Source organism: Streptomyces sp. NBC_00038, assembly GCF_026343635.1.
Taxonomy (GTDB): Bacteria; Actinomycetota; Actinomycetes; order Streptomycetales; family Streptomycetaceae; genus Streptomyces.
Genome location: NZ_JAPELQ010000001.1, coordinates 1,489,169 through 1,546,322, shown reverse-complemented (window position 1 = coordinate 1,546,322; position 57,154 = coordinate 1,489,169). Strand labels below are relative to the sequence as shown.

At 70.2% G+C, this 57,154-nt stretch carries 52 protein-coding genes (2 of these 52 cut by a window edge); 27 read left to right on the top strand and 25 right to left on the bottom strand.

Annotated features, from left to right (window positions below; all coding sequences use genetic code 11):
- The 16 genes from OG219_RS07195 to OG219_RS07120 all read right to left on the bottom strand — a co-directional run.
- Positions 1-2,108, bottom strand: the 5' portion of a protein-coding gene (locus tag OG219_RS07195) for a putative baseplate assembly protein (protein ID WP_266824028.1). 1,039 nt of this gene lie to the left of the window's left edge; 2,108 of the gene's 3,147 nt are visible here — the first part of the coding sequence; its start codon is at positions 2,106-2,108; its stop codon lies beyond the left edge, outside the window.
- Entirely contained in the window at positions 2,105-2,491 is a 387-nt protein-coding gene (locus tag OG219_RS07190; protein WP_266824026.1) for a GPW/gp25 family protein, read from the bottom strand. Before OG219_RS07190 ends, OG219_RS07195 begins: the two co-directional genes overlap by 4 nt.
- Positions 2,488-2,847, bottom strand: a complete 360-nt coding sequence (locus OG219_RS07185) for a hypothetical protein (protein ID WP_266824024.1) — start codon at positions 2,845-2,847, stop codon at positions 2,488-2,490. Before OG219_RS07185 ends, OG219_RS07190 begins: the two co-directional genes overlap by 4 nt.
- A 20-nt stretch (positions 2,848-2,867) precedes the next feature.
- Positions 2,868-3,398: a phage baseplate assembly protein V gene (locus OG219_RS07180; protein WP_266469200.1), complete on the bottom strand. Its 531-nt coding sequence runs from the start codon at positions 3,396-3,398 to the stop codon at positions 2,868-2,870.
- Positions 3,399-3,450: 52 nt separating this feature from the next.
- Positions 3,451-4,590, bottom strand: coding sequence for a hypothetical protein (locus tag OG219_RS07175; RefSeq protein ID WP_266824022.1), 1,140 nt, complete (start codon positions 4,588-4,590; stop codon positions 3,451-3,453).
- A complete protein-coding gene (locus OG219_RS07170; RefSeq protein ID WP_266824020.1) occupies positions 4,583-4,954 on the bottom strand; it encodes a hypothetical protein in 372 nt (123 codons plus the stop codon). The genes OG219_RS07175 and OG219_RS07170 overlap by 8 nt, the downstream gene beginning before the upstream one ends.
- Positions 4,955-4,963: 9 nt before the next feature.
- Positions 4,964-5,650, bottom strand: a complete 687-nt coding sequence (locus OG219_RS07165; RefSeq protein WP_266824018.1) for a hypothetical protein — start codon at positions 5,648-5,650, stop codon at positions 4,964-4,966.
- Positions 5,647-6,363: a hypothetical protein gene (locus OG219_RS07160; RefSeq protein WP_266824016.1), complete on the bottom strand. Its 717-nt coding sequence runs from the start codon at positions 6,361-6,363 to the stop codon at positions 5,647-5,649. Before OG219_RS07160 ends, OG219_RS07165 begins: the two co-directional genes overlap by 4 nt.
- Positions 6,364-6,393: 30 nt before the next feature.
- Positions 6,394-12,981, bottom strand: a complete 6,588-nt coding sequence (locus OG219_RS07155) for a DUF4157 domain-containing protein (RefSeq protein WP_266824014.1) — start codon at positions 12,979-12,981, stop codon at positions 6,394-6,396.
- Positions 12,978-13,289 carry a hypothetical protein gene (locus OG219_RS07150; protein ID WP_266824012.1) on the bottom strand — a complete coding sequence of 104 codons (312 nt, stop codon included), beginning with the start codon at positions 13,287-13,289 and terminating at the stop codon, positions 12,978-12,980. Before OG219_RS07150 ends, OG219_RS07155 begins: the two co-directional genes overlap by 4 nt.
- Positions 13,280-15,781 carry an ATP-binding protein gene (locus OG219_RS07145; protein ID WP_266824010.1) on the bottom strand — a complete coding sequence of 834 codons (2,502 nt, stop codon included), beginning with the start codon at positions 15,779-15,781 and terminating at the stop codon, positions 13,280-13,282. Before OG219_RS07145 ends, OG219_RS07150 begins: the two co-directional genes overlap by 10 nt.
- Positions 15,782-15,814: 33 nt before the next feature.
- Positions 15,815-16,747: a DUF4255 domain-containing protein gene (locus tag OG219_RS07140; RefSeq protein ID WP_266824008.1), complete on the bottom strand. Its 933-nt coding sequence runs from the start codon at positions 16,745-16,747 to the stop codon at positions 15,815-15,817.
- 142 nt (positions 16,748-16,889) lie between these two features.
- Positions 16,890-17,642 (bottom strand): hypothetical protein, encoded by a 753-nt coding sequence (locus tag OG219_RS07135; RefSeq protein WP_266824006.1) that lies wholly within the window; start codon positions 17,640-17,642, stop codon positions 16,890-16,892.
- The gene (locus OG219_RS07130) at positions 17,635-18,504 is read right to left on the bottom strand and encodes a hypothetical protein (RefSeq protein ID WP_266824004.1); all 870 of its coding nucleotides are present in this window, start codon (positions 18,502-18,504) and stop codon (positions 17,635-17,637) included. Before OG219_RS07130 ends, OG219_RS07135 begins: the two co-directional genes overlap by 8 nt.
- A gap of 99 nt (positions 18,505-18,603) precedes the next feature.
- Positions 18,604-19,128, bottom strand: coding sequence for a phage tail protein (locus OG219_RS07125; protein ID WP_067023001.1), 525 nt, complete (start codon positions 19,126-19,128; stop codon positions 18,604-18,606).
- 56 nt (positions 19,129-19,184) lie between these two features.
- A complete protein-coding gene (locus tag OG219_RS07120) occupies positions 19,185-21,050 on the bottom strand; it encodes a phage tail sheath subtilisin-like domain-containing protein (RefSeq protein WP_266824000.1) in 1,866 nt (621 codons plus the stop codon).
- A gap of 489 nt (positions 21,051-21,539) precedes the next feature.
- On the opposite strand from OG219_RS07120, the gene OG219_RS07115 reads away from it, so the two are divergent.
- On the top strand, positions 21,540-22,304 hold the full coding sequence (locus OG219_RS07115) for a hypothetical protein (protein ID WP_266823998.1): 765 nt from the start codon (positions 21,540-21,542) through the stop codon (positions 22,302-22,304).
- Between the two features lie 25 nt (positions 22,305-22,329).
- On the opposite strand, the gene OG219_RS07110 is transcribed toward OG219_RS07115, so the two are convergent.
- Positions 22,330-22,968: a DUF2218 domain-containing protein gene (locus tag OG219_RS07110; protein ID WP_266823996.1), complete on the bottom strand. Its 639-nt coding sequence runs from the start codon at positions 22,966-22,968 to the stop codon at positions 22,330-22,332.
- 162 nt (positions 22,969-23,130) lie between these two features.
- Here OG219_RS07110 and OG219_RS07105 point away from each other — a divergent pair, with 162 nt between their 5' ends.
- The 4 genes from OG219_RS07105 to OG219_RS07090 all read left to right on the top strand — a co-directional run bounded on the left by OG219_RS07105 (position 23,131) and on the right by OG219_RS07090 (position 28,545).
- On the top strand, positions 23,131-23,706 hold the full coding sequence (locus OG219_RS07105; protein WP_266823995.1) for a TetR/AcrR family transcriptional regulator: 576 nt from the start codon (positions 23,131-23,133) through the stop codon (positions 23,704-23,706).
- Between the two features lie 372 nt (positions 23,707-24,078).
- Complete coding sequence (locus OG219_RS07100) at positions 24,079-25,632, top strand: class I adenylate-forming enzyme family protein (RefSeq protein WP_266823994.1); 1,554 nt, start codon at positions 24,079-24,081, stop codon at positions 25,630-25,632.
- 76 nt (positions 25,633-25,708) lie between these two features.
- Entirely contained in the window at positions 25,709-26,938 is a 1,230-nt protein-coding gene (gene hemA / locus OG219_RS07095; protein WP_266823993.1) for a 5-aminolevulinate synthase, read from the top strand.
- A gap of 74 nt (positions 26,939-27,012) precedes the next feature.
- Positions 27,013-28,545: a long-chain fatty acid--CoA ligase gene (locus OG219_RS07090; protein ID WP_266823992.1), complete on the top strand. Its 1,533-nt coding sequence runs from the start codon at positions 27,013-27,015 to the stop codon at positions 28,543-28,545.
- A gap of 69 nt (positions 28,546-28,614) precedes the next feature.
- Here OG219_RS07090 and OG219_RS07085 read toward each other — a convergent pair whose 3' ends face one another.
- Positions 28,615-29,832, bottom strand: coding sequence for an NAD(P)/FAD-dependent oxidoreductase (locus OG219_RS07085; protein ID WP_266823991.1), 1,218 nt, complete (start codon positions 29,830-29,832; stop codon positions 28,615-28,617).
- A gap of 224 nt (positions 29,833-30,056) precedes the next feature.
- Between OG219_RS07085 and OG219_RS07080 the strand changes: the two genes are divergently transcribed.
- The 6 genes from OG219_RS07080 (at position 30,057) to fabG (OG219_RS07055) (ending at position 34,292) form a co-directional block, all read left to right on the top strand.
- Entirely contained in the window at positions 30,057-30,926 is an 870-nt protein-coding gene (locus OG219_RS07080) for a 4'-phosphopantetheinyl transferase superfamily protein (RefSeq protein ID WP_266823990.1), read from the top strand.
- Positions 30,907-31,629, top strand: coding sequence for a response regulator transcription factor (locus OG219_RS07075; protein ID WP_266823989.1), 723 nt, complete (start codon positions 30,907-30,909; stop codon positions 31,627-31,629). The genes OG219_RS07080 and OG219_RS07075 overlap by 20 nt, the downstream gene beginning before the upstream one ends.
- Before the next feature lie 18 nt (positions 31,630-31,647).
- Complete coding sequence (locus OG219_RS07070) at positions 31,648-32,250, top strand: TetR-like C-terminal domain-containing protein (RefSeq protein ID WP_266823988.1); 603 nt, start codon at positions 31,648-31,650, stop codon at positions 32,248-32,250.
- Positions 32,251-32,540: 290 nt separating this feature from the next.
- On the top strand, positions 32,541-32,933 hold the full coding sequence (locus OG219_RS07065) for a PaaI family thioesterase (protein ID WP_266836027.1): 393 nt from the start codon (positions 32,541-32,543) through the stop codon (positions 32,931-32,933).
- A gap of 15 nt (positions 32,934-32,948) precedes the next feature.
- Complete coding sequence (locus OG219_RS07060; protein WP_266823987.1) at positions 32,949-33,482, top strand: flavin reductase family protein; 534 nt, start codon at positions 32,949-32,951, stop codon at positions 33,480-33,482.
- 105 nt (positions 33,483-33,587) lie between these two features.
- Positions 33,588-34,292 carry a 3-oxoacyl-ACP reductase FabG gene (gene fabG, locus OG219_RS07055; protein WP_266469258.1) on the top strand — a complete coding sequence of 235 codons (705 nt, stop codon included), beginning with the start codon at positions 33,588-33,590 and terminating at the stop codon, positions 34,290-34,292.
- An 85-nt stretch (positions 34,293-34,377) separates the two neighbouring features.
- Here fabG (OG219_RS07055) and OG219_RS07050 read toward each other — a convergent pair whose 3' ends face one another.
- From OG219_RS07050 to OG219_RS07025, 6 genes are all read right to left on the bottom strand, one after another.
- Complete coding sequence (locus tag OG219_RS07050) at positions 34,378-35,493, bottom strand: LLM class flavin-dependent oxidoreductase (RefSeq protein WP_266836026.1); 1,116 nt, start codon at positions 35,491-35,493, stop codon at positions 34,378-34,380.
- 19 nt (positions 35,494-35,512) lie between these two features.
- Positions 35,513-36,250 carry a beta-ketoacyl synthase chain length factor gene (locus OG219_RS07045; RefSeq protein ID WP_266823984.1) on the bottom strand — a complete coding sequence of 246 codons (738 nt, stop codon included), beginning with the start codon at positions 36,248-36,250 and terminating at the stop codon, positions 35,513-35,515.
- A gap of 55 nt (positions 36,251-36,305) precedes the next feature.
- Entirely contained in the window at positions 36,306-37,499 is a 1,194-nt protein-coding gene (locus OG219_RS07040; protein ID WP_266823982.1) for a beta-ketoacyl synthase, read from the bottom strand.
- Entirely contained in the window at positions 37,489-37,770 is a 282-nt protein-coding gene (locus OG219_RS07035) for a hypothetical protein (RefSeq protein ID WP_266823980.1), read from the bottom strand. Before OG219_RS07035 ends, OG219_RS07040 begins: the two co-directional genes overlap by 11 nt.
- Positions 37,767-38,045 (bottom strand): acyl carrier protein, encoded by a 279-nt coding sequence (locus OG219_RS07030; protein ID WP_266469270.1) that lies wholly within the window; start codon positions 38,043-38,045, stop codon positions 37,767-37,769. The genes OG219_RS07035 and OG219_RS07030 overlap by 4 nt, the downstream gene beginning before the upstream one ends.
- Before the next feature lie 95 nt (positions 38,046-38,140).
- The gene (locus OG219_RS07025; protein WP_266823978.1) at positions 38,141-38,956 is read right to left on the bottom strand and encodes a 2-amino-3,7-dideoxy-D-threo-hept-6-ulosonate synthase; all 816 of its coding nucleotides are present in this window, start codon (positions 38,954-38,956) and stop codon (positions 38,141-38,143) included.
- A gap of 303 nt (positions 38,957-39,259) precedes the next feature.
- Here OG219_RS07025 and OG219_RS07020 point away from each other — a divergent pair, with 303 nt between their 5' ends.
- The 16 genes from OG219_RS07020 (at position 39,260) to OG219_RS06945 (ending at position 56,380) form a co-directional block, all read left to right on the top strand.
- Positions 39,260-40,378, top strand: a complete 1,119-nt coding sequence (locus OG219_RS07020; RefSeq protein ID WP_266823976.1) for a 3-dehydroquinate synthase II — start codon at positions 39,260-39,262, stop codon at positions 40,376-40,378.
- Between the two features lie 28 nt (positions 40,379-40,406).
- Positions 40,407-41,816, top strand: coding sequence for a class I adenylate-forming enzyme family protein (locus OG219_RS07015; RefSeq protein ID WP_266823974.1), 1,410 nt, complete (start codon positions 40,407-40,409; stop codon positions 41,814-41,816).
- A complete protein-coding gene (locus tag OG219_RS07010) occupies positions 41,813-42,247 on the top strand; it encodes a MaoC family dehydratase N-terminal domain-containing protein (protein WP_266823972.1) in 435 nt (144 codons plus the stop codon). Before OG219_RS07015 ends, OG219_RS07010 begins: the two co-directional genes overlap by 4 nt.
- Complete coding sequence (locus OG219_RS07005) at positions 42,247-43,038, top strand: MaoC/PaaZ C-terminal domain-containing protein (RefSeq protein WP_266823970.1); 792 nt, start codon at positions 42,247-42,249, stop codon at positions 43,036-43,038. The genes OG219_RS07010 and OG219_RS07005 overlap by 1 nt, the downstream gene beginning before the upstream one ends.
- Positions 43,035-43,814: a thioesterase II family protein gene (locus tag OG219_RS07000; protein ID WP_266823968.1), complete on the top strand. Its 780-nt coding sequence runs from the start codon at positions 43,035-43,037 to the stop codon at positions 43,812-43,814. The genes OG219_RS07005 and OG219_RS07000 overlap by 4 nt, the downstream gene beginning before the upstream one ends.
- A gap of 93 nt (positions 43,815-43,907) precedes the next feature.
- Positions 43,908-45,434 (top strand): DHA2 family efflux MFS transporter permease subunit, encoded by a 1,527-nt coding sequence (locus OG219_RS06995; RefSeq protein WP_266823966.1) that lies wholly within the window; start codon positions 43,908-43,910, stop codon positions 45,432-45,434.
- A 324-nt stretch (positions 45,435-45,758) separates the two neighbouring features.
- Positions 45,759-46,556 carry an arylamine N-acetyltransferase gene (locus tag OG219_RS06990; RefSeq protein WP_266823964.1) on the top strand — a complete coding sequence of 266 codons (798 nt, stop codon included), beginning with the start codon at positions 45,759-45,761 and terminating at the stop codon, positions 46,554-46,556.
- Positions 46,556-47,296: a 3-oxoacyl-[acyl-carrier-protein] reductase gene (fabG, locus tag OG219_RS06985; RefSeq protein ID WP_266823962.1), complete on the top strand. Its 741-nt coding sequence runs from the start codon at positions 46,556-46,558 to the stop codon at positions 47,294-47,296. The genes OG219_RS06990 and fabG (OG219_RS06985) overlap by 1 nt, the downstream gene beginning before the upstream one ends.
- Positions 47,297-47,355: 59 nt before the next feature.
- Complete coding sequence (locus OG219_RS06980; RefSeq protein ID WP_266823960.1) at positions 47,356-47,610, top strand: acyl carrier protein; 255 nt, start codon at positions 47,356-47,358, stop codon at positions 47,608-47,610.
- Between the two features lies 1 nt (position 47,611).
- Complete coding sequence (locus OG219_RS06975; RefSeq protein ID WP_266823958.1) at positions 47,612-48,820, top strand: beta-ketoacyl synthase; 1,209 nt, start codon at positions 47,612-47,614, stop codon at positions 48,818-48,820.
- Positions 48,817-49,956: a beta-ketoacyl synthase N-terminal-like domain-containing protein gene (locus OG219_RS06970; RefSeq protein WP_266823956.1), complete on the top strand. Its 1,140-nt coding sequence runs from the start codon at positions 48,817-48,819 to the stop codon at positions 49,954-49,956. Before OG219_RS06975 ends, OG219_RS06970 begins: the two co-directional genes overlap by 4 nt.
- Positions 49,953-50,690, top strand: coding sequence for a 2-hydroxychromene-2-carboxylate isomerase (locus tag OG219_RS06965; protein ID WP_266823954.1), 738 nt, complete (start codon positions 49,953-49,955; stop codon positions 50,688-50,690). The genes OG219_RS06970 and OG219_RS06965 overlap by 4 nt, the downstream gene beginning before the upstream one ends.
- Positions 50,691-50,925: 235 nt before the next feature.
- Positions 50,926-51,678: an AfsR/SARP family transcriptional regulator gene (locus tag OG219_RS06960; RefSeq protein WP_266823952.1), complete on the top strand. Its 753-nt coding sequence runs from the start codon at positions 50,926-50,928 to the stop codon at positions 51,676-51,678.
- Between the two features lie 217 nt (positions 51,679-51,895).
- Positions 51,896-52,711 carry a DUF899 domain-containing protein gene (locus tag OG219_RS06955; protein WP_266823950.1) on the top strand — a complete coding sequence of 272 codons (816 nt, stop codon included), beginning with the start codon at positions 51,896-51,898 and terminating at the stop codon, positions 52,709-52,711.
- Between the two features lie 154 nt (positions 52,712-52,865).
- On the top strand, positions 52,866-54,317 hold the full coding sequence (locus OG219_RS06950) for a tol-pal system YbgF family protein (protein WP_266823948.1): 1,452 nt from the start codon (positions 52,866-52,868) through the stop codon (positions 54,315-54,317).
- Positions 54,318-54,499: 182 nt separating this feature from the next.
- The gene (locus OG219_RS06945; RefSeq protein ID WP_266823946.1) at positions 54,500-56,380 is read left to right on the top strand and encodes a serine/threonine-protein kinase; all 1,881 of its coding nucleotides are present in this window, start codon (positions 54,500-54,502) and stop codon (positions 56,378-56,380) included.
- Between the two features lie 122 nt (positions 56,381-56,502).
- Here the strand turns inward: OG219_RS06945 and OG219_RS06940 are convergent, their stop codons facing one another.
- On the bottom strand, positions 56,503-57,154 hold the final stretch of the coding sequence (locus tag OG219_RS06940) for a serine/threonine-protein kinase (RefSeq protein ID WP_266823944.1). Its footprint extends 1,385 nt past the window's final position; 652 of the gene's 2,037 nt are visible here — the last part of the coding sequence; its start codon lies off the right edge, out of view; its stop codon occupies positions 56,503-56,505.

The following is a 57,154-nucleotide window of genomic DNA, read 5'->3' as shown; positions in this document are numbered from 1 at the left end:
ACCGGCTCGTCGGGGTGGATGCCCTCGGCGTAGGCAGGGCCCCAACTGTGGGCGATCTCCCAGGCGATGTGGCCGTCGAGAACCGTCCCGGCGCGGGCGCGCGAGGTCAGCACCTCGATGCGGCGCAGCTTGGAGTCGAGCAACTGGTCGCTGCGGTAGAGGAGTTCGCGCAGGGCTCGGACCGGGTGCAGGCGCAGTTCGAAACGCTCCAGGACCTTCAGGCCGTAGATCACGGCCAGTTCGGCGATCTCCTGGTCACCGAGCCCGTCGCGGTCACGGGCGCTGCGCCACAGCTCCACCAGACGCTGCTTCACCCGGCCCGGGATGGCGCCGATCCGCTCGGCCTGCCCCGCGGACACGGCCCCCGGGTCGGGGAACTGCACGGCCTGCACCACGGGCGAGCGGCCGAGCAGCGGCCGGAAGCGGGGCGCGATGCCTGGGTAGACGGACTGTGCGAGCAGCGTGCGCAGCGCCGCCGCCTGTGCGTACGCCGTGCCGGGCACGACCCGCTCCTGCCGTTGGCCCGCCAGCTCGAGGCCGAGCCCGGCGCGTACGGTCGCGTCCTCGCCCACCACGTCGAACAGCTCGCGGACGTCGTCGGCGGTGAGCGCCTCGCCGCACTCCGCCTTGTCCGTGAGGGAGTTGATGAGCTTCGCGGTCGCGTTGCCGTCGTCGGGGTCCCAGCAGCCGAAGGCGGGAGGGTCGCAGGGGGCCACGACGGCGGGCGCCGGCGGCACGGTCACCGTCTCCGGCAGGGTGCTGCCGCACCAGTGCACCGTACGGCCGTGGTCGACGAGGACCACATTGCCGCGCGCCACACTGACATCCTCGACCGGGGCGCAGTCGCGTCCGCCGCGTGTGGTCAGGCAGAGCGGGAAGCGCAGCGCGTCCTCGGCGGCCCAGGTGACCTCCAGGACCGGCTGGTCCTCGATGCGGTCGACGCCCGGCGTGACGGACGTGAGGCGCACCGCCTGACGGTGGGAGGGGTCGGCGTCGCCCGGTGTCCCGGTACGCGGTCCCTTCACCTCCTCCAGCACGAGCAAGTCACCAGCGCGCAGGTCGAGTTGGCGACCCTCGCAGGTCTCCGCGTCCCGCCACTCGTCGCGCAGGGTGACCGCGGTGGCTCCCTTCGGCAGCGAGCACACGTCGCCGCCCCAGGTCCACAGGCGTACGGCGTTGTGCGCGCCGCGCAGTTCGAGGGGATCCCTGGCCGCGACCGGCTCGAAGACCTCGACGCCGCCGCGCTCCGCCAGGTCGGCGAGGTCCCGGTCGTCGACGACCGTCCCGGGCGCCGGGCGGTCGTGCGGATCGACGGCGCGAATGTCGACGGAGGCGAAGCGGAACGTGCCCGCGGGCAGCGTGTGTTCACCGGCCGTCTCCACCGTCACGTACGCCCGCGCAGTGCAGCCGTCGTGCATCGCGTAGTCGATGAGCCGGACATGACGGCGTACGGAGACCCGGCGGCGCGCGGTGTCGAGATACGCCTCCGTGGCGACCGCGTCCTGCTGGTAGCTGATCTGGTCGCCGGTGTACGCGAGCAGCTCGACGAGCGTCAAGCCCAGGTCGGCCGGGTTGCGCTCGATCCAGTCGGGCGTGGTGAGAGCCAGCCGGTCCAGCAGGAGTTTGCGGATGGTGTCGTAGTCGCGGGCCGTGTAGTCGACGACCGGCGCCCGGGGGAATTCGGGTTCCTCGACCACTCCGTCCGCGCAGTCGAAGGGCGTGGGACAGTCGGGCCGGAAGGCGAACGTCGCGCTGTGGTAGCGCTGGTCGAAGCCGCGGAAGGGCTCCGTGCCGGGCCGCCCGTACGGGTCGGTCTCGACGAGGGAGATCCGGTAGCGGGAGGTGTCGCCGGCCTTGTCGAGGGTGACGTACAGCCGGTCGTCGAGCTCGGGGTCCTCCTCGCGCTCCACGCTCACGTCGACGGCCGCGATGCCTGTGATCCGGCGGCCGCCGTCGATCCGTACGTTCTGCGCGCCGAGGCCGTGCGGGGCCTTGCCGAGGAAGGTGACGGTGAGCAGGAGCCCCTCGTCACTCACCTCCACGGCGTCAACTCCGTTGAGCTGCGCCGCTCTTACCTTGGTCCGTCGGGCGGACAGGGGACCGGTCACGCTTCGGCCCTCCCTTCGAAGACGTCGTCACGACGGCTCCCGGTGGAGCGCACGGCGTACGACAGATACACGCGGACGACGTTCTCCTCGCTCACCACGTCCAGAGCCGCCACCTCGATGAGATCACCGAGCCAGCGCTGCAGAGCCGCCTGCACCGAGAGCTCCAACGCGCTCGCCAGCTCGGGGCTGTTGGGAGTGAAGACCAGGTCGAGGAGGCCGCAGCCGAAGTCGGGGCGCATCACGCGCTCGCCGGGGCTGGTGAACAGCAACTGCTCGATCAGGTCGCGGACATGCTCGTCGCGGTCGGCGTGCGCGCTGCGCCCCCGACGGTCGACCCGGAACGGAAAGGCGAGATCACTGCGGATGCGGGTGCGTGCGCTCATCGGACGGTCACCTCTCGCTGCGCGGGCTGGACGAACGGCGGGCCCTGCGGCACGAACGCCGCCGTGACGCACTGGGCCGCGGACGTGTCGAGCAGCACCGGCGCGCCGTCGACCGCGATGCCCGAGGAGTCCGCGGTCCAGCGGACGGCGACACACGGCTCGGGTACACCACCGACCGTGTGAGGGCAGCCGGTCACGACGTAGTTGTGGGTGGCCGTCGCCACGGGCGCGCCGTTCACGAGTACGGCCCGGTCCGAAGCGCCGGTCGTCGCGGTGGCGCGGCCGCCGTGCGGGCAGCTGATCGCCGCACCGGAGCCACCGCCGATGGTGAGTAGATTCCCGGATGTCCCGGACATGCTGGATGATCCCCCGTCTTCTATCGCTTCGCGGCCATCGTCAACTGGCCCTTGTTGATGGTCACTTCCTTGCCGCGCAGGATGACCTCGGCGCCTTCGCCGGTCGCGATGACCACGGCTTCCTTGGTGATGCGGATGTACGCGCCGCCCTGCGCCTGGAGGAGGATCCCCTGCTCTGGCGCGTCGTTCATCACGATCTTGTGGTCCCCCGGCGTCTGCACGACGACCGGCTTGTTCGGCGAGTTCTGCTGCACCGCGGCTCGCGCGTCCGGCGGCAGCTCGGCCTCCGTCCCGTACCAGCACCCCGTCCACACCGGGAAACTCGGATCGCCCTGCTCGAACTCGACCCACACACCAGCGCCGGGCGGCGGCACCACGAACTGGCCCGCCTGCGGTCCGGTGAAGGGCAGGCAGGGCAGCGCCCATGTCGACGGTTCATCACCCAGGACGTCAGGGCACTCGACGGTGACCCGGCCGATGTGCAGCGGGTCGTTGTTGTCGATGACCCGGCCGCGGAACTTGCCGAGGTAGCGATTACTGGGTGCCGCCATGCTGAACTGCTCCTGGTTCGTGGGGTGTTGGCTGCTGCAGACCGGTTGCGCGTCATGGCCGGACGTAGGCGCTGCGCGCTTCGAGCCCTTCTCTGGAGAGCGTGAAGTTCTGCTGGAAGGAGCCCGGCCGCAGGTTGTGCGTCACGGATTTCACGTAGTAGTCGCCGTCGTACGCCCGTCCGGAGCCGCGTACGCCGACCAGTTGGCGCGGCTGCAGGAGGTAGCCGTGCCGGTTGACGTCCAGCGAGCCCGAACCGGAGATGACGTCGGCGGACACGGCGGCGCGCGCGAGCAGCTCGGCCTCGGCCGCCTCGCGCTGCTGCTTGGCGGTACCGGAGAGCGTCTTGCGCTTGAGCGCGGGCGTCGGCCGCTTGCCGAGCGGGGGGCGCACGGGGCTGATGAGGGGCTGAGGGAGCAGGGTCGACTGCCGGGTCCCCGGGTCCTGCCAGCGCGCCTGCGGCTCCTCGCGGGCCGTTCCGTCGTACGCGAACGTCAGCTGGTCGACCGTGGAGTTGGCGTCCATGTTGACGTTCAGGGCGTGCTGGCGGATCCCGAGGCGGACCTCCGGACCCCAACGGGCGGACGACTGGCCGGGGTTGGGCCCCGGCTCCAGGTAGAAGGTGTAGCCGTTGGCGCGGGCCAGCTCGGTCACGTAACTCAGATCCGTGCCGGTCTGGTAGTGGACGCGCAGGTTCTCGTGCGGCGGCTGGGCGATCTTCTCCCGGTACACGTCCGGCCGGATGCCGTAGTCCGCGTAGCGGCGCAGGATCGCGAGGACGCGGTCGGACGGAGGCAGGTTGGGATACCGGTCCGTGCGCTCCTCCAGGTCCATGAGCAGCGTCAGGTCCTCGCCCGTGATCGTCAGCGTGGAGTGCCCCGGCTGGTTGCTGGTGCCCACCTCCTGGCGCACGATCAGCCCGTCGAAGAGGACCTCCGGAGTGCCCTTGACCGTGACGGTGACGATGATCCGGGTCTTCGGATCGAAGAACCCCTCCGGCAGCAGCGCCCGGTTGATCAGCCCGTTCTTGGTCAGGTCGAAGGCGAGCTGGAAACCGCTCCGCTCGCCCGCCGTGGCGGTGATCTGCGCCGACAGCAGCGCCTCGGCCACCTCGGCGGGTACCGGACGGGCCAGCTGCGGCCCCATGGAGAGGGTGATGTGGACAGGGCCCTGGCCCACGGGCAGTTCAGACACGCCGGTCTCCCCGCGGGAAGCTGCCGGCGCGCGGGATGTCGATCTCGCCGCCGGGTTCGGCGGTCAGTTCGCGCGGGTCCAGGACGGGGTTGGCGTCGGCGATCTGCCACCACTGGGCGGGGTCGCCGAAGTAGCGCTGCCCCAGGAGGTCGGGGCGCTCACCGGTGCTGACGGTGTGCGCCTGCGTGTCCTCGGCGTCGTCCGCCACCGGGGGCAGCAACCGGCGCTTGGCGTAACGGACTTCGGTCCCGTCCGGCTGCCGGTGCACGCCGATCTCGGCGTCGTGGTAGCGGCTGGAGCGGGGGTAGGGGTGGGCGCCGGGTATCGCGTCCAGGGCGTTCTCGTACGGTTCCGTGCCGGCCATGGTGTTCGGTCAGCCCCTTCCCATGCCGATGTCGCCGGGGGTGAGCCCGAGAGTGCCGAGGCTTCCCGCACGGGCGGCGCCGGCCAGCCGCTCCTTCTGCGCGAGGTGCGCGAAGTACAGCTCGGCGCCGCGGTGTCCGGCCGGCAGGTCGCTGACCGTGAGCACCTTCAAGCCGATGCTCAGCGAGGCCCGGATCGGGTTCAGATTCACGTCGAAGGCGGATTCATTGATGGACAGTTCGGTGAGCCGCACGGGCATGACGCGCTTGCTGCCCCATGTGAAGAGGGTCAGCGGCATCTCGATCGGACTGATCTCGATCGTCCCCGTCTTCGACAGGCGGCTCGCTTCACGCAGTTGGGCCGAGGTCGGCTGCACCAGCATTTCGAGGACGGCCAGTTGGGGGTGGATCCCGTCGGGCGCGGCGACCTCGAACTGGTCGGTGGCGTCGATCTCGGCAGTGAACTTCCAGGTCTCCTGAGCGGGGCCCTTGAGCCGGAGCGCCTCGTTCCTGTCTCCGGACCCGCTGCCGCCTCCCCCGGAGTCGCCACTGCCGCCCGCCGATTGGGGCGAGAGGCTGCGTTCCAGGGTGTCCGGGTTGAACTGCAGGACGATGATGCGCTGGGGGGTGCCGCGTTCGGGGTCTATGAGGACTATTCCGGAGCGGATGGGCTTGGGGATGTCGGCGTAGCGGGTCACAGGCGGGCCTCCAGGCGGCGGTTGAGTTCCGTGTAGTCCCAGGCAGGGAAAAGGCGCGGGAACACGTCCAACATGGTCGTCAGCTGATTCCTGACGTCGTCGAAGTCCGGATGACCCAGCGGGACCTCATCGGTGAAGAGGTACTGCCATCCCAAAGTGCCCTTGGTAAGGGCCAGTTGCTCCATGTATTCGGGATAGGTGAGATCCAGCTTGACGTATTGCCGCGTCCAGCCCTCGGCGCTGGTCAACTCCATGTCGTAGTACCAGACCTCCAGGGGGTCGACCCGGGGCTGGGACCGGATGGCCGCGAGTTGGCCCGTGGCAGCGAGTGGGGTGTCGTCGATGACGCGCAGCTGTGTGAAGAATTCCCGCTCCTCGTCCGTGGAACCGGCCCAGGTCAGGTCCGGCGGATGCTTTAGAAGCGCGGTGAACAGATCGGTCACACGGAACTCGCCGCGGATCTCCGGAAGGCCGGATGCCTGCGCGCTGTGCCAGCAGTTGGCGATCTCGGAGATACGAGGACTGTGCACGCAGAGATCGCGGCTGAACACCACCTCCTGCCAGTCGGGCAGATAAGTGAAGAGCGCCGGTGCCTCCTCGAACGTCTCGCCGAGGTCTCCCGTGACCGAGCGGTCCACCACCAACCCGGTGCAGTCAACGATCTCCTGTTGTGTCTGGAACAGCTTCTGCTCGATCTCGGTGGGGTTGCGCATTTCCTTCGGTCTCCACTCTCATCTGTGAGTTCAGTACTCCAGCAGATTCTCTTGTTCCGCCACTGCCAGGGAGACTATTCCCGCAGTGAAGTCCCGAATCCTGTTCTTTCGCTTCTCGGGGAGTTCATTGAGGCGCTGGGCAAGTTCCGTTGTGTTGCCCGGAGGTGCGACGGCCGGTGTTCCGTCGCCGCGATTTGTGCGAGCGTTCCTGATCGCCTCGGCAAAGGCCGGCGAAACGTTCAGCATTCTCATCATGCGCCGGTTCGAGTCGCGATTGATGAGGACCCTGCGCGGCGTGCCCTGGGGCTGGGGTGGCTGATCCAGTGGCCCTACAGAGAAGTTCAGAGGGCCGCGGCCCGTCGGAACCTTCTCCTTCCACGCCTTGGCATCACGGTCGTAGCGATACGTCCCCCACGCCGCGGATATGGAATGGGGGAACCCCTTGACCGGACCGGTGTGCCACGTCAGTTCGATCTGGTACCAGACCATGCGCAGTTTGTCGTCGCGGCTGTCGTCCTTCCGTCGTACCTCCTTTTCCGGGTACTGCTCGATGCCCCACTTGAAGGTGGGGTTGTTGATCGAGTTCTGGGCGGGCACGAGATTCGTGCCGAGGAACGGGCCGCCGAGTTTCTCGGTGAGCAGGTGCATCCGCACCCAGCGCTTGCTGGCGTCCGTGTTGAGGTCGTACTTGTTGATGTGACGGAAGCCGATGGGTTCCTGGATCAGGCTCGAATTCGCCTTCTGGCCGTGCGCCTCGACGAATTCCTTGTTGAGGTGTTCGGCCTTGAAGTTCTTGGCCAACTGACCGTTCACGAACTTCGGTATACGGGGTGCCGGGAGGTCCGGGTCCGGCTGGTTCGTGAGGTAGTCGGTGTGTTCCTCGTAGCCGTCCGTGTTCAGATCCTCGGCTTCGGTGTAGCCGCCCGTGACTGTGCCCTGAGGGTTGAGCCTGGCGGTGATCTTGAAGTCTGGCTGTCCCGTCTTGCTCAGGCTGGTGAGCCGGTAATGGCGCCGCATGCTCGCGAGCATCTGGCGGTGGACCTCCGGGTCCATGCCCTTGGTCAGCTGTTTCCGGATGAGGGGGCGGATCCGGGCGATGATCTTCGCCAGCCTTTCGGCCTTGGACTCCTCCTCGTTCTTCTTCTGCCTGTCCTTGTCGGGCCGGCTCTTGGGCCTGCCCGGGCCGCTCTTGTCGTGCCGGGGCCTGGGCCTGTCGGGGCCTCCCTTGTCGGGTTTGGTCCTTGGCCTGCCTGGGCCGTCCTTGTCCGGCTTGGGCTTGCCGGGGGTGTCCTTGCCGGGCGCGTCCTTGTCCGGCCCGGGCTTGCCCGGGGTGCCGTCCTTTGGCTTCGTCGAGTCCTTGTCGTCCTTCGGCTGAGCCGGCTTGTCGTCGTCCTTGTCCGGCTTGGACCCGCCGGGCGCGTCTTTGTCGGGTTTGGGCCCGGACGCCGGGCCGGCGTCCTCCTTCGGCCGGGGCTTCGGAGCCGGGGCCGGCTCGGGCTTCGACTTGGGGGCCGTCGGGCGTGTGTCCGGCTTGTTGGTGTGGGCCAGCGTTCCTTCGGGCTCCTTGTCGCCCTTCGGCCGGCCGTCCTTTTCGCCGACCGTGGGCCTCTTGCCGCCGCCCGTGTTCTCCGGGGACTTCTCCTGGCCCTTGGTCGCGGGCTGCTTGGGGGCGGGCCGCTTAGGGGAGGGTGCCGTGCCGGGCTTCGTGTCAGGCCTGTTCGCCGGTTTGGCTGCAGGTGTCGCCGCCGACGGGCGTGCCGCCGTGTCAGTGGGCGCGCTCCTGCCGTTCGTGTCGCCCTTGTCGTCCGAGCCCTGACCCGCCGGCCTCTTCTCTCCGCCCTTGTCCCCCTTGCCCAGCCTCGCCGCGACCCCCTTCAGACGCTTCCCCACCTTCGCCACGTACTTGCCGATCCCGCTGATCAGCGCCTCGTACGCCAGCTCGAGCAGTGCCACGATCCCCGCTGCGACCGCCTTGGCGAAGAGGATGCCCGCCCCGCCTTGGCGGACCGCCTTGAGCCAGCTGATGACCGCACCGATCGCCCGCAGGATCTCGCCGAGTGCTCCGATGGCCGTGCGGATGGCGTCGATCACTGCCATCGCCCAGCCCGCGCCCGGGATCAGTTTGGCGATGACCTTGGTGATGACGATCTCGCCGATGATGAAGGGGAGTTGGGGGACGATGGCGTCCCACGTCTCCTTGACGATCTTCTCCAGGGTGATGCCACCCTTGATCAGCCTGTCCAGGATGGCCCTGGGGATGCCGATGATCTCCTCGATCTTCGACTGGAACCACTGCTTGACGGCTGCCTGGACCTCCCGGAACAGGTGGTTCTTGGCGCCGTCCACCGCCGAGTTCTTGGCGCCGCTCAGCCAGCCGCCGGGATCCGAGAGGAAGTCGACGGCGATGAGCATGAAGTCGCCGAGCGCGCTCAGGAGTTTGGAGGCGTAGTCCAGGACCGTCTTGATCGCGTCCATCACGGCCTTGATGACGTCCTGGAGCATCTTCCTCAGGATGTTCAGGATGTCGCTCAGCAGCTTCGCGATGGCGTTCAGCAGATCGGCGACGACCTGCCGCAGCAGGGTGGCCAGCCGGTTGACGAGGGCGATCGCCGCCGCGATCAGAGAAGTGATGAACTTCCGGATGCGGTTGGCCAGTTCGATGACGGCACGCACCATCGACTTGGCGAATTCGATCAGGTCGTCGATGAGCTTCTTGACCGTGTCGACGATGAACTTGCGCGCCTCGTTGATCCAGCGCTCGACCGTTTCCCTGAAGTTCTTGATGAAGCCGACGACCGCGTCACGTGCCGCTCTGATGACGCGGACGATCGCGTTCTTGATCTCGATGACCTTCTGCTTGATCCAGTCGAAGGCCTTGGAGATCCAGTTGCCCGACTCCTGGACGCTGTTGTCGCGCTCCTTCTCGGCGTCCTGTTCGGCCTTGGTGTTCGCGTCCTGGATCTTCTTGTCGCCGTCGTCCTTCTCCTTGGTGACGTCCTTGTCGGTCTTCTCCTCCTTGTCCTGGACGTCCCTGCGGACCTTGTCGTGCCGCTCGGTCTTCTTCGTCCCGAGCTTCTTGAGCTCCTCGTCCTGCTCCGTGCGCCAGTCGGCGCGCTGGCCCGTGACCTCCGTCTGGGCCTTCTCACGCTCGCCCGTCTGGTTCTTCGTGTTCTTCGCTATCTCGCTGTCGACCTGCTGCTTGTGCTTCTGCTGGGAGTCGCGGAAGTCCCGGTCCTTGGTCTGCCGCCCCTCCGACATGCCCTTCTGGCCCTGACCGAAGGCCGCCTGGAACTGCGGGCCACTGTCGTGCTCCGCCACCGCCGAGGCAGCCTCGGGGGGCACGGCACCGGTCGATGCGCCGCCCTCCGGCACACCGCCCTTGCCGCCCTGCTGACCGGGCACCTTCCCCTTCATCTGCTCCTTGGGAGCATTGGGGTAGACCTGGTTCTCGCCCATCGGGCGCCCGGCGTCGTCACGGGCCGTCGTGACGGTCTCCTGGCCCTTGGCGTCGACGCTCTCGCCCTGTTCACCGGCGGTCTGCTCGGCGGTGTCCTGCATCTGCACGCCCGGCGCGTTGCCCGCCTGGGCCTTCTTGAGAGCCTCGTCCTTCGTCGGCAGGCCCGCGAACTTGGCGGCCAGCTCCTGTGCGTCCACCTCGAAGCCGAGCTTGTTCGCGATCCAGCCCAGGCCGAAGCCCAGGGCCATCTTGAAGGTGTCCCAGCCGCCCGGCTCCTCCGCCTTCTCGGCCTCGATCTGGCCCTCGGGCTCCTTGGCGCCCTCGACTTCGGCCTTCTCGTCCTTGGGAGCCTCGGACTTCTGCGCGGGGTCCTGGGAGTACTGGGCCGGCGCGTCGGACTTCGGCTTGCCCTCAAGGGTCTGCGGCGCACCCGCCGGGCGCTGCATCTGCGGCGGAGCGGCGGCGAGCGCCTTGTGTTCGTCGCCGACGGTGCGGTCCGCCGCGCCGCTCACGCCGGACATCGCCTGAAGTGCCTTGTGGGGCTTGAGTTTCGCGGCGGTGGACAGACCCGCCTCCGGAGACACCTGGGAGAGGTTCGGGGCCGCCGCGGAATCCTTCTTGCCCTTGCCCGGCGCGGTCGCCTTGCTGCCGCCACTTCCGCCACCGCTCCCGCCGCGCGATGCCTGGGATGCCTGCGGTGCGGAAGCCTGCTTGCGGCCCGGGGCCCTGGGGGCAGGCGCCTCCTCAACGGCGGGCGCCGCAGGGGCTCCCGCCTCGGGCGCCGTCACGGGTTCCGGAGCGGCGGGCGCGGGCGCCTTCGCCGCCGGGGCCTCCGCCTGAGGACTGCTCCCGCCACCCGACGTACCGGCAGGGGAGCCGCCGGAGACATGGCTGTCCCGCGCGGCCGAAGGAGCCTGCGATTCGCCGGCGGGCTCGCTCTTTCCGGCGGAAGCCGACCCCGAAGCCGATCCTGAGGTCGATCCCGAAGCGGATTCCGCGGCCGCTCCGGACCCAGCCCCCGCGCTCGCCCCCGAGGACTTCCCGCCCGCGGGCTCCGACGCCGCCGCCTTGCCACCGGCCGCCTGCGGGGAGCCCTTCTCCTGTGCACCCCCGGACTTGTCACCCGCGGCCGGAGTGCCCTTCTCCTCCTTGGCTGAAGCCTCCTTGGCAGCGGTCTCCGTGCTGTCACCGCCGACCGCGGCCTTGCCCGGCGCCTCCTGCACCGTGGTCTGCGCGGCGACGGGCCCGGCCTTGGGGTCGTCCCCGCTCTTCGGGTCCTTCGACACCGCTCCCGGTACCGGCAGTGCGGCCGAGGCCGACTCCGGATCGAGGACGCCGGGCTGCCCGCCCCCAGGACCGCCTTCGTCCGCCGCGGCCGTCGTCCCCGTATCGCCCGCCGCGTCGGCGACTTCCTCCTCGGACTCGGAATCGACCTCCGCCGCAGCGTCCTCGGCGTCCTCCGCGTCCCGCTCGGCCTGCACCTTGTCGGCCTTGGTGACGGGCGGCGCGGGGAACGAGGGCATCGCGGCGGCGGCCGACCCCGGATCGGACTCGTCCGCGGTCGGTACGGCGGACACGTCGAGGTCCTCCGTGGGGAGGAAGTCCTCCGGCTGGAGCTTGGTGTCCCAGGCGCTCTTCTCCGTGCCGCCGACCTCGACCTCCGACTCACTGCCGGAGCCCGACGGATCGTCGTCGGTCTCCTCCTCAAGGCCATCGAGATCCTGATTGCGTACGCCGTCCAGCCTGCTGACCGCGCCGGGCAGCTGCGTGTCCCTGCCGGACACCGTCTGCGAGCCCGTCGGTTTGTCCGCCGCGGGCTTGTCCTCCTGCTTCAGCTGCCGGCCGGCCACGAGCGCGTCGACCGCTCCCGGACGGTTCTTGGCCGCGGACTCCTCCTTGGTCGCGGCCGGGACACCCTGCTGATCCTGTCCCTCCTTGGCGCCGTCGGAGCCCGCGGTCTTCTTCTCACCGCCCTGCTGCCCACCGTCGGACTTCCCGCCCGAGGACGCGCTCTGCCCCGACGACTGCTGCTGAGGCGCCGCGGCCGGTGCCGCCGGAGCGGCCGACTGCTGTCCCGTGGACTCCGAACTCCCGCTGCCATGAGCCGAGTCGGTGCCAGGCTTCTCCGTCCGGCTGCCACCCTGTGGAGCGGTCCCCTCCTCCCGAGCGCCACCGTTGGCCGGGGTACTGCCCGCGGCGCCCTCCGTGTCGGCCGTCTCCTTCTCCGGGCCGGGCGCCTCCGCGGGTTTCCGCTCCTCCGCCCGCTCCTCCTCGTCCGACTGCCGCTCGGCCTCCCGCTCGAACCACAGTTCCTCGGCCGGATCGCGCTCGACCACCGGGACGTCGAGCGAGTTCTGCTCCAGACCGTCCGAGCCGACCTGCTCGATCTCGTCGACGAGATCGAGCACCCGCTCGTGCTCCGAGCTGAGCAGCCTCGACTCCAGGTGCTCGAGCACACCGTCCAGCAACTCCTCCGGCAGCCGGGCGAGTTGCATGCGCGTGCGCTTCGACCGGTCCTCCGGGTCGCCGCGCAGCGAGCGCACGACCGAGTTCGTCAGCCGGTCCACCAGGGTCGCCGGATCGATCTGCTCGATGCGGTTCCGGTCGGCGTCGACGGTGGCGTAGCGCATCCAGCCGGGAGTGGCCTGGCCCTCGCTCACCTCAACGGGCGCCGCCTCGGCCGGCTCGCCCACTGAAGGACGTACGAGCTCCTGCGCGGCCGACTCCGCCTCGCGCTCGACCGCTTGCTGCGGCAGGCTGACCGCGCCCAGGTCACGGCCGGCGCGCAGGGCGCCCAGACCGTCCGGGTTCTGCACGGTGTGCAACAGCTCGTGGGCGAGCAGGCGTTGACCGTCCACCGTGCCCGGCCGATAGGCGCCCGCACGGAAGAAGATGTCCTGGCCGACCGCCACGGCGTCCGCGCCGAGCAGGTCCGTGAGGACACCCGCGTCCCGGTCGGTGTGCAGGCGTACGCGGCTGAGGTCGTGGCCGAGCTGCTCCTCCAACTCCCTTCGCACGCCGATGTCGAGAGGCTGCCCCGCGCCGCTGACGATGTCCTTCGGCTCGGGCGTACGGGACTTGGCGGCGCGCTCCTTGCGCTTGCGGCGGCGCTGCTCCGCGGCCTGGTCGGTCTGCGCATCCTGGGACTGGGAGTTGCTCATCGCGTCACCTCTCCCCGGCCCGACAGACCCGCGTGCACCGCGCGCGCCAGCTCCTGGCCCAGACGGCGCGCGGACAGGCCGGCCGGCATCGGAGGCAGTGCCGAGAGCGTGTCCAGACTCAAGCCGCCGTCCGCGGCGATCGGGACACCGCGTTCGCGTACGAGACGCGTCAACTCCCGCTCGAACGAAGCGGATACGCGCTCCGGGTCCACACCGAAGCCGTCCAGGACCAGTTCGCCGACGTCCACCCGGATCGTGTGCGGCTGCCCGCTCGCTCCCGGGGTGCCGTGCTCTCCCGTCACACCCATCCGCGGACCTCCGAGGCAGTCAGGGAGCGTTCCAGCTTCACGTACTCGGTACGGGCCGCGGCGAGCATGTGGCGCATCTGCAGCCGGTCGCCCTCCTCGGCGGCGAGGAAAGCACCCGACAGGGCGATGTTGCGGATCGAGCCGCCCGCGACGGTGAGCTGTGCGAGGAGTTCGGGGTCGATGCCCTTCGTCGGCGTCTGCGGCGGAAGTACCCGGCGCCAGATCTCGGCGCGCTCGTGCTCCGCGGGGAACGGGAAGTCGACGACGAAGCGGATACGTCGCATGAACGCCGTGTCCAGGGCCTTCTTCATGTTGGTGGTGAGGATGGCCAGGCCCCGGTAGGCCTCCATGCGCATCAGCAGATAGCTGACTTCGAGGTTGGCGTACCGGTCGTGGCTGTCCTTCACCTCGCTGCGCTTGCCGAAGAGGGCGTCCGCCTCGTCGAACAGCAGGAGTGCGCCGCCGCGTTCGGCCGCGTCGAAGACCTTGCGCAGGTTCTTCTCGGTCTCCCCGATGTACTTGCTCACGACCTGCGAGAGGTCGATGACGAACAGGTCGAGCCCGAGTTCCTTCGCCATGACCTCGGCGGCCAGGGTCTTTCCCGTGCCCGACCCGCCCGCGAACAGGGCCGTGACACCGAGGCCGCGGCGCAGCGTGGCGGCGAAGCCCCACTCCTGGTGGACGGTCGCCCGGCGGCGCACATGCGCGACGATCTCCCGCAGTGTGCTCGTCTGCCGCTCGTGCAGCACCAGGTCGTGCCAGCCCGCCTCCGGCTCGATCCGCCGACCCAGCTCGTCCATGCCGAGTCGGGCTTCGCCGAGTCCGGCCCGCCAGGCGAGCGAGGCGGCGTCCAGCACGTCCTCGCCGGGCAGATCACGGCGTACGGTGTCGGCCGCGGAACGTATGACGTGCGGCGGCAGCTGGAACTGCGCCACCAGCGACCGCAGTTGACCCTCGTCGATGTCGGCCACGTCCTCGAACGCGCCCGCCCAGAGCCCGAACTGTTCCTCGTCGTCCAGGCGCGGCACGTTCACGCGCTCGCCGCGCGACCGCTCCGTCGGCCGTGGATCGGCACCCGACACGACGACGGGGACGGCGGCACCGGCCAGGAACGCCTCCGTCGCCGCACGCTGATCGCGGTCCAGTTCACCCACCTCGACCAGCAGCGCGGCGGGCAGCAGGATCGCCTCGCGCTGCCACAGGCGGGCGAGCAGGTCGCGCTGCGCCGGGTCGGTGGGGATGTCCTCCGCGCTCATCTCGTACAGGCCGAGCCCCGAACGCGCGGCCGCCGCGGCGGCGATGTCGGCGCGGCTTCGCAGATCGCCGCCCACGACCTCGACGAGCAGTGGCGCGCCCGGCCGTGCCGTCGTCGTCCAGCCCGCCGTGACACGGCCCGCCGCCACGTCGTACGACGGCGGAAGGTCGTCCGGCACCGGGGCGCGCCGCAACTGACCGTGAAGCCTGGCGTCCAAATACGGCGAGCCGAGCAGGAAGTGCAGGATGCGCTCGTCGAGCCGCAGCCGGGACCGGGTCAGCCGCGTCTCGTCGTCCAGGTCGACCAGCCGCCACCGGCGCAGCGGGGCGACCGGCGTCAGCGCACTCCAGTGGGCCCCGTCCAGCACGGCGAGTGCGAGGGAGAAAGTGGGGTGCGCACGCTCGGGATCCCCACCGGCGGCGGCGCAGCGGGCGGCCGTGGTGGGGTCCAACTCGTAGGCGGCGGTGAGCAGGACGAGGTCCCGCTCGAAAGGGGTGAGACCGAAGTAGGCGGTTAGGGCGTCGAGGGGAGCGATGCTGGGACCGTCGATCGCTGAGGCCGTGGGGGTGGAGGCGGGGGCGGTGCTGTGCGGGGTGGGTGCGGGGGTGGAGGGTGCGGCGGGGGAAGCGCCGTCGGGACCGGCGTCGAGTCCGACACCGCGACCGTGATCGGGACCGGTGCCGAGGCCGTCGTCGAGACTGGCATCGCGACCGTGATCGGGCCCGGCACCGTGAGCGCTGTCGAGACCGTCGTGGGGACCGGCGTTGAGGTTGGCATCGGGACCGGCGTCGGGACCGACACCGCGACCGTGATCGGGACCGGTGCCGAGGCCGTCGTCGAGGCTGGCGTCGCGACTGTTGTCGGGACCGGCACCGCGAGCGCTGTCGAGACCGTCGTCGGGACCGGTGTCGAGGTTGGCGTCGAGACCGGCACCGCGACCGCTATCCAGACCGGCGTCGCGACCGGTGTCGAAGCCGACACCGCGATCGCCATCGAGGCCGCCATCGGCACCGCCGACCCGACCGCTGCCGGAGCCGCCACCCGTTGGGTGACTCGGCCCGTCACTGGAGCGGTGCCCCGTGCCCGGCCCCGCCTCCGTCACCCCAGCGCCGACCCGCGTCGGCTTGGTCGCCCGGCTCGCATGCACGTCGAGCAGCGCGAGGACACGCCGAATCTCCGTGTACAGCGTCAACGCGTCACCCGACGCGGCCCCCGCGCCCCTCTCCCGCGTACCCATGTCCTGACCCGCCCCCGTCTCCCGCACCGCGCCTCAGCTCCCGTCGTTCTCGGCGCTGCCCGTCTCGGTGGCGGGAGCGTCGGAAGGGGTGCGCTTGGCAGTGCCGGTCGTCGACTTGCGGGTCCGGGCAGGTGTCCTGGCGGGCGCCGCGGTCTTGCCGGACGCCTTCGCGACGGCCCGCGCGGGCTTCTTGGCGACGGCCTTCGTGACGGGCCGGGCGTCGACCTTGGTCTGCCCGTTCGCGTCGGGCTTCGTGTTGGGCTTTGCGTCGTGCGCCGTGTCGGGAACCGCGACGGCCTTACCGGGTGACCGCCCGGCGCCGTCCCCGGCCGGGGACGGCGGAACCGGCGCCCCCGGCGCCCCGAACGGCAGCACCCGAACCGTGCTGCGCTCCACCGGCTTCGCCGGCGTCGGTGTCTCGCGGCCCTCGATCAGCACCAGCGCCGCCTGGTAGGTCACGGACAGCGCGTACGGTGTCTGGTTGAGCATTCCCCAGAGCTTCGACGTCTCGTCGATGTCCATGACCGTCGGCACGAACCGCACCCGCTGCGCCGCCTCCGCGAGATCGCTGTCGGCCAAGTAGGGCCGCTCACCGGCCTGTTCGATGATGTCCTGGGGCAGCACGGGGATCTCGTGGAGCGTGCGCACCACGGTTCCGATGAGCCGCTGTCCGACCAGGTCCGTCTCCTCGCCGTACGCGCTGATCACGAAGTTCAGGTCGAGGGCCGCGGCGGGCCGCTTGAGCAGCGTGCCGTCCGGTGCGCGGGTGGCCAGGTCGTTGTTGCGCTGCGAGGTGTTGGGCGTGACCTGGTACAGGAACACGGTGATGGTGGGATCGGTGGGCGGATCGGCCGGCGGCTTGCGCGTCTCGACCTTGACGGCCATGTCGATCTCGGGCTGCAGATTGGCCTCGATCAGCAGGGCGAGGGCCTGGGTGACGTGGGCGATGGCGAGTGCGTTGCTCATGGCGTCGGTTCCTCAGTCCCTGATCCCGTGATCCCCGGTCGATCCCATGTCCCTGATCCCGTAGTCCCTGGTCGATCCCACGGCCCTGGTCCCCTTGTGAACCGTTCAGCCGTTCTTGCGTCCCTCAGTTCGTTCACGTCGTTCACTCGCGCCCCCGAGCCAGGTACTCCTCCAGGCTCACGGTCGCCCCGGGCCGCCGTACCGCGGGCGCCTGCGTCCGGCCGCCCGCGGAAGGCGACGGCGCCGCCGTCACCTCGAGCCGCCCGATCTGCACCTGCACCACGTGCTCAGCGCCCCGCCCCGCCCGCCTGCCCGCCACCTGCCGCACGGCATCCCGGGCCGCCGCCGTGTCCGCGGCGCTGGGCCGCGGCGGAGTGGACACGGCGGTCGAAGCGGCTTCCGTACCCGGGGGGGTGGGTACGGAAGCCGCGCTCGGGGCGGCGGGAAAACCCGCTCGGGCACGTGCCGAACGGCGTCCCGCCTCGGGGACGGGCCTGAGCCCGGGCGTCACCGCGGCGGCGGGCCGCAACAGCGGCACCACAGGGGCTTCCCGCTCGGTCGCGTGAGACGCGGACCGTGCGGGCTGGGGCGAGCGCTCGGTCCGTACGACGGTCTGCTCCCTCTCCGTGCGGAAGTGGACCTCACGGGAGGTGGGTCGAACCGTCAACCCGTCGTTGTCCGAAGGGAGTTGGGGCACGGTCGGCCATACGGGCTCCTGCGCGTCCGAAGCCCCGGTCCGTACCGCCTCGACGCGCTCGAAGGGGCCCGTGAGGCGCGGCCGTACCCGCACCACCCCGGGGCGCGGTGCGGCGCCCAGGGCATGACGGGCGATCAGCCGGTCGAGGAAGTCCGGGGCCACAGGGCCCTCGGGCGTGCGCCCGGAGAGGTCAGACATCCGCACACAGCTCCAGGTAGTAGCGGCGCCGCAGCGGGCTGAGCGCCAGGATCTCGGGCTCGCTCCACCCGTACGCGGTGGCGAGCAGATGGACGTCGAGCAGCAAGTCCCTTGCCCAGGCGTCCAGTTCGGTCCAGAGGTAGGAGGCGATGTCCAGTTCGGCCCGGGTCGCCGTGCCGCACTCGGGACAGTTGATGTTGAGCGTCACGTCGGCGGCCGGATCGGCCGCCTCCGCGGCCTCGGCGATCCGCCGCTGGACGGACGGCGGCAGTACGTCGACGAGGGCGCCCCCACGGGGCACGCCGGGGGGCACACCATCGTCCGCACCGTGAGGCACACCATCGGCTACGCCGTGGCGCGCAGCATCGGCCACGCCGCGGGGAACACCGCCGGCCACGCCGCGGGGAACACGGCCGGGCGCGACCTCCCCGTCACGGACGACCGACACGACGCACCGCGCGAGCAGCGCCCGGCGGGCGTCGGCGTGCCGGGCCGCCGCGGTGAGGTCGGCGACGTTCGGCACCCGGAACTCGACCACCCAGCCGTCCTCGGCGATCCGCACCGGTGCCGCCTCGGGCACCCGCAGCGACCGGGCGAACTCCCCGGCATCCAGGTCGAATTCCATGTCCGCACCGCACGACTCGCACTCCAGGCGCACCTGCATCCGCTCGCCGAACAGGGAGCGGCGCAGCGCGAACAGATCGGCCTCGCGTGCGCCCACCGGCAGCGACAGCAGTGCTTCGCTGTCGCCACCGGTGTCCGGGCGCGCCGCGTGGTGCAGCAGCAGGGCACGCCCGTCGAAGGTCCGGTCGAGCCCGGCCTCCCAGGTGGCCAGCAGCTCAGTGGCCTGAGTGATCGCCATGTGTACCCCCGCCCCTGTCCGTTCGCGACCCGCTCCCGTGCGGGCCGATGGTTCAACTTGCGTGTGCTGCGACGTGCATGCGGCTCAACTCGCTGGTGTTCAAGCCGGGTTGAGGAACGACGGCTCCTCCGGCTCCGGAACCTCGTAGTCCCGCTCCCAGCCCTCGCATTCGAGCTTCAGGCTCTGGATCGCCACCGCGTTGGCGTTCGCGTCCAGTTCGCCGAGGACCTGGTACTCGCTCGGCCAGGTCCGGTAGAGCTTGTGCGAGACAGCGACCTGGCCGGCCTCGTTGAGGACCTGGATGACGATGTCCTTGCGGAAGTCGGCGAGCGACACCTCGGAGCCGAGCCCCGCGCCGACCTGCCAGACCTTGTTGGCCCAGCGGTCGAACTCGGGGTCGTGCGTCACACCGCGCTCCAGCGTGATGCCCTCGAACTCGGAGCGTCCCGGCGACTTGCGCGGGGAGCTCGGATCGCCTCCGTGCCGGTGCTTGACGACTTCGGTGGTCCGCTTGAGCGGACTGACCTTGCTGATGCCCGCGACCGTACGACCGTCCCACAGGACCAGGAACTTGAAGTTCTTGTACGGATCGAAACGATGGGCGTTGACCGTGAACTCAGCCATCGAATTACTTCCTCGGTATTCCGTGGATTCCTTGCAGATTCCTCAGCGCGGCTTCCCTAGAGCTCGAACTGCCCGGACGTCTGCTGGATCTTGACGATCACGAACTCGGCGGGCCTGACGGGCGCGATGCCGACCAGCACGTTCACGACGCCGTTCGCGATGTCCTCGTCCGTCGTGGTGTCCTTGTCGCACTTGACGAAGTACGCCTCGCGCGGCGTGCTTCCCTTGAAGGCGCCCTGACGGAACAGCGTGTGGAGGTACGAGGAGGCGCTGAGGCGGATCTGCTGCCACAGGTTCTCGTCGTTCGGCTCGAACACGACCCACTGCAGGCCGCGTTGCAGGCTCTCCTCCACATGCAGGGCGAGCCGCCGCACCGGCACGTACTTCCAGTCGCCTTCGAGGGCGTCGGAGCCCTCAAGGGTGCGCGCTCCCCAGACCAGCGGGCCCACCATCGGGAAAGTGCGCAGGCAGTTGACGCCCAGCGGGTTGAGCAGCCCGTTCTCGCGGTCGGTCAGCTGGACCGTCAGCGAGTGCACGCCCGCGAGGCGTGCCTCGGTCCCGGCCGGTGCCTTCCACACGCCGCGCTCGGAGTCCGTGCGGGCGAACACGCCCGCCACCGCCCCCGAAGGCGGGAAGGAGCGGAGCCGCCCGGTGAGCGGATCGGTGAGCTGCAGATGCGGGAAGTAGAGCCCCGCGTGGTTGCCGCGCACCGCGTCGAACGCGGACAGACCTGCCCGCGCCGAGTCGACGCTGCCCCAGGAGCCCGGGGCGTCGACCAGGAGGAAGATCCGCTGCTGCTCGCACAGGCGCTGTGCCGCCGAGACGACCGTCACCATGTCGTCGGTCGACTCGTACGCCGCGAGTTCCGGCAGGGCGAGCAGGTTGACGTCGGCGACGTCGCGCAGTGCCTGGATGCCGGTCTTGTCAGTCTCGCTGCCGATCAGGTCGCGCGGGCCCGGTGCCTCGCCGTCCTGGCCGCCGTCCAGTGGGAACACCGGCGGGTTGACCGAGGCCTCCAGGCCCAGGTCGTTGGCGCACTCGCCGACGAAGCGGACGACGTCCTCGGGGTCGGTGGACCCGGCGACGACCTGGAGTCGCCGGCCGAACGCGGTCACCTCGGCGCCGGCGAAGGCGTGCTTGCCGGGCGCGTCGGGAAGTGCGCGCAGCTTGCGCTCAAGGAGCAGCGCCAGCTCGGTGACGGTGCGCGGAGCCTCGCCGTCGCACTCGGGGTCGTACAGCGTGAACTCACGCTCGACCTCGCCGATCTTCACGGTCAAGTCGACCGCGAGGTCCGGCAGTTCGTGCCCGAACGGCTTGGAGACGGTGCCCGACGGGTCGGGGCGGCCCTCGCCGACGACGTCCACGCGGATCAGCCGCGAGCCGGTGTTGACCAGGGTCGGGGCGTAGCGGCCGCTGGCCGGGTCCAGGGAGAGGCCGGTGAAGGACTCGCGGGCCTGGCCCCTGGCGTCGTACACCCGCAGGTTGAATGTGTCGTCCGGATGCGGGGTGTCGTAGTCGACGGCGACGCGCAGGCCGTTGCCCCATACGCCGGGCTCCTTGGCGTGCACTTCGAGGACCGCGCTCTCGCTGTGGCCCTCGGTGGACTCCAGGGTCACGCAGGCGGCCTTGCCGGTGTTCGCTTTCGCGACCCGGACGATCACGGCGACGGTGCCGCCGTTGCCGAAGAACTGGTGCACCGCATAGCCGACGGCGCTCTGCGCGCTGAGGCCCCCGAAGCGGCGCTCGAACTCGGTGAAGCTCGTGACGCGCACCGGCTCGTTGAGCGGGCCGCGCCGTGTGTGACCCACGAAGGCGGTCACCGAGGTGGTCACGGTCGAGATGGTGCGGACACTGCTGGGAAGCTCTTCGACGTAGACGCCGGGATACGTCGGCTTGGCAGCGCTCACTGCATTCGTCGGCATTCCCCCTCCTATCCCTTCTCAGGCACCAGGTGAAGGCACCAAGAGACAGCAGAGGAAGGCGGCTCGTCAGCGGGTCCGCCCGTTGTCAGGCCGACCCGAAACGGCGTGCGTGACCGTTCATGCCCCTAGGTCCAAGGGCACGCCGATCACCCACGCTTGATCAGTTTTCCCCCGTCAGTCCCCGGGCGGTTGGCCACCCGGGTCAAGCGATGAGCTTGTGACTCCTGATGCGTGTGTGCTCAACCCACTCTGAAGTGTGCGTAGTTGACAAAGCAAGGCCTCTTCTGGACAGCGCGGGGGGAGGTTCTGTGAAGGGGATGTTCGTCAAATGCAAAGTTTGCGGAGGTGCGGGGCTGTGGAGCTGCTGTGAGAGCCATCGGGTCAACTGGCCTTCACCGAGGCCGAATTTAGGCTTGACGCGCGGGGCCGCGGGTACGGTCGACATGCCGTCTCGTGCTGATTCCGCGGCAGGGCGGCGACGGGGGTCGCATGCAGTTCATCGAGGTGACCGAGCTGGCGGGGGTGCGCTCGGCGGTCATACGGTTCCGCAAGCCGGGGACCGGGCTGGAGTTCCTGCTCTTCCCGATGATCCACCTGGGCGAGGCGGACTTCTACCGGGAGGTGGCGGGCCTGCTGCGCCGCCGCTGCGATCTGGTGATCGCGGAGGGGGTCGGCAGCGGATCGGCAGGCGCCGACGCGCTCGTGGCGTCCTACGCGCGGCTGGACGGGCACGAGCAACTGGGGCTCGTCGTGCAGGACATCGACTTCGACACGCTCGGCGTGCCCGTGGTGTGCCCCGACATGGGCGGGGAGGAGTTCGAGAAGGGCTTCCGTCGGCTGCCGCTGAAGGAACGGGCGGTGCTGGCCACGGTGGTGCCGGCCGTCACAGCGGGTATGCGGTTGTTCGGTACCCGCCGCTACCTCGCCCGGCACCTGGCGACCGAGGACCTGCTGAGCGATGCCGAGGAGGCGGCGGCGGACTTCTGGCCGGGCCTGGACGATCTGGTGATGCGGCGCCGCGACCGGCTGCTCGTGCGGGCGCTGACGGACTACCACCGCGCATCCGCGGACAGGACCGGTTCCTTCACCATCGGTGTCGTCTACGGCGCCGAGCACATGCGCGCCGCGGCCGACGCCCTGTACGGCCTGGGCTATCACGCGGCGGACGCCGACTGGGTGACGGTCTTCCTCCTGGACCGCCCGGACCGCCCGGACCGGCCGGGCCCGGAGGGGACCCGCGCCCACCCGGCGTGAGCCCGCCGTTGCAGGGCTCGACCTCCTAGTCCGTGCGCCGCGGACCGTGCCGTACGGCGAAGACGCTCAGGACCGCGATCTTCACGACGATGGCCGTCGCGATGAAGCCAATGGCCCAGCCGGTCCACTGTGTGCCGGCCAGAACGGCTCCGCCGAGCCCCAAGTGCACGGCCATGGCGACGATCACCGCGCAGGCCACCCCGAAGCCCGTCCAGCCACGGTGCCATCGGCGATGGGCCACGGTCTTCTCCGGAACAGGGCGAGCGGCGTCGGGCTGGACGGCGGGCTCCTCCGGCCGTCGCCAGTCCACGCTCAAGGGAGCGCGCCTGCTGAACCTGCTGATGTGCGCTGTGAGGAGGTCCTGGAATCGCCGCAGGTCCTCCTCGTCGGCAGCCTCGATGCGCAGCGTCAGCGTGCCCGGGTCGGCCCGCATGGCGCACCGCCCCCAAGGAAGGTCGAGCATGCCGTGGGTCTCCGACCACTCGACGGTGATCTCGTCCGGCCTGAACCCCGGGCTCGCGTGGGTTCCGGCGGATGTCTCGCCGCCGTGGCGGGTGCGCGGACGGTGGCCCAGGTGGCGGCCCTTGTTGCTGAAGTGGCGGCAGAGCTGGACGAGGTAGCGGCCGGGACGGTCGGTCTCGATGTGGGCTTCGGTGATCGGCATGGGGTTCCCCTGGTCCGGGCGTCGGCGAGGGCCGGTCGTTCACGAGAGGGCTTCCCGTCGCGTGTGGTTGTCCGGCTCCTCATGACGACATCAGCTTTATCGATACACAGTGTCTCTGTCAATCCACTCTGTATCGGCATCGGCACGCCGTATGCTTGGAGGGTGCCGAAGCTGTGGAACGAGACCATCGAGGAGCACCGGCGCGCGGTGCGCGACGCGGTGCTGGCGGCAACGGTGGCTCTGGTGGCCGAGCAGGGGCTGCGGGGCGTGACGATGTCGCGGATCGCCGAGGAGACCGGGATCGGCCGGGCCACGCTGTACAAGTACTTCCCGGACGTCGAGTCGATCATGGTGGCCTGGCACGAGCGTCAGATCACCGGACATCTGCATGAGCTCGCCGGACTCCGGGACGGCCCCGGTGGCGCCGGCGAGCGGCTGGCGGCGGTACTGGAGGCGTACGCGTTCATCCAGCACCGGCGCCACGGCCACGGCGCGGAGCTCTCGGCCCTGCTGCACCGCGGTGAGCACGTCGTCCACGCCGAGCGGCATCTCCACGGCTTCGTACGGGATCTGCTCGCCGAAGCCGCGGCGGCGGGGGAGGTCCGGGACGACGTCGCGCCGGACGAGCTGGCCACGTACTGCCTGCACGCCCTCGCGGCGGCGGGCGGTCTGCCGTCCCAGGCCGCGGTCCGCCGACTCGTCGCGGTCACCGTGGCCGGGCTGAGCCCGTCGAGCTGAGCCCGTCGAGCTGACCCCTCGCGGGGTGGTGTCCCTGTCCTGAGACGTCGTCAGAACCCTGGACCCGCTGCCGGACGGAAGCCCGATCCCCTCAACTGCTATGCCTCCCGGCTCACTTGCGCCCTCTGGCACCGCCTCCGTCCTCCGATCTGATCCGCCGGGCGGGCCCCAACCGCGCTCCATTCGGGGTGGCCGGTCGGATGCACCCCCGGCGTGCTTGATCGGTCACTCCTGATCGGTGCCTGAGTCAGTCGGCCCTTCAGGCACGCCGTTCGCAGGTTGTTGGTGTCTTCAGCCATGGGGAAGCTGGCGTGCGTCGGTGGAGGACAGCGGCCCCTGTTCGGGAGCGTCGCGCACTGAATCGAGGTGAGCATGGCGGATCCGGACGACCGGCAGGCGGAAGAGGGCGGCTACGTCGCCCAGGTGATGTCGGTGCTGGCAACCGGCCTGGAACGGGCCGCGCTGCACTGGCGGGGGCGGGATGTGACGGCGGGGGAGTTCACCGACTCGGTGAACGGCGTGACCCGCAAACTGCGTGGTCTTGGAGTCGGGGCCGGCAGCGTGGTCGGCGTTCTGGTGGCGCCCAACAGTCCCGAGATGTTCTATGTGCGCTACGCGGCCCACCAGCTCGGCGCGGCAGTCTGCTATCTCCGGTCCACGAACCCGGGGTCGTCGGCGGAAGTACTGCCCCTGGACGCCCAGTTGACGATCCTTGTCGACACATCGGCCGATGTTCTGTACGCCGACGACGAAAACGCCGTACGCGCAAAGGAGTTGGCCGGCCTCGCGCCGGGCGGCTTCGCACTCGCCGGGTTCGACGACCGTGGCTCCGAGGAGGTGAAGGAGGCCGAAGAGTTCGGGGTCTGGGATCCGCAGGCCCTCGCCGTGATCGCGTTCACGAGTGGGAGCACCGGGAGGCCCAAAGGGATTCGTCAGTCGGGGCGGATCTGGGACAGCATCGTACGGACCACGATGACCGCGATCACCGAGCCGGATCACGCGCGGATGCTCGTCACCACCCCTCTCAGCCACACGGTCGGACCGATGGCGGATGCGGTCCTCGCCTCCGGCGGAACCGTCTTCCTGCACGAGGAGTTCGACCCGGCCCGGACGCTCGGAGCCATCGAGGAACACCGGATCACGCGGACGCTGGTGGCGACTCCGCACCTGTACCAGCTCCTCGACCACGACAGCATCGCGACGACCCGGCTGTCCTCGCTGCGGCAGTTGATCTACACCGGCTGTGCCGCCGCGCCCGCCAGAATCGCGGAGGCGGTCGGCGTCTTCGGGTTCGCGCTGGTGCAGGGCTACGGGACCACCGAAGGCGGCCGCGTCACCCTCCTCGATCCCGGGGACCATCAGGACGCGCGGCTGCTGTCCACGGTGGGGCGACCGTTTCCTGAAGTCGAACTCAAGGTGTGCGACCCCGACTCCGGCCAGGAGCTGGCGGTCGGCGGGACCGGCGAGGTGTGGCTCCGCTCGCCGCATGTGATGGACGGGTACTGGGCGGACCCCGAGCTGACGGCGCAGGTGCTGCGTGACGGCTGGTACCGCACGGGCGACATCGGCCGCCTCGACGAGAAGGGGTATCTGCGTCTCCTCGACCGGATCGCCGATGTGGTCAAGACCCAGGGCGTCAAGGTCTATCCGGCGGTGGTGGAGCGGGAGATCCTCGCGCTGCCCGGTGTCGGGCAGGCCGCTGTCTACGGCGTCCGCGACGCCGACAACATTGAACGCCTGAACGCCGCGATCGTGGCACGGCCCGGAGCGCGGATCAGCCCCGACGACGTCCGGTCGAGGGTCGCCGCGGCGCTCTCCGCCCAGCACGCGCCCGAAGTGATCCTGCTGCTCGACGAGCTTCCGCTCAACGACTCCGGCAAGCCGGACAAGCGTCGGCTGCGTTCCCTCGGCTCCGCCGCAGCGTGAAGGGACCCACGAGCCCCCCGGTCCGCCGAATACCTGGCAAACCCGAACGACAGTCACCAGAGAGCGAGTTGACGCAATGACTCTTCACGTGGACCTCTTCTCGCAAGAGATGAAGGAATTCGCCCACCACAAGCGGCAGTTTCTGGAGATCGGACGGAACGCCGGACGGTTTCCCAGCGCCGTCGCACGACAAGGGCACGACGGTACCGACGTGGAGATCAGCGTCTGGTGCAGCAACGACTACCTCGGCATGGGGCAGAACCCTTCCGTGATCGAGGCCATGAAGGAGGCCATCGACGCGTTCGGCGCGGGCTCCGGCGGCTCCCGCAACATCGGCGGGACCAACCACTACCACGTACTCCTCGAGAAGGAACTCGCGGCGTTCCACGGCAAGGAAGCCGCGCTGCTCTTCAGCTCCGGATACACCGCGAACGACGGCGCCCTGTCCGTCCTGGCCGGCCGGATGCCCGGCACCATCGTCTACTCGGACGCGCTGAACCACGCCTCGATCATCGACGGACTGCGCCACAGCGGCGCCCAGAAGCGCATCTTCCGGCACAACGACGTCGCGCACCTCGAAGAACTGATCGCCGCCGACCCCGCCGACCGGCCCAAGCTGATCGTGCTCGAGTCGGTGTACTCCATGTCCGGCGACATCGCACCGCTCGCCGAGATCGCCGACATAGCCAAGCGCTACGGCGCCAGCACCTTCCTCGACGAAGTGCACGCGGTCGGCATGTACGGCCCCGAGGGAGCGGGCATCGCTGCAAGGGAGGGCATCGCCGACGACTTCACCGTCATCATGGGCACCCTGGCCAAGGGATTCGGCACCGCGGGCGGCTACATCGCCGGGCCCGCCGCCCTGGTCGACGCGGTACGCAGCTTCTCCCGCTCGTTCATCTTCACCACCTCCCTGCCGCCGGCCATCGCCGCCGGCGCGCTCGCCGGGGTCAGGCACCTGAGGTCCTCCGACGAGGAGCGCGACCGGCTCCGGGACAACGCGCAGTTGCTCCACCGGCTTCTCGACGAGCGGAACATCCCCTTCGTCTCGCCCATGTCCCACATCGTCTCCGTCTTCGTCGGCGACGACAGCCTCTGCCGGAAGGCCTCCGAGTTCCTCCTGCAGCGTCACGGCATCTACGTGCAGGCCATCAACGCCCCCAGCGTGAAGGCCGGCGAAGAGATTCTGCGCGTCGCCCCCTCCGCCACGCACACGTCCAGCGACGTCGAGAAGTTCGCCGAGGCGCTCGACGGCATCTGGCAGGAGCTCGACATCCCCCGCGCCCAGCACACGCGCGGCAACTGACAGGGAGTCGTCGGCGGTCGGACGCGCTCTGGCGTCCGGCCGCCGTCGGCCGTTCCAGCGGAGGTGGAGATCTGATGACTCTCTCGGTAGCCGCGGTACTCGCCGAATCCGCGGCACGGCGCCCGGACCACCCGGCGATCGTCTTCGGCACGGAACGGGTGACGTACAGCGAACTCTGGTTCCGGGCACGGCAGTACGCGACCGTGTTCCGCGAGCAGGGGATCAACCCCGGTGACCGGGTCGCGCTGCTGCTGCCCAACGGGCTCGAGTTCCCGGCCGCCTATTTCGGGGTGCTGGCCCTCGGCGCGGTCGTGGTGCCCGTGAACGCGCTGCTCCGGGCGGCGGAGATCGAGCACGTCCTGAGCGACTCCGGCGCCGAGCTGCTGGTCTGTGCCGCTCCGTTGCTCGGAGAGGGAGGCAAGGCAGCCGAGGCCACCGGGGTTCCGGTACTCACCACGGGCGCGGACGGAGTCGACGCGCTCGCCGAGGGGGCCGAACCGATCAGCGGCTGCGCGCCGAGCGAGCCCGGCGACATCGCGGTGATCCTCTACACCTCCGGCACCACGGGCCGGCCCAAGGGCGCGATGCTCACGCAGCTCAACATCACGATGAACATCCAGGTCGGGATGGACTCCCCGTTCGACTTCCGGCCCGATGACGTGCTGCTCGGCTGTCTGCCGCTGTTCCACACCTTCGGCCAGATCTGCGGGATGGGTACCTGCTTCCGGGCCGGCGCCACCATGGTGCTGATGGAGAGGTTCGACGGCGCGGGGGCACTCGACCTCATGGTGACCCACGGCTGCACGGTGCTCATGGGCGTACCGACGATGTATCTCGCGCTCCTGGACGCGGCCGCCGGCGATCCGCGACGGCCACCCCTCGACCGTGCCTTCTCCGGAGGATCGGCGCTGCCGGTCACGGTCCTCGAGGAGTTCCAGGAGACGTTCGGCTGCCAGATCTACGAGGGGTACGGGCTGACGGAGACCTCGCCCGTGGTCGCCTACAACCAGCGGGCGTGGCCCTGCAGGCCGGGCACCGTGGGACGGCCGGTCTGGGGCGTCGACGTGGAGATCGCCAGAGCCGATCTGGAGGGCCGGATCGAGCTGCTGCCCACCGGTGCGGTGGGGGAGATCGTCATCCGGGGGCACAACGTGATGGCCGGCTATCTCAACCGGCCCGAGGCGACGGCCGAGGTGATGGTCGACGGCTGGTTCCGCTCGGGCGATCTCGGTGTGAAGGACGGCGAGGGCTATCTGTCCATCGTCGACCGGAAGAAGGACCTCGTGCTGCGCGGCGGCTACAACGTCTACCCGCGGGAGATCGAGGACGTACTGGTGCACCACCCGGCGATCGCCCAGGTCGCCGTCATCGGTGTCCCGCACGCCTTGCACGGTGAGGAGGTCTGCGCAGTGGTGCTCACGCGAGCCGGTCTCGCACCCGGTCCGGCGCTGGGTGCGGAGATCACCGCCTGGAGCAGGGAACGGCTCGCCGCCTACAAGTACCCGCGGCGGGTGGAGTTCGTCGACGCGTTCCCGCTCGGCCCCAGCGGAAAGGTTCTCAAGCGGGAGCTGGTGGCACTCTTCTCCACAGCGTCCGCCGGGCGCTGACCGCACGCGAAACTCCTGGTGGTCCGGACGGCCGCTCGGACCTTCCGCACCACCAGGAGTCGCTTTGTCTCAACGGGAGTTGGCGAGGGCGAGCTGCGCGGCGAGTTCGGGCTGCAGGGCGGTCATCACGTCGATGAAGTCCTCGTGCGCGCCACGCTCCGGCGGGCTGGCGCTGTAGGAGCGGAGCGCCTGGAGGTTCCACTGGAAGTCCTGGAGCTGTTCCACATGGGGGCGGCGGATCCGCTCGTAGTCGTCGATCCGGTTCGGGTCGCCGGAGCCGAGCGAGTCGTGGATGGCCCGGGCGAGCGAGGCACCGCTCTGCAGGGACTGGTTGAGCCCCTGCCCGCCGAGCGTGTGCAGGCCGTGCGCGGTCTCCCCGAGCAGCAGGACCCTGCCCGCCCGCCACGAGGCGGCCCGCCAGAGGGAGAAGTTGAGCCTGATCAGCGGCGAGACACGGTCCTTGGCCTCGTCCAGCCAGGCGGACAGCTCCGGGTCGACCTGCCGCAGCTGTTCGGCCAGCGCGGCCGGCCCGCCCTGGTCGAGGGCCTCCTCCTGGTCCCGGTCGGGTGACCAGACCACGGCGAGCGATCGGGTCGGGATGGGAATGGTGAAGAGCGCGCTGGGCGCCTTGTGCCGTACCAGCAGCACGGGTTCACGGCCGGGCACGGCGGGCGTGACGACGAGCCACGCCGGCCGGTCGAAGGCCGAGACGTCGAGGGAGATTCCGACGAGATCGCGCAGCGCGGAATTCCGTCCGTCGGCGGCGACCGCGTATGCGGCACGGACACGGACGGGAGCGGCCGGGTCGGAGCCGTCCGTGCGGGCGAGGGTGAGCAGCACTCCGGAGTCGTCCTGCTCGACGGCGACCACACTCTCGCCGGTCCGTACGGTCGCGCCGGATTCACCCCGCAGTCCGGCGAGAGCCGCCTGCACGAGCGTGCCGGTCGGGACGGTCAGGCCGTGCGTACGGGCGATGCCCGGATGGTCCGCGTAGCGCCAGCTGGACAGCAGGCCGGTGCTCCCGTGGTCGTCGACGCCAAGGACCGGCTGGCCGCCCTGGACGAGCGCGTCCTCGATGCCCTCGTCGGCGAGCAGACCGAGTGTCGGAGGGGCCAGCAGGGGAGAGATTCCCGCCCCCGCCGGCTCGAACTCCGCCTGGGGTGAGACCAGTACGACCGACTGGCCGGAGCGTGCGCACAGCAGCGCCGCGAAGAGTGCCGTGGCGCCGCTGCCGACCACGCACACATCCGCCTCGATGTCAGGCCTGGGCCGACCGTCTGTAGTCACTGCTGCTCCTCCTGCTTGCTTCAACAGAGTCAGCAGCATCCTCATACCGTCCGGTCACCTGCCGGGTGTCCGCCCGGCCCGTCCGTTCGGAGTCGGCGTGCGGAACCGTTCGGGCTGCCCGTTCGGGTACGGCAGAAGGTGAGGGCTTTCGGCGAAGTTCTGCTGTACAGGCGTTGATCGGCGCAGCGGTCGGCTACAGAGAAAGTACAGCGATGCCGTGTTGCATGGAGCTCGAGCCGCAGTGGATCGGAATCCTTTCAGCGCGGAGGGGACTTCGATGGACCCGCGGCCCGAACGGGGAGGTAAGTGATCTTGAATTTGACGTCCGCAAGACCCGCACCGATGAATTGCCCACTGCTCGCATGCGGCTGTCCATAGCCGAAAAGGTGGCAGTGTGGTCCGGGCGGGCAACTGGACACCTTGTCCCAGATGACATCGATATCCTTTCGCCGGAAGAAAGGCAGAGATTCTCTGCCTTCCGTGATCCGGTGCGTGCCGCGAACTTTGTCACCGCGCACGCCGAAGTGCGACGGTGCCTCGCTCAGGTGCTGGACCTCGACCCGGGCCGAATCCGGTTCGGCCGGCACCCGTGCGCCGGCTGCGGCCGGTCCGTGCACGGCCGCCCCTACATCCAATACCCGCATACCAACTGGGAGTTCAGCCTCTCGCGGTCCGGTCCCTACTGGCTCTGCGCGGCCGCCGCCGGGATGCGGGTGGGCGTCGATCTCGAATGCGTGCGCCGGACGGACTTCGGCTCGCTCGCATCCGTCGTGCTGAGTGAAAGTGAACGGACGTACTTCCAGGGTGTCCCGGTGGGGCGCCGTGACGCGGAGTTCATCCGTTGCTGGACCAGGAAAGAAGCAGTTGTCAAGGCGAGTGGAATCGGAGTCGAGGCCACTCTCGGAAATGTCGACGTGAGACCAGGTGACCGAGCCGCGGTGGTCTCGCACAGTGCCGCCGGATGCGAGGTCGACACCTGGCTGGTGACGGACCTGCCGGCCGGGTCCGATTACTTCTCGGCCCTCGCCGTTCCGGCTTTCGAAGAATTTACTTTCTTTTTGGGGGAGAAATCAAGTGTCCACCCGATTGGATGAGAGCGACCTGAAGATCGCGCTGATTCTGGAGAACGAAGTCCGCCGATACGGGGTCGAAGGGATGCTCCGCTGTCTCGGGGGCATCAGTGGCGTCACCTGCTTCGGCAGCGGGGACGAAGCCCTACGGGCGGGCGGTGCCGCCGCGTTCGACCTGGTCGTCATCTCCGCCGCCGAACTCGCGGCGACGGAGGACCCTGCCGTCGCGGAGCAGCTGAGCGCGCACGACGTACGGCTGCTGCTGCTCGTCGACGGGGCCGACGGCGTCGAGGTACCGCAGAGCACCCACTCCTGCGTCCATGCGCTGGTCGACTGGTCCGGGCTGACTCCGAGGGTCTTCGGCGACGCCGTCTCCGACATCATGGCGGGCAAGTTCTATGTGTCGGCCACTCTCGCCCGGCGGGTGCTGCGGCAGGCCGGGCCCCTGCCGGCCGAGGCGCGCCCCTGGGGGCCGCCCGGGACGATGCTCACACCCCGCGAACTCCAGGTGCTGCATCTGGTGGCCGAGGGGCTGAGCAACAAGCAGGCGGCCAGGCGGCTGCAGATCTCGGAGCACGGGGTGAAGCGACTGGTGGGCAATGTGCTGGCCAAGCTGAACTGCCCCAACCGCACGCTCGCCGTGGTCCGGGCCATTGAGGACGGCCTGTTGGCGGGGCCCAGCCGGGAGACGGGCCGACAGGTCGACTCCGCAACATCTGTTGCCTAACCGGTGTAGGCTGTGCAGATGTCCGAATCGACCGCAGAGATTGTGGCGAGGCGCACCGACCCCAGGGTCCTGCGGACCCGCGCGCTGTTGCGGGCCGCAGCTTTGGAGCTCGCCGCCGAGCGGGAACTGCACACCATCACCATCGCCAACGTCGCCGAACGGGCGACGGTCAACCGCGCCACGGTCTATCAGCATTACCAGGACCTGGACGAGTTGATGCTCGACGCGATGGAGGACGAGCTGGCGGGACTGATCGGCCTGGCGGCCCGCTGCCCCCTCGTCGTACTGCCGGCCGAGATGCCGCAGGGTTTCCTCGACATGTTCCGGCACGTCGAGGCGGAGGCCACGCTCTACCGGCGGATGCTCGGGCCCTGCGGCTCGCCCCGCTTCGTCAACCGGCTGCGCCAGCTGGTCGCCGAGCAGGTCGCTCTCCAGCTGGTGCAGGCCGGAGCCGGACGGGCCGACGAGGCGGGTGTCGAACTGCGGGCGCACTGCTCCGCCGGGGCGTTCATCGGCCTGGTCACCTGCTGGCTGCTCAGGCCTGACTGGCTGCCCGCCGAGGAAGCCGCTGCGCACGCCTGGCAGGGGCTGCACCTGGGCGGCGGCAAGACCGCCGGGTAGCACCCGTAGGAAGCAGGCAGGGAATCCCACCTCTGGGCCAGAGGTGGGATTCCTGCTTTTCCGGCACTCCGTACGTCGGCTCCCCCCTGGCCGAACGGTCAGCCCGCACGCGCCGATCGGGCGGAAAACGGCTACCTGGAAGGGGCCTTGGCCTGTCGCCCGGGTGCCGAGATCGTGGTGGTCGGCACCGCTGAGACCCGGTGCCGACCACGACAGGAGAGGGACACATGGAGAGCAAGCGTCTGACGGCCGACGAGCCCGGCTCGGCAGCGGACGTGCCCGTTCGCAACATGCTGTCCGCGCCACCGTCGCTGGTCGACGAGCAACTGGCCACGCGGATGGGCATCGAGGTCATCTCCATCGACCCCGAGCGGGTGGTCGCGACCATGCCCGTACGGGGCAACATGCAGCCCTTCGGCTGGCTGCACGGAGGAGCGAACGCGGTACTGGCGGAGACCCTGGGTTCGGTCGCGGCCGGCCTCTGGGTGGCGCCGAGGGGCGCCGTGGCAGGGCTCGAACTGTCCTGCACCCACCACAAGTCGGTACGCACGGGTCTGGTCACCGGGGTCTGCACGCCGCTGCATCTCGGCAGCCGGGTGGCCACCTACCAGATCGAGATCACCGACGAGAAGGGGCGGCCCACCTGCACGGCACGTCTGACCTGCCTGGTGCACAAGCGCTGAAGGAGGCGTGGACCAATGTCTACGGACGTAGTTGGAGCGGACGGTGTCACGGTCTGGGACAGCCCGAACGCGGAGGCGTTCCGGGGGGCCATGGGCCTCTTCCCGACGGGCATCGCCGTCATCACCGTGGGCCAGGGCCCCGGTACCGAGGCGATGACCGCCAGTTCGGTCACCTCGATCTCGCTGGAACCGACCCTCGTCCTGGTGAGCGTCAACGCCGCCGGCCGGCTGGTCGACGCCATCGACGGTGCCGGGGGCTTCGCGGTGAACGTCCTTGCCCAGGACCAGACGGAGCTCTCGCGGCGGTTCGCCGCACGCGACCGGCCGAGCGGCCTGGTGGCGCAGGAGCTGCTCGGCTCCGTCGCCGGGCGCAGCGGCCACCTGGTGGTGCCCGACGCTCTGGTGTCCCTGGAGTGCACCACCGAGTACCGGTACCCGGGCGGGGACCATGTGCTCTACCTGGGCCTCGTGCGGGGGATGAGGGTGGCGGACCCGGTACGGCCCCCGCTGGTGTACCACCGCGGGGCGTACACCCGGCTGCCCGGCTGAGCCGAGGTCGACCGACGCCCCGCCGACCGACCGATTCCCGCACGACCGACCGACGGATGACCGATGCCCGGCCGACCGGCCGGGCCCACAAGTGAGGTGTGTTTCATGGCACGTTCGGTGCTCGTCACCGGCGGAAACCGGGGCATCGGCCTGGCCGTCGCCCGGGCGTTCCAGGCGCAGGGCGACGCGGTGGCTGTCACCCACCGCGGCTCCGGCGCGCCCGAAGGGCTGCTGGGAGTGGAGTGCGACGTCACCGATCCGGACCAGGTGGCGCGGGCGTTCGGTGAGGTCGAGGCCGTACAGGGGCCGGTCGACGTACTGGTGTCGAACGCCGGGATCACCGACGACCGGCTGATGCTGCGGATGACAGACCCGCAGTTCCTGCGGGTGCTCGACACCAACCTGGGCGGTGCGTTCAGGACCAGCCGGAAGGCGGCCGCCGCAATGCTGCGCAAGCGGCAGGGGCGGGTCGTCTTCATCTCCTCGGTCGCCGGACTGCGCGGCTCCGAGGGGCAGGCCAACTACGCGGCGAGCAAGGCCGGGCTGGTCGGCCTGGCCCGGTCGCTGGCGCGCGAACTCGGCTCACGGGGCATCACCGTCAACGTGGTCGCGCCGGGTCTGGTGGAGACCGACATGACCGCGAAGCTGCCCGAGGCGCGGAGGGCGCAGATGATCGGGGACGTACCGCTGGGCCGGATCGCCGACCCCGCGGAGATCGCTTCCGCGGTGGTCTGGCTCGCCTCGCCCGGGGCGTCCTATGTGACAGGCGCCGTCATCCCCGTCGACGGAGGCCTCGGCATGGGGCACTGACCCCGGCCGCCACGTGGGGCCGCAAACAGCTGATCCGCCGTCAGGAAGCCTTTCCTGGCGGCGGATCAGTGTTGCCGGGGCCTTGCTACTGGCCCGCGCCCTGCTTGGCGAAGAACGCCCGGGCCTGCTCGCCCGTCCACTCGTAGGAGTCGGTGACGCCGCGGAGCGCGCCGTTGAAATGGGGAGCCACGAACCGGGCGAGCAGCTCGAAGCTCCGCTTCATCTGCTCCCGCTGCGCCCAGTCCATGACGGTGACCAGCAGCCGGCCGAAGCCGCCGGTGGCCTCCTGAATGTCGCGGATCGCCTGGACGCACTCGTCGACCGAGCCGATGATCGCGCTGCGCCGGTCGATCGCCTCCTCCAGCGCCTTGCGGGCCTCCGCGCGGGAGTGCACGGGCGGAGCGCCGACGAGGGCCCAGTACTCGTTGCGGTAGCGCATCCAGCCGTCGACGATCTCGTCGAGCGCCTGGGAGCGGCTCTCCGACACATGCACGGACAGCGTCACCCGCCAGTCGGCCCGGTCGATCGTGCGGCCGTGCTCGGCCGCCGCTTCCTCCGCGTGCCGCCACTGGCCGACGAGGTCGCCGATCTGGCTGCCCGGCCGCGGCGGGATGCCGAAGGAGATCGGGCTGATCCCGTGCTGCCCCGCAAGGCGCATACCGAACGGGGAGGTGGCACTGGACACCGCCAGCGGCAGCCCGGTCTTCGCGTACGGACGCAACTGGAGGCGGGCGTCGCGGAGTTCGAACCAGTCGGTGCGGTGGGTGACCGGCTTCTCGCCGTCCAGCAGCTGAAGGATCACCTCCAGCGACTCCGCGGTGCGCCGACGGGTGTCCGCCGGGTCGATGCCGAGGAAGTGCATGTCCGAAGGGATGGAGCCCGCTCCGACGCCGAGGGTGAACCGTCCCCGGGTCAGCTGGTCCAGCTGTACGGCCCGCGAGGCGACCATGAACGGGTGGTGGTACGGCAGGCTGACCACCCCGGTGCCGAGCCTGATGTGCCTGGTCCGCTCGGCCGCGGTGGCGATGAACAACTCGGGCGAGCTGACGGTTCCCCAGCCGGCCGAGTGGTGCTCGCCGACCCAGAGTTCGTCGAAACCGAGTTGGTCGAGCCACTCGGCCAGCTCGAGGTCCCGCCACAGCGACAGGGCCGGGTCCTCACCCAGCGGGTGAAGGGGTGAAAGGAAGGCGCCGAAGCCCATCCGGTCCAATTGAGGCTCCTCACAAGGTCGTTGACGTACTCGATGACAGGTCGTACGCGGTGCAGAGGTCGACCAGCGGGGCCAGCCAGCCGTACGCGGGCCACTGCGGCACGGCCGGCTCCGCGGGCGGCGACCCCGGTGAACCGTCCGCGTTCCGGCGGCGCAGCAGCAGCGCCACGGCGGCGTCGCCCTGCGGCAGCGGCCCGAACAGCCGTGCCGAGCCCACGCGTTCGCGCACCCAGTCGACGCGCTCGTTGGCCGCGGTCTCGACGCCGATCACCAGCACCTGCTCCACCTCCTCCTCGTCCAGCAGGAGGTCCGCCAGCTGCAGGGCCTCGGCGGCCGGGTCAGTGCCCGCCGAGATACAGCTGATGGGGCCGGTGATGCCGTACCGCTTGGTCAGATGGCCGAGGATCGACGTGGTCACCGACTGGAAGAACAGCAGCGGGCTGTGGACCTGGCCCGCGACCAGCCGCTGGGTCGCGACATCGGACGTGGTGGTGTCGCCGTAGGTGGTGGCCAGCACGATGGCGGTCCGCTCGGCGCGGCCCGCGGTCAGGTCGCGCTCGGTCCCCGGATCGCCGAGGCAGGCGCCGGCGACCTCGGCGACCAGCGGACTGAACCGCGACAGCACAAAGCCCGGAACATTGGGCACTTCGGCCGGCGCGGCGCCGGGCAGGCCGTCGGCGGCCTCCCCCCAGGGCGCCCGGCAGGCCGCCGCCACGATCGAGCGCGGCTGTGCGAGCAGCGTGGTCATGCGATTCCTTTCAGGGTGCGGACGGGGAACGCGGCGGTGGGAAATGGCTGCGCCGCTACGCCCGCTTCAGGACAAGGGCCGCGTTCACTCCGCCGAACGCGGCGTTGAGCGAGAGCGCGTGAGTGACGGGGGCCCGACGGGCCTCGCCCGGCACGTAATCCAGGTCGCAGTCGGGGTCCGGCTCCTGGTAGCCGACCGTGGGCGGCAGGATGCCGTCGCGGAGCGCGAGCAGGGTGATCACCGCCTCCACGGCCCCGGTGGCCTCGAGCATGTGGCCGGTGCTGCCCTTCGTCGAACTCACCGGGACGGCCGGCGCGTGCGCGCCGAAGATGCCGTGCAGCGCCGCCGTTTCCGCGACATCGTTCAGCGGGGTGCCGGTGCCGTGCGCGTTGACGTACCCGATCCGCTCGGGCGACAGCCCCGCGCTACGCAGCGCGGCGCGGGCCGCGCGGGCCAGCCCCTCACCCCGCGGGTGCGGCTTGATGACGTGGTACGCGTCGGCGGCCATGCCCCAGCCCGCCACCTCGGCGAGCACCTCGGCCCCGCGTGCCCGTGCGCGCTCGGCCGACTCCAGGACCAGCACGGCCGCGCCGTCGCCCTGGAGGAGACCCGCCCGGCCCGCGGCGAACGGCCGGACGACACCCTCCCGGCTCAGCGCCTTGCCGGAGTCGAACTTCGCGAACACGTCCTCGGTGACCAGGTACGCGCCGCCACAGACCACCGTGTCGGCAGCCCCGCGCCGGATCAGCGCGGCGCCGTGCGCGATCGCGTTGGTCGAGGCGACGCAGGCGTTGACGAAGGCGAGCCGCGGACCGTCCAGGGCGAAGGATTCGCCGATGCCGTGCGGCAGCCGGGCCGGCATGCTGTCCAGCGTCCGCCGATCCCCGGGGTCCCGGCCGGCCGCCATGTCCGTCCAGAAGGACCGGCTCGCGGAGTGATCCCCGTTGGTGCCGAGGAGCACCGGCGCACCGGACGCCTCGGTGCCCGCCATCCGCAGCGCCTCCGCGGTGCACGCGTGCAGCACTTCGGCCTGCGTCGGGGTGTAGCCGGGCTTGACCGGTACCCCGGGGATCTCGGGGCCGTGGCCTTCGTAGGTGGCGGCTCGCTTCGCGTGGAAGGGGGCGGTGTCGAAGCGGCTGACCGGGACGAACCCCGGCCGGCCCGCGAAGACGCCCTCACGCAGTGCTTCGGCGCCGAAGCCGAAGGCGGTGAGTACTCCGTATCCGGTGATCGCCACCTCAGGACGCATGCCGGGCCTCCGTCCCACTGGCCGCACTCGCCCCGCCGGCCCCGCCCGGCAGCAGCCGGACCAGGTTGCGGTGCAGTGAGCCGATCGTGTCGCTGGCGGCCAGCTCGTCCTCGTCCTCGGGACCGACGACGATTCCGTGGCGTTCGTCGAGCAGGTGGACCAGCCAGACGAAGGTCAGGGAATCGAGGGCGAGTTCGGTCCCGGCGTCCCAGTCATCGAGCAGCTGACCGCTGTCGCGCAGCAGCTGTGCCACATCGGTTTCGGTGATCACTGGGCCGCGCTGCCCGCCGCAAGGGCCGACCGCCGGTCGACGACCGCGTCCACGAACCGGCCGAGGTTCGGGACCAGTTGCGGTTCCAGGTCCTCCTCGGGCAGGTCGATGCCGTACTCACCCTCCAGCTGCAGCACCAGCTCGATCATGGCGAGCGACTCGAGCCCCAGCCCTTCCTCGCCGAGCGGGAGGCCGTCCTCGACCTGCGCGGGCAGCGGGAGATTGATGACGTCCCTGATCACCGTCAGGATGAACTCGCGGGTCTCTTCATGCATGGCGTCTCCGTACGTGGTTGTCCGGCTTGTTGGGCCGGGCATGGCTGTTGATCCTGCTCACCGCGGTCCGCCGGCCGGCAGACCGCGGGGGCCGCTCAGCGGACCGGGACCCGCTGGACCGTGCCGAGCCGCTCGGTGAGGCGCGGGGTCTCGTGCACCGCGGCCGAGAGCGCGCGGATCACGCTGGCGGGCGTACTGCTCTCGAAGAAGCTGCGTCCCACGGCGAGACCGCTGCAGCCCGCCGCGATCGCACCGGCGGCGTAGTTGGCCAGGTCGGCGTCGCTCCTGCTCGGGCCGCCGGCGACCAGTACCGGGATCGGGCAGCTCTCGACGACCTCGGCCATCCGCTCCAGCGGTGCCGCCCAGGTGGTCTTCACCATCGAAGCGCCAAGGTCCGCCGCCACGTTGACGACGTGCGAGAGCAGCCGGGGGTCGTGCGGGTCGGTGATCCGCGGCCCCCTCGGATACACCATGGCCAGCAGCGGCATACCCCACCGCCGGCAGGCGTCGGCCACCGAGCTGAGATCCGTCAGCTGCCGGCTCTCGGTGTCGGAGCCGATGTTGACGTGCACGCTCACCGCGTCCGCGCCGAGCTGGATCGCCTCTTCGACGTCGCCGACCAGAACCTTGGCGTCGACGTCGGTGGCGTGGGACGTGCTCGCGCTCAGATGCACGATCAGTGAGCAGTCGCGCAGCAGCCCCGGATCGACGGTCGCCGCACGCCCCTTGTGCACCACGATGCCGTCCGCGCCGCCCGCCACCGCTGTGCGGACCAGCCCGTTGAAGTCCCTGGCGGCGACGATGGGACCGTCTCCCACCGAATGGTCCATCGGCACGAACAGATAACGCCCGTCGCTGTGCCGGGACAGCCGTGACAGGCGCAGCGCCATACCACCGGACCTTGCTGTCATGATCCACCCCTCGTCACCTGGAAGTCTGATTCGGTGACCGAGTCTCACCCCGCGCGCGGCCGCCGCTACCCCTCGAACGGAGTGCCTCTGCGAGTGCGCGTGGCGGCGCCGATCGAGGTACCCGACCGGCCAGCCCCCGCCCTCCGTCCGACCGCCCATCGAGCAGCCCTTTCGCGGCTGTTGGGGCGTAGGTCCGCGCTGACATCGTGCTGATCGGGACGTCCGGCCGGGGAACGCCGCCGGCCCGGTACGCCTCCGGCAGCGGTACGCCGGAAACAGCCACTCAGCGTAGGGATGGTCAACGTGAAGTTCGCCTGGATCGACATCCGTTCCGTCGAGAAGAACCAGCGTGAGGCGGTGGTGGACGCGGCGATCCACGCCGGTCTCGCCGGGTTCGTCGACGACCGCCTGGAGCTGCTGGCCACTCTGCCGCCGACCGTGCAGAAGGTACTGCTCGCCGCTCCGGACGCGACACTGCCCCCGGAGGCGGCCGATGTCGCCGACATCGTCCTCACCGCGGTCCGCACGACCGCCGAGCTGGACAAGCTGAAGCTGGTGGCGGCCGAGGCCCCGGCCCGGCACGGCGCGTTCGTCGACGTCGTCGACGACCCCTCGCTCCGGCTCGCCTGCGCGGCCGCACAGGAGCTGGAGCACACGGTGGTGAAGTTCCGCGACCCCACCAAGATCCCGCTGGAGATCGTGATCGCCGCCGCCGACAAGAGCCCCGGGCGGCTGATCTGCGAGGCCGGTGACCTGGAAGAGGCCGGCATCATCGTGGACGTACTGGAGAAGGGCTCGGACGGGCTGCTCCTCGCGCCCAAGGACGCCAACGACATCTTCGGTCTGAACAGCCTGCTCCAGTCCTCGACCCAGGACCTCGAACTGTCCACGCTGACCGTGGAGTCGATCGAGCACAACGGCCTCGGCGACCGGGTGTGCGTCGACACCTGCACCCACTTCGAGAAGGACGAGGGCATCCTGGTCGGCTCGTACGCCCACGGCTTCGTGCTGTGCGTCAGCGAGACCCACCCGCTGCCCTACATGCCGACTCGGCCCTTCCGGGTGAACGCCGGTGCGCTGCACTCGTACGTCATGGGCGCCGACAACCGCACCAACTACCTCAGTGAGCTCAAGGCCGGCAGCACCGTCCTCGGTGTGACGGCGGACGGCCGCACCCGGCGGATCGTGGTCGGCCGGGTCAAGCTCGAATCCCGCCCGCTGCTGACCGTCAGGGCCAAGTCCGACGAGGGCGTCGAAGTCAGCCTGACGCTGCAGGACGACTGGCACGTGCGGGTGCTCGGCCCCGGCGCCACCGTACTGAACTGCACCGAGCTCAAGCCCGGCGACAAGCTGCTCGGCTACATCGCCACCGACAAGCGTCATGTCGGCTGGCCTGTGGGCGAGTTCTGCATCGAGAAGTGATCGAGAAGTGACGGAGGCGGACAGCGCAATGGCTTCACCGACGGATTTCGACTCCTGGCTCGCGGCATGCCTGTCCGACACCGACCGCGACACCGACCTCTGGGCCCATGGCGAACAGGAGGTGACGCGCGAGCGGTTGCGGTACGAGACCGGTCGCGCGGCCGGCCGGCTGGCGGCCCACGGCATCCGCGCCGGCAGCACCGTGGCCGTTCAACTGCCGCCGGGCTTCACCCTGTTGTGGACGGTGTTCGCCCTGTGGAGTTCGGGCGCGCAGGTCATGCTGCTCGATCCGCGGCTGACCCGGGCGGAGACCACCCGGCTGATCGAGGTGTGCGAGCCGCAGTTCCATCTCACCTCGGGCGAGGAACCCCTGCGGGTGGCCGCGTTCCGGGACGAGTGCGAGGTCGTGGTGGCGTCGCGCCCGCAGGGGCGCCCGGCCGCGACCGGGCACCGGCTCGTGCAGTTCAGCTCCGGTTCCACGGGTCTGCCCAAGGTGATCGGCCGTACCGGGGAATCGCTGCTGGCCGAGATCGACCGCTTCGCTCGCCTCGCGGACATGCCGCGGCCCGGCGAGAGCGTCTTGCTGCTCAGCTCACTGGTGCACTCCTTCGGGCTGATCGGCGGCGTGCTGCACGCGCTGAACACCGGCGTGGCCCTGCACTTCGCCCGCCGACCGCACCGCAACGAGCTGCTCCGGATCCTGGTGGACCGTCAGGTCGCCGCGGTGTTCGGCGTCCCGGCGCACTTCGATCTGCTGAGCCGGATCGAAGGGCCCGCCGTACCGGCCGAGCTGCGGCTCGCGGTCTCCGGCGGGGAGATCCTGCCCACCGAGATCTTCGAGCGCTTCGAGGAGCGGTACGGCGTACGCATCGGCCAGGCGTACGGCATGACCGAGACCGGCATCATCGCGACCGATCTGACCGGGGCGTACCCGCTGCCTGCCGTCGGTGTTCCGGCGCCGGGGGTCCGTACCGTCATCAAGGAGGGCACCCTTCGGGTCAGCCTTCCGGAGAACCCCTATCTGCACGGGGACCACGAGAGCCGTTTCGTGGGCGGCTGGCTCAACACCCATGACCTGTCCACCGTCGGGCCGGACACCGGGGTCCTGGAGATCACCGGCCGGGTCGACTCGGTGGTCGCGATCGGCGGTCTGAAGGTCGATCTGACCGAGGTGGAGTCCGTCCTGACATCGCATGCGGCCGTCACCGAGGCGGTGGTGGTCTACGGGGACGCGATCGAGGCCCATCTGGTCGTGTCCGGCCGGGTGTCCAACGCCGAGCTGCTCGCCTGGTGCCGCGAACAGCTCAGCCCGTACAAGATCCCCAAGGCCTTCCACTTCCCGGCCGTGCTGCCGCGCACCTCCAACGGCAAGCTGATCCGCAACCGTGAACTGCTGCACGCGGCAAGGGAACGGCAGCGGCAGGTGGTGGCCCGGTGATCGACCGCGACTTCGTGGGTGCCGTCCTGGCCCCGTACACCGTCGCGGTGGAGCGCGACCGGCTGCGCCGCTACGCGGCAGCGGTCGGGCTCCCGGGCGCGGTCTTCACCGATGAGGCGGCGGCGCGGGCGGCCGGGCACCCCGATCTGCCGGTGCCGCCCGCGCTCCTCGCCGGTTTCGAGCGGCAGGAGCCCGGTGACTTCCTGGCCGACCTGGGGGTCCGGCTGAGCGATGTGCGCCACGTCGAGCAGGGGTTCGTCCATCACCGGGCGGTGTACGCCGGAGACCTGCTCACCTTCGCGCCGGTGATCACCGACATCCGTACGCGGCGTGGGCTCGACTTCGTCGTCCGTGACACGGCGGTCAGCCGCGACGGCGCTCTGGTCGCCGAGCTCCACCAGGTCATCCTCGTACAGCCGGGAGGGAAGTGATGAGCGGGTTCTCGCTCGCGGCGGCGGAGGTCGGCGCGGAGCTGCCCGAACTGCTGCCGGAACAGATCGACCGGGCCACTCTGGCGGCCTTCGCCGAGTCGTACGGCGATCCCAATCCGATCCACCTGGACCCGCAGGCGGCCCGCGCGGCGGGACTGGACGATGTGATCGCCCACGGCATGCTCTCCATGGCGCTGCTGGGACGGCTCCTCGTCGAATGGGCGCCGGTGGAGGACGTGTTGTCCTTCCGGGCGTCCTTCACCGCCGTCACGACGGTGCCCGCACGGCTGCGCTGCACGGCGCGCGTCAAGGCGATCGAGACGGTCGCCGGGGGGCGGGCGGCGAGGCTGGCACTGGCGGTGCGGCGGGTGGACGGCCCGCTGACGGTGCGGGGGGAAGCGCTGGTACGGATCCCGGCTGCGCCGGTTTCGGGAGCACGGGCGTCGAGTGTGCGGGCGCCGGGTGTGTCGGCTGTGGCCTCCGATCCGGCCGCGGGCTCGGGCTTCGTGCCGGCCGCGGGCTCGGCCCCGGTTACATCGGCTGCGGTCTCCGTGCCGGCTCCCGCTTCGGCTCCGGGCACCGTGCCAGCCACGATTCCGGGCTCCGTGCCGGGCGTTCCGGGTGTGGGCCCCGCCTCGGTTGCGTCGGCCCCGGCCTTGGTTCCCACCCCGGCCACGGTCTCCGTTCCGGCTCCCGCCCCGGCCCCGGTTCCGGCCGCTATGCCGGCCGATCCGGCTGCGGGCGCCGCCCCGGTTGTCCCGGCCCCGACCCCCGCCCCGCGGCCCACATGAACCGGCCGCGCGACCCATGGATCCGGCCGGCCGCCAGGGCGGAGTCGGACGCGCCGGTCAGACTCTTCTGTCTGCCGTACGCAGGCGGCGGTGCCACCGTCTTCCGCGACTGGCTGCGCGACCGTGATCTCGGGCGCCGCGTCGAGGTGATGGCCGTCCAACTGCCGGGGCGCGGGAACCGGATCGCCGAGCAGCCGTTCGACGACGCGCGGCTGCTCGCCAAGGAACTGACCGGAGTGCTCGCTCCGTACCTGGACCGTCCCTATGGCATCTACGGGCACAGCATGGGCGGACTCGCCGGGCTCGCCCTGGCGCGCGAACTGGCCCGGTCGCCCGGGCTGAGGCAGCCGGCCGGACTCTTCGTGGGGGCGAGTGTGGCGCCGGGCTCGGTGCGGCCGCAGGCGGTGTGGCGGGGAACGGACGCCGAGCTCACGGAGTGGCTCCGGCGGACCGGTGGCACCCCGGCCTCCGTGCTGGCCAAGCCCGCGCTGCTGGAGCTGCTGCTGCCGGCGCTGCGGGCCGACCTCGCACTGGTGGCGGGGTACCGCCGGCAGCCGTCCGAGGAACTCGCCGTCCCCATCAGGGGGTTCGCGGGCGCCTCCGACCTGCTGACGCCCAGTGGGGCGATGCGCGGCTGGGCCGCGGAGACCGCGGCCGGCTTCACGTTGTCCCAGGTGCCCGGCGGCCACTTCTTCCTCGCCGAATCGGGTCGGGCCGTACTCGAGGCCATCACCGGGCAGTTGCTCGCCGCGGACGGACCCGGCCGGGTCCGATGAACGTTCCCCAGTTTCCGACATCTGTTGTACAAGCAACACTTGTTGTGGAACGATTGCGCTGCTGAGTTCAAGAGCGAAGGGGAACGAGCAGCTGTGAGTACTGACCAGGCGCCGGCCGAGACGGATGACTCCGGCCGCATTACGCCCGAACTGTGGTGGCTGAGCGGGATCATGGCGTTGGGCGGTTTCGCCAGCCTGCTCGACAGCACCATCGTCAATGTCGCGGTCGGACCGCTCGCCAGGAACTTCGACTCCGAGATCTCCACCGTGCAATGGGTGGTGACGGGCTATCTGCTCGCGCTCTCGGTGTCGATCCCGCTCAGCGGGTGGTCCGCCGCCCGCTTCGGCGCGAAGCAGATGGTGATTTTCTCGCAGGTGGTGTTCCTGGTCGGTTCACTGCTCGCGGGGATGGCCTGGTCGGCGCCCAGCCTGATCGCCTTCCGGCTGCTCCAGGGCATCGGAGGCGGCCTCCTCGTGCCGATCGGGCAGGCGCTGCTGGCCCAGGCGGCGGGGCCGAAGCGGCTCGGCCGCCTGATGGGCATCGTCTCGATCCCGGCGATGTTCGCCCCGCTCATCGCCCCGTCGCTGGGCGGTGTGATGGTCGACTACCTGAGCTGGCGGTGGCTCTTCTTCATCAACGTGCCGCTCTGCCTGATCACCGTCGTCCTGGTCCTGCTGAAGGTGCGGAACGTCGTCGAGCCCTCCAAGGACGCCAAGCTCGACGTGGTGGGCATGGTGCTGCTGATGCCCGGTCTCGCCGCGCTGCTCTACGGCCTGTCCGAGGCCGGCTCGGCGGGCGGGTTCGGCGACGGGAAGACGGTCGGCGGCCTGGCGATCGGAGCCGTGTTCCTGGCGGCCTTCGCGGTCCGCGCCCTGCGCACCCGGCTGGAGCCGCTGGTGGACCTGCGGCTCTTCCGCCGCGGCGGCTTCAGGAACGGCACGTTGGCGAACATGCTGCTGAGCATGGCGATGTACGGCGTGATGATCCCGCTGCCGCTGTACTTCCAACTGGTGCACGGCGCGAGCGTGCTGGAGTCCGCGCTCCTGCTGCTGCCGCAGAGTCTCGGCTTCTTCGCCGGGGTCGTGATGATGAACCGGCTGACGGTGATGCTGGGTGTACGGAATCTGACCCTCCTCGGCATCCTGCTCGCGGTGCTCGGCACCATTCCGTACGCCCTCATCGACGCCGATCCGAACGCGGTCGTGCTCGGACTCGCGATGGTCGTACGCGGCTTCGGCCTCGGCGCCTCGATGCTGCCGACCATGACGGTCGCCTTCGGCAGCGTGCCCAAGGAACTCGCGCCGAGCGCCACCAGCGCCTTCAACGTCTTCCAGCGGGTCAGCGCGTCCCTGGGCACGGCGGTGCTGGCGGTGGTCCTGCAGCAGCAGGTCGAGGACCAACTGCCCGCGGGCGTACCGTCGGTCGTCCGGGTGCTGCCCGCCAGCGATGTCGCCAAGGACCTGGCGACCTCCTTCGGTCCCCCCTTCTGGTGGGCGCTGGTGATCACCGCCCTCGCGGTGCTGCCGAGCCTCTTCCTGCCCGGACGCGAGCCGGCCCCCACGTCGGCGCCGGACGCCGCGCCGTCCCGGGAGGGGGAGTCGGCGCTCAATCCCGGCTGACGCCTCCCTCCCGCTGAACCCTTCCCGCCGATCCCTCCCGCTGACGCCCCATCAGCCGCGTGGCGGCGCATGGTCAACCATGCGCCGCCACGCGGCTTTTCGTTCTGCCCGCGACGACGGTCGGCGCGTTGGGCCGCTGCGTCGGGGTGGACTTTCGAGCAGGGCGGTCGGGCCTCCTGAGACCGCGCGGGACCGCCGAGAATTCAAGCCGGATCGAAAGCCGGGACCTGCCCGGGCCCCCATCGCAGCAATCCGGAGGATGTCTTGGAGACGGAGTCACTGCCGTGGCGGGAATATCTGGAACGCATCGGTTATCAAGGCTTGTTGAACAACTCCCTGGAATGCCTGCGCGAGCTTTACACGGCACATCTGCGGTCCGTCCCCTACGAGATGCTCGACTCCTTCGACGGAACGCCGCCGGTGCTGGGCCACGAGGAATCGTTCGCCAAGCTGGTGCACCGGCGTCGGGGTGGCAACTGCCTTGAATCGACGCCATTGTTCGGTGAATTCCTGCGTCAGGCCGGCTTCGACGTCCGGTTGGTCCCGGCGCAGATCTGGAAGGTCAGCGGCGAGTGGTGGGACGCCTGGGACCACCTGCTGCTGATCGTCACCGTGGACGGCGAGGACTGGCTGCTCGATGTGGGCTTCCTGATGCTGACCTTCGCCGAGCCGCTGAAGGTCACCGAGGGGCCGCAGGAGCAGTCCGGCTGGCGGTTCCGGGTCGCCGAGGAGGAGGGCTTCCCGACCGTCTCGCACCAAGGACCGGACGGCAGTTGGACGGCGGTCTACCGGTACCGGGACGAGCCGCAGCAGCGCGCCGACTACGAATGGATCATCGATTTCCACAAGTCGGCCGAGGATTCGCCGCTGGTCGGGACGCTGCTGTGCTCCCGGAACGTACCGGACGGAAAGCTGATCATGATCGGCGAGAACCTTCTGCACGCGCGGAACGGCCGCGTGAGCGCCGAGTTCATCGAGACCACGGCCCGTGCCGAAGAACTCCTCCGCGAGATCTTCGCCGGCCATGAACACATGGTGGAAAGCGCCGTGCGGACCTGGGAGAAGGCACGCGCCGACCGGTCGACGCGACGAAGCCTGGTCTATCGAAAGGCGGAACAGTGATGCCGGACAAGCCGACAGCGCTGGTCACAGGCGCTTCCCGGGGGATAGGCCGCGGTATCGCCGTGCGGCTCGCCGAGGAGGGATACGACGTCGCCTTCTGCTTCCGGTCCGGAAAGGAGGCGGCGGACGAGACCCGGGAGGCGGTGGAGCGGGCCGGGGCCCGCTGCTTCCACGACCGCTGCGACGTGACCGACATCGTCGACGTCAAGGCGTTCGTCAGCAACGCGGAAGCGGCCCTGGGCCCGGTCGAGGTGCTGGTCAACAACGCCGGGATCACCCGGGACAACCCGCTGGTGCTCATGCCGCCCGAGGACTGGAACGACGTCATCGGGACCAACCTCACCGGCACCTACAACTTCAGCCACTGCGTGGCCTTCGGCCAGCTGAAGCGCCGCAGCGGCGTCATCGTCAACGTCTCGTCCGTGGCCGGTGTGTACGGCAACGCGACACAGTCCAACTACGCCGCCTCCAAGGCAGGCGTCAACATCCTGACCAGGTCCCTTTCGCGGGAGTTGGGGCCTTACGGGATCCGAGTCAACGCCGTGGCACCGGGCTTCATCGAGACCGACATGACCGGCCATCTCTCCGAGAAGGTGCGCAAGAAGGCCCTCGCGACCATCCCGCTGCGCGACTTCGGTGCCGTCTCGCACGTCGCCGACCTGGTCTCCTTCCTCGTCTCGGACAAGGCCTCGTACATCACCGGCCAGATCGTCCAGGTGGACGGCGGATTCTCGCAGTGACCCCGACAGCCCGGCCCGACCCGACAGCACAGATGAATCGCCCGACCGGAGGAGACACCATGCCCGTTACGCAGCAGTACATGGACGAGATCCGCGAGATCGTCGCCGAGGCCCTGGAGATCGAGCCCGACGAGATGACCGGGACGAGTTCCTTCGTCGATGACCACGACGGCGACTCGCTCCGCGCGATCGAGATCCTGGCGCGGCTGGAGAAGAGGTACGGCGTCGAGATCCCGCAGTCGGAGCTGCCGAAGATGGGCAATCTGCGCGCCGTGTACGACGTGGTCGCCGAGCGCGCCAACTGGGACTCCTGACATGAAGCGCAGGGTCGTCATCACGGGGCTCGGCCCCGTCTCGAGCATCGGCACCGGGGTCGAGGCCTTCGCGGAGGCGCTCCAGCAGGGGCGCAGTGGCATCTCGCCGATCTCCTCCTTCGACGCCTCGGGATTCCCGTACCGGATGGCCGGTGAGGTGCCGGATTTCTCGCCGCACGACATGCTGCAGGCCATCAAGCCCGAGGAGTGGGGGCGCAGCAGCCAGTTCGCGGCCGCGGCGGCCCGCCTCGCGGTGGCGGACGCGGGGATCGACCCGGAGCTGCTGGCCGCGGCGCGGTCCGGCTCCTGCATCGGTACCACCGGGGGTGAGGCCGGCGCGGTCGAGCGGCTTTCCGAGCAGGAAGTGGCGGGCGGCTTCGAGAGCTGGCAGGCGGACCTCGCGCAGCAGGTCCCGTCCTCCCGGCTGGCGGTCGCCGTCAACCGCGAACTCGGCCTCACCGGCGAGGCGGTGACCATCTCCACCGCCTGCTCGGCCAGCAACTACGCGCTGGGCTACGCCTACGCGGCGATCGCGGCCGACGAAGCCGACTTCATGATCGCCGGTGGTTCGGAGGGCGTCTACCGCTGGGCGCACGCCGGCTTCTACCGGCTCGGGGCGATGGCCGAGGACCACTGTTCGCCGTTCGACCGCGACCGGCAGGGGATGCTCACCGGTGAGGGCGGGGCCGCGCTCTTCCTGGAGTCGCTGGAGAGCGCCGAGCGCCGCGGTGCCGAGATCTATGCCGAGGTGCTCGGATACGGACTCAACTGCGATGCCGGGCACATGGTGGCGCCGGATCCGGTGAGCATCGCCGAGTGCATGCGCAGGGCGCACAGCCGGGCCGGCGTCACGGCCGACCAGGTCGACTACATCTGCGCGCACGGCACCGGCACGCCGGCCAACGACGCGGCGGAGACCCGTGCGGTCCGGGAGGTCTTCGGCGACTCCCCGCCGCCCATCAGCTCCATCAAATCGATGCTCGGCCACACCATGGGGGCCGCGAGCGGCTTCGGCGCCATCGCCTCCGCCCTCGGTATCGCCCGCCAGTTCATGCCGCCGACGATCAACTTCCGGAACATCGACCCGGACATGCCGGGGATCGACCCGGTGGCCAACCAGGCGCGCCCGGCGCGTCTGCGGGTGGTGCAGAACAACGGGTTCGCCTTCGGCGGGAACAACGCCATCACCATTCTGGGGGAGGTCTCATGACGACACGTCAGTCGAATCTCACGGCGACACGTCAGACGCACGAGGTCGCTCCTGACGCGGTCTACGTCACGGGCTGGGGGGTCGCCTCGCCGCTCGGTATGGGGGCGGCCGACTTCAGTACGGCGTTCGTCGAGGAGCGCGACGCCCTCGCCGACGTCACCGCGATGTTCGAGGAGAAGTTGCCGGCCGACCGGGCCTTTGCCATCCCGGACTTCCAGGTCCGGGACCATCTCGGCCGCAAGGGAACCCGCTTCTTCGACCGCTCCACCGCCCTGGCCCTGGTCGCCTGCGACCAGACGCTGAAGGACACCGGTCTCGCGGTGACGGACGAGAACCGCGGTCAGGTCGGTCTGATCCTGGGCACCACCAGCGGCAGCGTGAAGTCCACCAGCGACTTCAGCCGCGAGACCATCACCGAGGACCGCCCCTACCTGGTCAACCCGGTGCTCTTCCCGAACGCGGTGATGAACTGCGCTGCGGGCCAGGCCGCGATCTGGTACGGCCTGAAAGGCGTCAACACCACCATCGCCGGTGGCCGGATGGCCGGTATCGCCGCTCTGCGGTACGCCTCCCGCAGCCTGCGCTGGGGAGACGCGGACGCCCTGCTGGTGGGTGCGGTCGAGGAGTTCAGCCCGCACAACGCCTGGCTGACGCACCTGCCCGGCGGTTCGGCCCCCGCCGGCGAGGGAGCCGCCCTCTTCATGCTGGAGAGGGGGGAGGCCCTGCTCGCGTCGGGCCGCCGACCCGATGCCGAGATCATGGCCGTGGCCTCCGCCTCGGCCGACCCGGCCGACCGCCCGGCCTTCGTCGAGGCGTTCGCCGACTGCGTGCGCCAGGCACTGCGGGAGGCCGGCGTGGGTCCGGGCGACCTGTGGGCGGTGGCTCCCGGATCCGGCCCGGATTCGGTGATCGAGACCGCGACCCTGGAGGCCGGACTGGGCGAGCACACCGTCCGGCGACTCCCCGTGGCGCGACTCGTCGGTGAATGCCACGCCGCACAGGGCGCGTTGCAGCTGGCCGCCGTGCTCGCCCACCACCGGCAGGACGCCGCACTGGACGGCAGGCCCGCCCTCATCACCTCCTTCACCCCGGAGGGCGGGGTCGGCGCCGCCGTGGTCAGGGGGTGGCAGCGGTGAGGCGCAAGCCCGCGAAGCCCGTCCTGTACTTCTCCTTCCGCAGCCCCTACAGCTGGCTGGCGCTGCGGCAGTTGGAGGCGCGCTTCCCCGAGGCGCCCGAAACCGTCGAGTACCGCCCGTGGTGGGAACCCGACGAGCGGACGCGGAAGGCGCTGGACGGGCGCGGGGCGCCCTTCCCGTACATCCCGATGAGCAAGGCCAAGCACCTGTACATCCTCCAGGACGTCAAGCGGCTGTCCGAGGGGATGGGTTACAAGGTCGCCTGGCCCATCGACGTCGACCCGTGGTGGGAGGTGCCGCATCTGGGCTGGCTGGCGGCCCGCCGGAACGGGCAGGACCGGCAGCTGCTGGCCGCGCTCATGTCGGCCCGGTGGGAGCACGGCGCCGACATCTGCGATCAGGACGTGCTCCGTGCGGTCGCCGAGGACGCGGGGCTCGATCCGCTGCCGATCGTGTCCGCGGTGAACGACCCGGACATCAGGGCCGAGGGGCTGGAAGCGCTTGTCCGGGTGTACGAGGACGACGCCTTCGGCATCCCGTACTTCAAGATCGGCCGTTTTCGGTACTGGGGTCTTGACCGCCTCGACGGATTCCTCCAGGAGCTGTCGGCGGCGGGGCTGCGCACGGACGACGCCGGTGCGGAGGGCGAGGGCGCGGAGGACGACGGAATTCCCGTGGCCATTGCGGACCGAATCGGCGCCTACGATCACGACACAGCCGGGGGATGCGGCTGAGTGTATAGTACACATGTTGCATCCTGTACTTCTATGAAAGCCCTTTCAATACGGGGCTGTAAGGGGCTGTGGGAGCGCCGACTATCGGACAAAAATCCGTCGTGACTTCCGATGGCGACTTTCTCTTGCGAAGATCGCTATACGGGGGTCAACGGGGGAAGTCACTGAGCACGGCCGCGCTCGGATGCCGCCCGACAACCGCGAACACCAAGAGCTGCGAGCGGAGTCGAGACAGTTGAACGAATTCAGGATGCTCGGGACGTTGGAGATCTTCGACGGACACAATTGGAAACCGGTTGAAGCGCCCAAGATTCGGACCGTACTGGCAGTCCTGCTGACCGCCAACGGCCGTGTCGTCTCGCTGGCGCGGCTCATCGACGAGCTCTGGTACAACGGCCCGCAGCAGAAGAGAGACCAGCGCAATCTGGTGCAGCAGTACGTGATGAAGCTGCGGCGCCGGCTCGGCGACGGGAACCACAGCGTGCTGGTGACCAAGGCGCCCGGCTACTGCCTGAACTTCGAGCCGGCCCAGCTCGATGCGCGCAGGTTCGAGGAGCTGCACGCCGAAGGGCAGGAGCTGTTCGCCGCGGGAGCCTACGAGCGGGCGTTCACCGTACTCGGCGACGCGCTGGACCTGTGGCGCGGTGCCCCCCTGGAGGGCGTTCCGGCCTCGCCTACCGTGCTCGCCGAGTCGGAGCGCCTGGAGGAGGCCCGGCTGGCCGCGGCCGAGATGAGGATAGACGCCAGCCACCACAACGGCGGATACGCCGCGACGCTGGCCGAACTCCGCACGCTCCGCGATGCCAACCCGCTCAGGGAGGGGCTCTGGATGAAGGAGATGATCGCCCTCCGCGAGTGCGGCCGCCGCGCCGACGCCCTCGAGGTCTACCAGCGAGCCCGCCGGACGCTCAGGGAGGAACTCGGCCTCGAGCCCAGCGTCGACCTCAGGGACCTCCAGCAGCGCATCCTCGTCGGATTCCACGGCTGAATCGACACACCAGGGCCGGCCGAAGAGGCCGCCGCACCTCGGGTGCGGCGGCCTCTTCGCGCTGCCCGGGCCGCCTTCTGGGGGCTGTTTCGAATCGTTTCGCAGCGGGACTTCGCGGAGCGCCGCGATGAGTTCCGGCCGGGGCGCGAGTCTGTTCTGGTGAGCGTTGTGCCGCGTCGTACGACGCGGCCCGGCACGAGACACCACGGAGGACACCATGACGACCACGTCCGGCAACGCGAGCAGCGACCTCCCCGGCAGGCCGCCGGTCGTCGACCTGGCCACCTGGCAGGCGGCACGCGAGAAGCTGCTGGTCCGCGAGAAGGCGCACACCCATGAGGGTGACGCGATCGCCGCGGCCCGGCGGCGGCTGCCGATGGTCGAACTCGACGGAACGGTCGAGGTCGTCGGACCCGACGGCCCGGTCCCGTTCCTGGACCTGTTCCAGGGCCGCGACGAGCTCGTGGTCTACCAGCACATGTGGTACGACGGGGCGCCGCACCAGGGGCAGTGCGAGGGCTGCACCACCACGGCCTGGCATGTGAAGGACGCCGTCTACCTCAACGCCCGCGGCGTCTCGTTCGCCGTCCTGACCTCGGGCCCGTGGGACGAGGTGGCTCCGTACGTCGAGTTCATGGGTTACACCCAGCCCTGGTACTCGGTACGGGGCGTGGAGGCGCCGATCGGCGGCGGAATGGGGCACATCGCCTGCTTCCTGCGCGACGGCGACCGCGTGTTCCTCACCTACTCCACGACGGGCCGTGGCAACGAGCCGGTCAACGGCTCCCTCAGCCTGCTCGACATGACGCCCTACGGCCGCGGTGAGGCGTGGGAGGACAACCCCGAGGGCCGGCCCGTGATCGGCGAAGTCCGCGAGGGGCACCCGTCCGTGGGCGGCCAGGCCTGCTGGTACTGGCGCTCGGACGCCGACGGCGTGGCCAGTTGGGGCCCGACCAGCCGCCCCGTGCCGCAGTGGACCCGCCCCGGCGCGACCCCCGTGGAGACCCTCGGCCGAAAGGGCCACCACCACTGAGGCCCAGCGCCGACCTCGACTGTGCTCGACTCCTGTTCTCCTTGATCACCCTGGTCGCTCTCTCAGCCATGGGATCCCCTTCGGGAGGGGTCCCGGAGGTGACGCCGAAGATGGCGGGCACCCAGAGGCAATTCTGAGACCGGGGAGAAGCAGGATGACTGATCCGACGCACGCCGTGCCCGCCGCCGGCGGCGGGGTGCCGGAGGCCCCGCCTCCCGCGGCGAGGGCGCACGACCCGCTGGCCGTCGCCCTCGGCAACGCCTCATTGCTCGGCGTCGGCTACCTGATGCTGCGGCGTCGAGGGCTCGCCATGACCGCCGCGGTGATCACCGCCGTGCTCGTCGTCCAACTCGTCTCGACCTCGCGGGTGTCGTACGAGGTCGCCGTGGTCCTGTGGTGGGTGGCCGTCACCGCCCACGGGTGGTTCCTGGCGCGCGGCGGCACAGGCCGGGTCGCGGTGCGCAGCCGGCGTCTGGTCGCGCTCGGCATCACGCTGCCGGTGCTGCTGGCCGTGGGGCTCCTGCGATTCGACGCCTCCAAGATAGAGCGGAGTGTCACCGAGGCCCGCGAAAGCGGCGACTGCGCCCGGGTGTTGGACGCCCAGGACAGGGTGTGGTTCGGGCACCGCATAGCCGACGCCCCGCTGACCGCCCGCGGCGACGAGACCGTACGGGCCTGCGACCGGCTGGAGACGGCCCGGACCGAGCTGGCCACCGCGCTGAGCGGGGACACCGATGCCTTGGACGAGGGTTTCGGCACACTCGCCTCGGTCCTTGCCGGACCCGGCAACGAGAAGACGGTCGCAGCGACCTTGAACGGATTCCTAGGCACCCTGCCCGCCAAGGACCCCTGCGACACCGTCACCGTCACCGACTGGCTCCGCGACCGGAAGCGGAGCCACGACGTACTGGACCGGTCGGCCGACGCGGCCGAGCGGACCGCGCCCGCCGCTCTCGTCGGATGCGCGGAAGACCTCATGGCGGACGGCAGTTGGGAGGAGGCCCGCACGCACTACGAGCAACTGCTCGCCCGGTACCCCGGAGACGGCCTCGCGGCCAAGTCCCGGAAGGGAGTCAGGAAGGCCACGCAGAGCATCGAGCTGGCCAACGTCCGGAGCCTGCTCGCGGGAGGGACAGACTCGCAGCCCGAGTACTGCTCCAACCCGGCGAAGTACAGCGGTGCCAAGCCCATCGGCAAGGGCACCAACCGTGCGCTGTTCTACGCCAACGACGAGTACGGCGACGACTATCCGGACAAACTCCCCGGCTCCTGGAAGGCCGACGATCCCGCCGACGCCGTCCTGGTGGTCTGCATGGGCGAGGACACCTCCGGAAGCTCCGTCGAGACGTGCCCGTACCAGAGCAGGACCTCCGGTGCCACCACGTACGTGACCTTCCACAAGATCGCGATACCGGTGAAGGTCTACGAGTTGCGTACCGGCAAGCTCGTCGCCAACCGCAAGATTCAGATCAACGGCACGAGTTGCCCCGCGCTCATCTCGTACTTCACCTACGGAGACTCCGACCCGGGCCCGCCGTCGACCAGGTACGTCGAGGAGTCCAAGTCCGACGTTCAGGCCGCGTTCGGGCCGCTGGTCGTCCGGTGAGCGGCGGCGGGCGAACAGCGCCTGTCCGATGGCGGTTTGGGAGGGCTCCCGTGCGGGTTGAGTGAGCATGGGGTACTGCACTGCCCGAAACCTCCGCCGCCGGTGGGCGGTTGGGTATTCAAGGCAGATCGGGTGGACGTACGTGAGGCGCGCTCGATGCGCGGCCAAGGGGGAGAGCACTGGTGGCAGGGGAGTGGGAACGGGCCATCGCAGGACGGTATCGACTGCGGCAGCGGCTGGGTTCCGGCGGCGGGGGAAGCGTCTGGCTGGCCGAGGACGAGGAGCTGCGGGCGCAGGTCGCGGTCAAGGAGATCGACGTACCGCACGAGTCGGGCGGAGCCGTCGGCGATTCCGTCGCACGGGGGCGCAAGGAGGCACTGAAGGCGGCGCAACTGCGCGAGCACCCCAACGTGGTCACGGTGTACGACGTGGTGGAGGACGACGACCGCCCGTGGATCGTGATGGAGTACCTGCCCGGTACGCGCGACCTGCGCGCCGTGGTGAAGGAGCGCGGCTCGCTGTCGAGTGAAGAGGTCGCCAGGATCGGAGCGGCCGCCCTCGACGCGCTCTCCGCCGGGCACCGGCTCGGAATCATCCACCGGGATGTGAAACCCTCCAACATCCTTCTGGCGCCGGACCATTCGGGTGTCGCCGACCGCCGGGTCCTGCTCACGGACTACGGCATCTCGCTGTGGCCCCGCGAGACCCGTATCACGCAGAGCGGCATGGTGGTCGGCACCCCGGGCTTCGTGGCGCCGGAGCGGCTGTCCGGCGGCGAGGCGACACCCGCGACCGATCTGTTCTCGCTCGGCGTCACCCTCTACTTCGCCGTCGAGGGCACCGCCCCCTTCGAGCGGGAGACGCTCGACGCCACCCTCATGGCGGCGCTGAACGCGGTTCCCTCCCCGCCGCGATGGGCGAGCGAGCCGCTCAGCCGCGCGATCATGGGGCTGCTGGCGAAAGACCCGTCGGACCGTACACGGGCGGCACAGGCGGCCGAACTGCTCGCCGAGGCCTCGGCAGAGGTTGCTCCGAGCGGTTCGGAGGAGGGCTCGCCAAGCGACGGATCCGGGGCGGACTCCGGCGAGCTCGGGCCCGCGCAGGGGCCCGGCCGAGCCGCGCCTTCCGGGAAGGACCCCAACACCCCGACCCGGCGCACGTGGGACGGCTCCCGCCGGGCGGCGGGCCGACGTACGCCCGTGCTGTTGACGGTCGCCGCCGTGTTGGCCGGGGGCGTCGGGTTCGCGCTGGGCGCCGCCACGTTCCGCGACGCGGGGGACGGGACGAACAGCCCGGAGGACAAGCCGAAGTCTGTCGCGACGCCCTCCCCGACCGTGACCCGCAGCGCGTACCCGTACGGCAGGCAGGTGGGGCTGCGCGAGGGGCTGGCGCCGGGCCAGTGCGTCGACGCCGACTGGAAGGACGGGGAGTTCAAGGGGCGGGCCGGCCTGAAGCTGGTCGACTGCTACGACGACGATCCCGAGGGGCAGGTCATCGCGACCGTGGCCGTCGACAACGCCGTACAGGCATCGGACGCACAGGCCGCACGGAGCGAATGCACCAGGCGCACCGCCGAGTTGCGCAAGACCATGGCCGACCCGGTGCTGTATGTCCTTACGCCGGAGACCGGGCAGAGCGAGCCGCCCGCCCCGGCCTGCCTGATCTTCGTGAAGGACGCCACCCTCGGCGGCCCGCTCGGCGACTTCCGCAAGTTCGGCGACGAGGTGTACAACACGCAGCTGGGCCCGGGCGACTGCATCGACGCCGAAGAGGACGCGGACGGCATCTACACCAAGACCCTGGTGAGCTGCGCAAAACCGCACGACGAGCAGATGGTCGGCTGGACCTGGGCCTCGGGCGACGGATCGGCGGACAGCGTCGACACGGCTGCGCTCTGCCAGGAGAAGTACGGCGTCAACTGGGCCCGTGGCCAGGGGCACGAGATGTCCGGCTGGCAGTCCAACGACGATGAGTGGAACGCCGGGTTCCGGCAGGTGCTGTGCAGCGTGGAACGGGAGGACGGCAAGAAACTCCCCGGAGGAGTGTTGAAGCCGGCGTACTGACCCGCGCCGCGACTCGGGACGCCGCGCACGGGCGGGTGGCGCTCACCGACTACGGCACAGCCCAGCACATGGCCGGCAACCCCTTGCACACTCGGTCCCGGCAACACCTGTGCCGGAGTGGGCTATTGGGCCGCGTTGCGCCATACCTTCACGTCCAGGGTGGCGTACGTCGTCCCGGACGAGCCCTGGTACGTCACGAGCCCCACGTGCCCCGTCCCGCTGATGACGCACATCTGCTGGCCGACGGTGAGGTCCTTGACCCAGATGTAGCTCTTGTAGCCGGTCGCCGCCTGGCACGCGTCCAGGCCTCCCTGCCGGCCTGCCGGCAGCAGGGCGAGGGAGCTGCCGGAGTCGGTGCCGGGGGCGAGGACCGCGCCCGAGGAGTAGACGGCGTAGGTCAGGTCCTCGTCGGAGGTCCCGGTGTCCGCCTTGGACCGCACCGGAGTGTCCGCCAGATACAGGTCGTGGCTCTTGGTCATCCGGATCCCGGAGTACGTCACCGGGGCAGGGGTCGTCGGAGCCGCGGGTTCGCTGGACGCGGCGGTCGGGGGAGCGGAGGTCGCGGTCCGTGTGGGCGTCGGGGGGCCCGAAGGGCTCGCCGGCAGAGCGGACTTGACGGGCTCGGGCTTCTCCGAGGTCCGGGCGGCGGACGGGGAGCCGGACGTCGACGGCGACGCCTTCTCGGCCGTGGCCGACTGCGACGCGGCCACCTCCTGCGCCTGGGGGTCGCTCTTGTCGCCGTCCCCCGGAACGAGCAGCAGCGCGACGCCCGCC

Bases quoted from the DNA above. Each gene is read 5' to 3' on its own strand.
- OG219_RS07015 (WP_266823974.1), top strand. From the start codon at position 40,407: ATGGCTTCACCGACGGATTTCGACTCCTGGCTCGCGGCATGCCTGTCC.
- OG219_RS07060 (WP_266823987.1), top strand. From the start codon at position 32,949: ATGTCTACGGACGTAGTTGGAGCGGACGGTGTCACGGTCTGGGACAGC.
- OG219_RS07065 (WP_266836027.1), top strand. From the start codon at position 32,541: ATGCTGTCCGCGCCACCGTCGCTGGTCGACGAGCAACTGGCCACGCGG.
- OG219_RS07125 (WP_067023001.1), bottom strand. From the start codon at position 19,128: ATGGCTGAGTTCACGGTCAACGCCCATCGTTTCGATCCGTACAAGAAC.
- OG219_RS07180 (WP_266469200.1), bottom strand. From the start codon at position 3,398: ATGGCGGCACCCAGTAATCGCTACCTCGGCAAGTTCCGCGGCCGGGTC.
- OG219_RS07090 (WP_266823992.1), top strand. From the start codon at position 27,013: ATGACTCTCTCGGTAGCCGCGGTACTCGCCGAATCCGCGGCACGGCGC.
- OG219_RS07080 (WP_266823990.1), top strand. From the start codon at position 30,057: ATGGAGCTCGAGCCGCAGTGGATCGGAATCCTTTCAGCGCGGAGGGGA.
- OG219_RS07130 (WP_266824004.1), bottom strand. From the start codon at position 18,504: ATGGCGATCACTCAGGCCACTGAGCTGCTGGCCACCTGGGAGGCCGGG.
- OG219_RS06980 (WP_266823960.1), top strand. From the start codon at position 47,356: ATGCCCGTTACGCAGCAGTACATGGACGAGATCCGCGAGATCGTCGCC.
- OG219_RS07170 (WP_266824020.1), bottom strand. From the start codon at position 4,954: ATGGCCGGCACGGAACCGTACGAGAACGCCCTGGACGCGATACCCGGC.
- OG219_RS07100 (WP_266823994.1), top strand. From the start codon at position 24,079: ATGGCGGATCCGGACGACCGGCAGGCGGAAGAGGGCGGCTACGTCGCC.
- OG219_RS07110 (WP_266823996.1), bottom strand. From the start codon at position 22,968: ATGCCGATCACCGAAGCCCACATCGAGACCGACCGTCCCGGCCGCTAC.
- OG219_RS07115 (WP_266823998.1), top strand. From the start codon at position 21,540: ATGCAGTTCATCGAGGTGACCGAGCTGGCGGGGGTGCGCTCGGCGGTC.
- OG219_RS07070 (WP_266823988.1), top strand. From the start codon at position 31,648: ATGTCCGAATCGACCGCAGAGATTGTGGCGAGGCGCACCGACCCCAGG.
- OG219_RS06970 (WP_266823956.1), top strand. From the start codon at position 48,817: ATGACGACACGTCAGTCGAATCTCACGGCGACACGTCAGACGCACGAG.
- OG219_RS07040 (WP_266823982.1), bottom strand. From the start codon at position 37,499: ATGCGTCCTGAGGTGGCGATCACCGGATACGGAGTACTCACCGCCTTC.
- OG219_RS07155 (WP_266824014.1), bottom strand. From the start codon at position 12,981: ATGAGCAACTCCCAGTCCCAGGATGCGCAGACCGACCAGGCCGCGGAG.
- OG219_RS07140 (WP_266824008.1), bottom strand. From the start codon at position 16,747: ATGAGCAACGCACTCGCCATCGCCCACGTCACCCAGGCCCTCGCCCTG.
- hemA (WP_266823993.1), top strand. From the start codon at position 25,709: ATGACTCTTCACGTGGACCTCTTCTCGCAAGAGATGAAGGAATTCGCC.
- OG219_RS07150 (WP_266824012.1), bottom strand. From the start codon at position 13,289: ATGGGTGTGACGGGAGAGCACGGCACCCCGGGAGCGAGCGGGCAGCCG.
- OG219_RS07025 (WP_266823978.1), bottom strand. From the start codon at position 38,956: ATGACAGCAAGGTCCGGTGGTATGGCGCTGCGCCTGTCACGGCTGTCC.
- OG219_RS07160 (WP_266824016.1), bottom strand. From the start codon at position 6,363: ATGCGCAACCCCACCGAGATCGAGCAGAAGCTGTTCCAGACACAACAG.
- OG219_RS06950 (WP_266823948.1), top strand. From the start codon at position 52,866: ATGACTGATCCGACGCACGCCGTGCCCGCCGCCGGCGGCGGGGTGCCG.
- OG219_RS07030 (WP_266469270.1), bottom strand. From the start codon at position 38,045: ATGCATGAAGAGACCCGCGAGTTCATCCTGACGGTGATCAGGGACGTC.
- fabG (WP_266469258.1), top strand. From the start codon at position 33,588: ATGGCACGTTCGGTGCTCGTCACCGGCGGAAACCGGGGCATCGGCCTG.
- OG219_RS07185 (WP_266824024.1), bottom strand. From the start codon at position 2,847: ATGTCCGGGACATCCGGGAATCTACTCACCATCGGCGGTGGCTCCGGT.
- OG219_RS07005 (WP_266823970.1), top strand. From the start codon at position 42,247: ATGAGCGGGTTCTCGCTCGCGGCGGCGGAGGTCGGCGCGGAGCTGCCC.
- OG219_RS07145 (WP_266824010.1), bottom strand. From the start codon at position 15,781: ATGGGTACGCGGGAGAGGGGCGCGGGGGCCGCGTCGGGTGACGCGTTG.
- OG219_RS07120 (WP_266824000.1), bottom strand. From the start codon at position 21,050: ATGCCGACGAATGCAGTGAGCGCTGCCAAGCCGACGTATCCCGGCGTC.
- OG219_RS07050 (WP_266836026.1), bottom strand. From the start codon at position 35,493: ATGGGCTTCGGCGCCTTCCTTTCACCCCTTCACCCGCTGGGTGAGGAC.
- OG219_RS06955 (WP_266823950.1), top strand. From the start codon at position 51,896: ATGACGACCACGTCCGGCAACGCGAGCAGCGACCTCCCCGGCAGGCCG.
- fabG (WP_266823962.1), top strand. From the start codon at position 46,556: ATGCCGGACAAGCCGACAGCGCTGGTCACAGGCGCTTCCCGGGGGATA.
- OG219_RS07135 (WP_266824006.1), bottom strand. From the start codon at position 17,642: ATGTCTGACCTCTCCGGGCGCACGCCCGAGGGCCCTGTGGCCCCGGAC.
- OG219_RS07190 (WP_266824026.1), bottom strand. From the start codon at position 2,491: ATGAGCGCACGCACCCGCATCCGCAGTGATCTCGCCTTTCCGTTCCGG.
- OG219_RS07045 (WP_266823984.1), bottom strand. From the start codon at position 36,250: ATGACCACGCTGCTCGCACAGCCGCGCTCGATCGTGGCGGCGGCCTGC.
- OG219_RS07000 (WP_266823968.1), top strand. From the start codon at position 43,035: ATGAACCGGCCGCGCGACCCATGGATCCGGCCGGCCGCCAGGGCGGAG.
- OG219_RS06975 (WP_266823958.1), top strand. From the start codon at position 47,612: ATGAAGCGCAGGGTCGTCATCACGGGGCTCGGCCCCGTCTCGAGCATC.